This is a genomic window from Paraburkholderia kururiensis JCM 10599 = LMG 19447 (assembly GCF_003986935.1).
Classification (GTDB): Bacteria; Pseudomonadota; Gammaproteobacteria; order Burkholderiales; family Burkholderiaceae; genus Paraburkholderia; species Paraburkholderia kururiensis.
The window spans coordinates 1-57,671 of record NZ_RJZE01000002.1 but is presented as its reverse complement, the minus strand read 5'-3'; the positions used below and the strand labels follow the sequence as shown (position 1 = coordinate 57,671).

Genomic DNA, 57,671 nt, shown 5'->3' with positions numbered 1-57,671 from the left:
GCCCGGCCACCTCACCCTGCCGACGGATCGCCTCGGTCAGCCGGGCCTTGTGCTGTGCTTCGTAGCTCGCGGGATCGGCAACGAACGCATCGAGCGAGGCTTTCTCGGCGTTGAGTGAGTCCATTTCCTTTTCGATCTTCGCGATGCGAGTCTGCAGCGGCTTTTTCAGCTGCGACAGCTTCTGCCTTGTTTCGGCTTCCTGGCGCCGCAGGTCCTTGCGGTTCTGAGAACCTTCGGCCGCCGCTTGCGGCGCCTCGCTTGCCTTGAGCGCGGCACGTTGCTGCGCAGCATGCTCGAGCAGCCAGTTGCGGTAATCGTCGAGATCGCCATCGAACGGTTGCAGGCGATGCTTCGCCACCAGCATGAACTCGTCCGTGGTGGCGCGCAGCAGGTGGCGGTCGTGCGAAACGACGATCAGCGTGCCTTCGAACTGCGCAAGCGCCATGGTGAGCGCATGACGCGTTTCGAGGTCGAGGTGGTTGGTCGGCTCGTCGAGCAGCAGCAGATTCGGCTTCTGCCAGATGATGAGCGCGAGCGCGAGGCGCGCCTTCTCGCCGCCTGAGAACGGCGCGATGGGCGCGGTGGCCATGTCGCCCGCGAAGTTGAAGCTGCCGAGGAAATCGCGCAGTTCCTGTTCGCGCGTGTCCGGCGCGAGACGCGCGAGATGTTGGAGCGGCGAATCGCTCGGGCGCAGCGTTTCGAGTTGATGTTGCGCGAAGTAGCCGATCTGCAGCCCCTTGCCCGTGCGCAACTCGCCCGCAAGCGGCGCGAGCGTGCCGGCCAGTGTCTTGATCAGCGTCGACTTGCCCTGGCCGTTCGCGCCCAGCAGACCGATGCGCTGACCGTTCTGGATGGAAAGCGTCACACCCTCCACGATGGGAATTTCGCCGCCGTCCGCCGCGCGATAGCCGCAGCGCACGCCTTCCATCACCATCATGGGGTTCGGTGCGGAATCGGGCTGACGGAACTCGAACGTGAACGGCGAAGCGGCGTGCGCGGGCGCGATGAGTTCCATCTTTTCGAGCGCCTTCACGCGGCTCTGCGCCTGGCGGGCCTTCGTCGCCTTCGCCTTGAAGCGGTTGATGAAGCTCTGCAGGTGCGCCACGGTCTTCTGCTGCTTCTCGTAAGCGCTTTGCTGCAAGGCGAGTTGCTGCGCGCGCAGAATCTCGAACTGCGAATAGTTGCCGCCGTACCGTTTGATCTGCCGCTGCTCGAGGTGCAGCGTGACGTTGCAGACCGAATCGAGAAACTCGCGATCGTGCGAGATCACGACCAGCGTGCCGGGATAGCGGCGCAGCCACTCTTCCAGCCACACGATGGCGTCGAGGTCGAGGTGGTTGGTGGGCTCGTCGAGCAGCAGCAGGTCCGAGCGGCACATCAGCGCCTGCGCGAGGTTCAGGCGCATGCGCCAGCCGCCGGAGAAGCTGCTGACCGGCTGGCGCGTCTGTTCGAGCGTGAAGCCGAGGCCCAACAGCAGCGCTTCGGCGCGAGCCGGCGCGGTGTAGCCGTCCGCGTCCGCGAAGGCAGCGTGGGCTTCCGCTTCGGCGGTGCCGTCGTGGGCGGCGGATGCCGCTGCGATACGCGCTTCGATGTCGCGCAGTGCCGCATCGCCGTCCAGCGTGTAGTCCAGCGCGCTTTTGTCGACTGCCGGCGTTTCTTGAGCGACATGAGCGATCTGCCACGAAGGCGGTATCGAAAAGTCGCCGGCGTCCGCGTGCAGTTCGCCGCGCAACACGGCAAACAAGGTCGATTTGCCGGCGCCGTTCGCGCCGACGAGCCCGGCCTTTTCGCCGGGATTCAGCGTGAACGACGTCTGATCGAAAAGCGGCTTCGTGCCGCGCGTAAGACTGAACTGGTTAAAGCGGATCACAACGAGGCCCGGCGCTGACAAAAACGCTATTCTAGACTGTGCTACCCGCTCGGAGGATCGGCCGGACGGCCAGGGGCGCGCGCGGGCCTTTTCGCTTAGACTGGCGCTACTTTTTTGCGAGGAAAGCACAGATGACTTCGATCTACTCGTTCTCGGCTGCCGCGTTGAACGGCGAGCCGGTCAGCCTCGAGCGCTATCAGGGCAAGGTGATGCTGATCGTCAACACGGCGAGCGAATGCGGGTTCACGCCGCAATATGCCGGTCTGCAGCAACTGCACGAGCAATACGCGGCGCGCGGCCTCGCGGTGCTCGGTTTTCCGTGCAATCAGTTCGGCAAGCAGGAGCCGGGCGACGCGGCGCAGATCGGCAGCTTCTGCGAAAAGAACTACGGCGTGTCGTTCCAGATGTTCGACAAGATCGACGTGAACGGTGCGGGCGCGCACCCGCTGTATCGTTTCCTCACGGAAGAGGCGCCCGGTCTGCTTGGGCTCGAAGCGATCAAGTGGAACTTCACCAAGTTTCTGGTCGACCGCAACGGCAACGTCGTAAAGCGCTACGCGCCCGTCACGAAGCCCGAATCCATCGCGGCCGATATCGAAAAGCTGCTGTAGCGCGAGCGGCGCGCCGAGCCTGCTCGCGCCGCTAAAGGATAGGCGCGAAGAGCCGCGCCACGTGCATGGTCATCTTTCGCCACGCGGGCGCATTGCGGTACTCGGTACGATCGATCTCGAACGCTTCGTCGAAGTCGTGCTGCAGCATGGCCTCCACCTCGGCGGCGAAGGCCTGGTCCACGGTCAGCACCATGATTTCGAAATTAAGGCGGAACGACCGGTTGTCGAGATTCGCGCTGCCTACCGCGGCTGCCACGTCGTCGATCAGTACCACCTTCTGGTGCAGGAAGCCCGGCCGGTAGCGAAAGATGCGAATGCCTGCCCGTATCGCGTCCCAGGCGTAGAGCTTCGAGGCTTCGAACACCACGTAGTGATCGCGCCGACTGGGGATCATGATGCGCACGTCCACGCCGCGCAGCACGGCCAGCCGCAACGCCGAGAACACGGCTTCGTCGGGCACGAGATAGGGCGTCGTGATCCAGATGCGCTTGCGTGCCGCATTGATCGCCTCCACGAAAAAGAGCGAGCAGGTTTCCTGGCGGTCCGCCGGGCCGCTTGGCAGCACGAGGCAATGCATGTCGTCGCTGTGCGTGGCAGGCGGCGAGTCAAGCGGCGGCAACTGCTGGGTAGCCCAGTACCAGTCTTCGGTGAATACGAACTGGATGCTCGCAACCGCGGGACCGCGCACTTCGATGTGCGTATCGCGCCACGGCGAGAGCCTCGGGTTGGCGCCCAGATACTCGACGCCCACGTTGTGGCCGCCCACGAAGGCGCGCGCGCCATCGACCACCACGATCTTGCGGTGATTGCGGAAGTTGAGCTGAAACCGGTTGACGAAGCGCCGGTTTGTCGCGAACGGGTGCACCTCCACGCCGCCCGCGCGCAGCGCGGACACGTAGCGATGCGGCAGATCGAAACTGCCGATGCTGTCATAGAGGAAGTACACGCGTACGCCGCGTTTCGCGCAGGCGAGCAGCACGTCTTTGAGCATTTCGCCCAGCGCGTCGGCGCGCACAATGAAGAACTGCACGATCACATAGCGCTCGGCCTCGCCGATTGCCTCGAGGATGGCCGCGAACGTCGCGTCGCCGTTCACGAGCGTGCGCACGGTGTTGCCCGGCAGGAACGGCATGCCGCCGAGGCGCGTGAACGAGCGGATCACGCTCGTCCCCAGCGCGTCGGCAGGCTTGGCGCCCGACGAGCCCATCGAATCCCACTCGGGCGGATGAGCGCGCGAGCGCAGCGATTCGTTGCGCAGGCGCCGGGCGTCGGCGTAGCCCTCGAACTTGCTGCGGCCGAGGAACAGATAGGGAATCAGCGTGAAGTAGGGCATCGCCGTGAGCGAGACGGCCCACGCGATTGCGCCTTGCGAGGTGCGGGTGTTGAGGATGGCGTGGCACGCCGCGATGACGCCGAGGATATGCGCGAGCGCGACGAATGTGCCGAGATGGAGCAGATCGAATTGCATACCGGCGTACAGGGACTCCTGAACCGCTGCGCGCCGGCTGGCGCGCAGGCCCGCCCATCTTACCGGATGGTGTTGCGCCGCGGCTGTCGAGACCACTTGTGCCCTGACAGAAGGCGCGGCGATGCATCACGTGGTAGCGCGGCCGCTCGGACCCAGCGGCCGTCGGCCGGTCACTCGGCCTCGTTCAGCCCGGCAGGTCCGCGGCCTGGATCAGGAACACGTTGTCGTCGCCGGCGCTCGTCGGCAGCCAGACCAGATCGAGCCCGCCGAACGCCGCTTCGACATTCGCGCGCTCGTTACCGATCTCGACCACGAGCACGCCTTCGTCTGTCAGCCAGCGGCGCGCCTCGCCGATGATGCGGCGGACAATGTCCATGCCGTCGGCACCGCCCGCGAGTGCCATTTCCGGTTCGTGCCGGTACTCGGCGGGCAGCGTCTGCATCGATTCCGCGTTGACGTACGGCGGATTCGTGATGATGAGGTCATAGCGGCGCTCGGGCAGCGGGGCGAACAGATCGCCCTGAAAGAGCGAGATGCGCTCGTCGAGGTCGTGCTCATGGACGTTGCGTGCCGCGACTTCGAGCGCCGGCGCCGAGAGGTCCACGGCATCGATGTCCGCGTTCGGGAACGCGTGGGCGGCGAGCACGGCGAGGCAACCCGAGCCCGTGCAAAGTTCAAGCACCGCGCCGACCAGTTCCGGGTCTTCGACGTAGGGCTGCAAGCCGTCCTGCAGCAGCTCGCCGATGAATGAGCGCGGCACGATCACGCGCTCGTCCACGTAAAAGCGCACGCCGTGCATCCATGCTTCGTGCGTGATGTAGGCGGCCGGCACGCGCTCGGTGGCGCGGCGCTCGATTACGCCGAGCACGGTCGTCGTTTCCTCGGCTGTGAGGCGCGCGTCGAGAAACGGATCGAGCAGGTCGAGCGGCAGATGCAGCGTGTGGAGAATCAGATACGCGGCTTCGTCGTAGGCGTTCGTGGTGCCGTGGCCGAACGCCAGTTCGGCTTCGTTGAAACGTGTGACCGCGTAACGCAGCAGGTCGCGCACGGTCTGGAAGGTGGCGCAAAGCGGATGCGGCATGGTGGACTCCTCGTGTCGTGTCGGCGTGCGTGGTCGCATCAGGCGATCAGCTGTTCGAGCACGCGCCGGTAGACATTCTTGAGCGGTTCGACGAAGGCTACGTCGATATGCTCGTCGATCTTGTGGATGCTGCCGTTCGGCGGCCCGAATTCGACCACCTGCGGGCAGATGCGTGCGATGAAGCGGCCGTCCGAGGTGCCGCCCGTGGTGGAGAGTTCGGTGGTGACACCGGTCTCGTCGCGAATCGCCTTCTCGAGCGCGCTCGACAACTCGCCGTGCGGCGTGAGGAACGGCAGGCCGCTCACGGTCCATTGAAGATCGTAGTCGAGCCCATGGCGGTCGAGGATCGCGTGCACGCGCTGCTGCAGTCCTTCCACCGTGCTCGCGGTCGAGAAGCGGAAGTTGAAGAGCACGTCGGCGTGGCCCGGAATCACGTTGCTCGCGCCCGTGCCGCTGTGCAGGTTCGACACCTGCCACGTGGTGGGCGGAAAGTATTCGTTGCCGTCGTCCCAGCGTTCGGCTACGAGTTCGGCCAAGGCCGGCGCCAACAGATGAACGGGATTCTTCGCGAGGTGCGGATACGCGATATGCCCCTGCACGCCCTTGATGGTGAGCTTGCCGCTCATCGAGCCGCGCCGGCCGTTCTTCACGACGTCGCCGAGCGTGGCCGTGGACGTGGGTTCGCCGACGATGCAGTAGTCGAGCCGCTCGCCGCGCGCTTCGAGCAGGTCGACCACCTTGACGGTGCCATCCGTGGCCGGGCCTTCCTCGTCGCTCGTGATGAGGAACGCAACGGAGCCGCGATGCTGCGGATGCGCCGCCACGAATTCTTCGCTTGCCACGACGAAACCGGCGAGCGACGTCTTCATGTCCGCGGCGCCGCGACCGTAGAGCTTGCCGTCGCGAATGGCGGGCACGAACGGCGGCGAACGCCATTGTTCGAGCGGGCCGGTCGGCACGACGTCGGTGTGGCCCGCGAAGGCGAGCAGCTTGCCGTTGGTGCCGTCGGTGCCGCGCTTGACGGCCCAGAGATTGGTGACGCCGTGCGACTCGATGGTTTCGCACGCGAAGCCCAGCGGCGCGAGGCGCTCGATCAGGATCTGCTGGCAGTGCTGATCGTCGGGCGTGACCGATGCGCGGGCAATCAGCTGTTCGGTAAGGGCGAGGGTGCCGGACATGGGAACGAGGCTTCCGATAAGAAAATTGCCGGCCCGCGGGCCGGCAACAGCATGGGTTACAGACGGCGCCAAAGCGCCGCCGCGCTAGGCGAAGAGCGCCGCATAGTGGTCGGCCGAGAAGCCGAGCGTTTTCACGTGCCCGTCCACGACTACCACGGGGCGTTTGATGACGGAGGGCTTCTCGATCATCAGCGCGATCGCGCCGGCCTCGTTCTGCGCCGCGGCCTTCGCGTCGTCGTCGAGGCCGCGCCACGTCGTGCCGCGCCGGTTCACGAGCGTGTCGAGCGGCACTTGCTTCAACCAGCCCTTGAGAAGCGGCGCCGTGACGCCGGCTTTCTTGAAGTCGTGGAACTCGAACGCGACGCCGTGCTCTTCAAGCCACACGCGCGCCTTCTTCACCGTGTCGCAGTTCGGAATGCCGTAGACGACCGTTTTGCCCGCGGCCATCTCAGTCGCCCCGCAGCAGTTCGTTCAGCCCGACCTTCGCGCGCGTCTTCGCGTCCACCTTCTTCACGATCACGGCGCAGTAGAGGCTGTGCGAACCGTCCTTCGACGGCAGGTTGCCCGCCACCACGACGGAGCCCGCAGGAATGCGGCCATAGGTCACTTCGCCGGTTTCGCGGTCGTAGATCTTGGTGCTCTGGCCGAGGTAGACGCCCATCGAGATCACCGAGTTCTCTTCGACGATCACGCCTTCCACCACTTCCGAGCGCGCGCCGATGAAGCAGTTGTCCTCGATGATGACGGGGTTGGCCTGCAGCGGCTCCAGCACGCCGCCGATGCCCACGCCGCCCGACAGGTGCACGTTCTTGCCGATCTGCGCACACGACCCGACGGTGGCCCACGTGTCGACCATCGTGCCTTCGTCCACGTAAGCGCCGATGTTCGTGTACGACGGCATCAGCACGACGTTCTTCGCGATAAACGAGCCGCGGCGCGCAATGGCGGGCGGCACGACGCGAAACCCGCCCGCGGCGAAGTCTTCGGTCGTGTAGTTGGCGAACTTCGAGGGCACTTTGTCGTAGAACTGGGAGTAGCCGCCCGCCGGCATCGGCACGTTGTCTTCCAGGCGAAACGACAGCAGCACCGCCTTCTTCAGCCACTGGTTGACGATCCACTGGCCGTCTTTCTTTTCGGCGACGCGCAGTGTGCCGCGGTCGAGTTGCTCGATGGCGTGCGCGACGGCGTCACGCACTTCCGGAGAGGCCGATTTCGGCGACAGCTCGGCGCGGTTGTCCCAGGCGGTGTCGATGATCTGCTGAAGTTGTTGCGACATGTTCGTGGTTGCTGGAAGTGAAAGACAGTGGAAGAGAAGCGTGGCGCCTCGCCGTTGGCTGCAGGGGCGCCGCTTGTGCGGTGCCGTAGCGCCGCGCGCGGCCGGTGTCCGGCGCCTCGACGGTGCCCGGTGCGTCTCGGATCGGCTTAGCTCGCCGCGCAAAGCGCGCGGCAGAACGAAACGATCCGCCTCGCGCCCTCGACGCATTCGTCGACGCCGGCGACGAGCGCCAGACGGACGAAATCGCGCCCTGGATTGACGCCATGTGCGGTGCGTGCGAGATACGAGCCCGGCAGAACCGTCACATTATAGTCGGCGTACAGTTGCCGGGCGAAGGCGGTATCCGAAAGGCCAGTGCGCGCCACGTTCGCCCAGAGGTAGAACGCGGCGTCGGGCATGCGCACGTCGAGGACATCCGCGATCATCGGCGTGACCGTGGAAAACTTCTGCACATACTTCGCGCGGTTCTCGCGCACGTGGGCCTCGTCGTTCCATGCGGCGATGCTGGCGCTTTGCCAGACCGTCGAGAGCGCCGCACCGTGGTAGGTGCGGTAGAGCAGGAACGGCTTGAGGATGGCGGCGTCGCCCGCGACGAAGCCCGAGCGCATGCCGGGCACGTTCGAGCGCTTCGAGAGGCTCGACAGCATCACGAGACGATCGAATCCGCGCCCGAGCCGGTGTGCCGCCTCGAGTCCGCCGAGCGGCGGCGCGTTCTCGTCGAAGTAGATTTCCGAATAGCACTCGTCGGAAGCGATCACAAAGCCGTACCGGTCCGACAGCGCGAAGAGTTCGCGCCAGTCGTCGAGCGTGAGCACCGCGCCCGTCGGGTTGCCCGGCGAGCAGACGTAAAGCAGCTGGGTGCGCGCCCAGATGTCGTCGGGCACGGCCGAGTAGTCGCAGGCGAAATTGCGCGCCGGATCGCTGTTGGCGAAATACGGCTCGGCACCCGCGAGCAGCGCCGCACCCTCGTAGATTTGGTAGAACGGGTTCGGACAGAGTACGATCGGCCGTTTCGCGGGATCCTTGACACCAGCGGTCGGATCGACCACCGCCTGCGCGAGCGCGAAGAGCGCTTCGCGCGAGCCGGAAACCGGCAGTACCTGCGTCTTCGCATCGACAGCCGGCAGGCCGTAGCGCTGCGTGACCCAACGCGCGATGGTCTCGCGCAGCGCGTCTGATCCTGCCGTAGCGGGATAGGCCGACAGGCCGTCGAGCGAAGCGATCACTGCCTCGCGCACAAGCGCGGGCGTAGGATGTTTGGGCTCCCCGATGCCGAAGCTGATGTGGCGCAGGCCGTGCGGCGGCGTGACGTCGGCGAAGAGCGTGCGCAGCTTTTCGAAGGGATAGGACTGAAGGGTGTCGAGGAGCGGGTTCACTTGGCGGATCAGGGCTGATCGAAGACGTACAGCGACAGGTGAGCGAGGTACGCGCCGGCCACCATGGAAGCCGGCCCGACGCAGATGCAGCGAGCCGCGAGGCGTGCGGTTGCTGCGGCGAACTTCAAGCGGGCGATTATAGCGTGGAGTGCCGGGAACGCGAGGGGTTGGGCCAGCCAGTCAAGGCGGTACGCCGCCCGGAATGCCCCGCGAAAACACGAAGACACGAAGACACGAAAGGATGCAGATTGACGTTACCGAGCAATGAGAGTGTGGACCACGGTCAGGTAGCGGAAGGCCGCGGAGGTTGGCCGCAATGAATGACCGGATTCGTTCAGACACGCGCACAAACGCGCGCCCGAATACGCCGACAAACGGTGCCGCGAGTTGGTCCACCAGTTGGCCCACGCTCGCGATCATGCTGGGCGCTTCGGTGTGGGGCATGGTCTGGTACCCGCTGCGCATGCTGGCGTCCCTCGGCGTGACAGGCACCGCCGCGAGCGCGGCGACGAGCGCCGCCGGCTGCCTCTTCGTGCTCGCGCTGCGCCGTCGCGCGATTGCGAGCGTGCGGTGGCACTGGATCTTGCCGGCGCTCGGGCTCGCGGCCGGCGTGACCAACCTCGGCTTCGTTTGGGGCTCGATTCACGGCGAAGTAATGCGGGTGCTGCTGCTCTTCTATCTGACGCCGGCATGGACCGCGCTCTTTGCGCATTTCATTCTGCACGAGCGGCTGACGTGGGGCGGCGCCGGTCTCGCGGCGCTGTCGCTGGGCGGCGCGATGCTGATGCTGTGGTCGCCGCAGGCCGGCCTGCCGGTGCCCGCCAACGCGGCGGAATGGGGCGGCCTCGCCGGCGGCATGGGTTTTGCCCTGAGCAACGTGTTGATCCTCAAGGCGAGCCGGGTGCTGCCGCAGATGAAACCGGAAATGCGCACGGCGACGATCTTCGGCGGGGCCGCGCTCTTCAGCGCCTGTGCGTCGTTGTTCGAGCCGATGCCTGCGCCGCCCGCGGGCGGCCATCTGGCTATCGCGGCACTGCTCGTGCTGGCGCTCGGGTTCGTGCTGGCGTCGAACAACATGCTCGTCCAGTACGGGCTCGCTCGCGTGCCGGCTAATCGCGCATCCATCATCATGCTGTTCGAACTCGTCGTGACCGCGCTCACCGCGTGGCTCTTCGCCGGCGAAGTGCCGGGCCCGCGCGAATGGGCGGGCGGTGCGTGCATCGTGCTCGCCTCGCTGCTTTCGAGCTGGATACATCGCGATACGAGTCAGCAGCAGGGCCAGCAGGAGGGCGACCAGAAGGGCGACGGGCCGGGCGGCGAACAGGGCACCGAAGACCGGCGCGAGCCGGAAAGCGGTCCGGACGGGCGCACGCCCCGTCGGAATCGATCACGCGCGATGGTATGATTGCCGCTACCCGCCGCAGGTGCGCTGTCTCGCGTGCCTGCGGCGTATCCGTATGGCGCTCCGTCAACGGAAAACGCGCGCCGCGCCGGCGGCGCCGCGTTCCGGCACGGGGCGCGATCCAGTTTTCAATCCCTTATAAATCAGCGATATCGCCGTGCGTCTGACCTCGATAAAACTCGCTGGCTTCAAGTCATTCGTCGATCCCACGCATTTTCAGGTTCCGGGCCAGCTCGTCGGCGTGGTCGGTCCCAATGGGTGCGGCAAGTCCAACATCATCGACGCCGTGCGCTGGGTGCTCGGCGAGTCGCGCGCCTCGGAACTGCGCGGCGAGTCGATGCAGGACGTGATCTTCAACGGCTCGACTGCGCGCAAGCCGGGCAGCCGCGCAAGCGTCGAACTCGTGTTCGACAATGCGGACGGCCGCGCCGCGGGCCAGTGGGGCCAGTATGCCGAGATCGCCGTCAAGCGCGTGCTGACGCGCGACGGCACGTCGAGCTACTACATCAACAACCTGCCGGCGCGCCGCCGCGACATCCAGGACATCTTCCTCGGCACCGGTCTCGGGCCGCGTGCGTACGCGATCATCGGCCAGGGCATGATCGCGCGCATCATCGAGGCGAAGCCCGAAGAGCTGCGCGTGTTCCTCGAAGAGGCCGCGGGCGTGTCGAAGTACAAGGAGCGCCGCCGCGAGACGGAAAACCGGCTGCACGACACGCGCGAGAACCTCACGCGCGTCGAAGACATCATCCGCGAACTGACCACGAACCTCGACAAGCTCGAGGGCCAGGCCGTGGTGGCCACGAAGTTTCGCGAACTGCAGTCCGATGGCGAAGAGAAACAGCGCCTGTTGTGGCTGTTGCGCAAGAACGAGGCGGCGAGCGAGCAGCAGCGCCAGCAGCGCGCCATCGAGCAGGCGCAGATCGACCTCGAAGCGCATACCGCGCAGTTGCGCGAAGTGGAGGCGCAACTCGAAACGCTGCGCGTCGCCCATTACTCCGCGACCGACGCGATGCAGGGCGCACAGGGCGCGCTCTACGAAGCCAACGCCGAGGTGAGCCGGCTCGAAGCCGAGATCAAGTTCATCGTCGAGTCGCGTAACCGGGCACAGGCGCAGATCGCAGCGCTCACGGCGCAGCGCGAGCAATGGCTCGCGCAGGCCCAGAAGGCCCAGGGCGACCTGGAAGACGCCGAAGAACAGCTCGCGATCGCCGAGGAAAAAGCGACGCTCGCCGAGGATGACGCCGCCGCGAAGCACGACGCGCTGCCCGCGCTCGAAGCGCGCTGGCGTGACGCCCAGGGGCAGCTCAACGACGAGCGCGCGGGCATCGCGCAAACCGAGCAGGCTATCAAGCTGGAAGCTGCCCACCAGCGCAACGCGGATCAGATGCTGCAACAGCTTCAGCAGCGCGAGGAGCGGTTGAAGGCCGAGGCAAGTGGTCTCGACGCCCCGGACGAGGCGCAGCTCGAAGAACTGCGCATGCAACTCGCCGAGCACGAGGAAATTCTGCGTGACGCCCAGGACCAGCTCGCAGAAGCGCAGGAAACGGTGCCGCGTCTCGACGCCGAGCGCCGCGCCGCCCATGAGCGCGTGCAGGCCGAAAGCGCGCAGATCCACCAGCTTGAAGCCCGTCTTGCGGCGTTGAAGCAGCTCCAGGAAAACGTCCAGACCGAGGGCAAGATCCAGCCGTGGCTCGAGAAGCACGAACTCGCCACCCTGCCGCGCCTGTGGAAGAAGCTGCACGTCGAGGCTGGCTGGGAAACGGCGCTCGAAGCGGTGCTGCGCGAGCGGCTGGCGGCGCTCGAAGTCTCGAATCTCGACTGGGTGAAGGCGTTCGCTACCGACGCGCCACCCGCCAAGCTCGCGTTCTATTCCCCGCCTGTGGCCGGTCAGCCGGTGGCGGCAACGGCGGCGCTGAATCCGCTGCTGTCGCTCGTGCGTATCGACGACGCGGGGCTGCGTGCGGTGCTCAACGACTGGTTGGGCCAGGTGTTCGTTGCCGACGACCTTGCGCAAGCGCTCGCCCAGCGTTCGCAGTTGCCCGAGGGCGGCGCCTTCGTCGTGAAGGCCGGTCACGTGGTGACGCGCGTGGGCGTGCAGCTCTATGCGGCCGATTCCGAGCAGGCCGGTATGCTCGCGCGGCAGCAGGAAATCGAGAACCTCACGCGCCAGGTGCGCGCTCAGGCGCTGCTCGCCGACGAGGCGAAGGCCGCAGCGATCCGCGCCGAAGCAGCGCATACGCAAGCAGCCCAGGCGCTCGCCGACGTGCGCGCGCAGGCCGAACGCGCCACGCAGCGCGTGCACGCGCTGCAGCTGGATGTACTGAAGCTCACTCAGGCGCACGAGCGCTACACGGCGCGCAGCACGCAGATTCGCGAAGAACGCGAAGAAATCGCTGCACAGATTGAAGAGCAGCGTGGCCTGCGGGCCGAGTCGGAAGCGAATTTCGAGCGTCACGACGCAGAGCTCGCCGAGTTGCAGGCCCGCTACGAAGACAACCAGCTCGCATTCGAAGCGCTCGACGAAGAGTTGACCGCTGCGCGTGGTGCAGCGCGCGACCTGGAGCGCGCCGCGAACGACGCGCGCTTTGCCGCGCGCAACATGGCCAACCGTATCGACGAGCTTCGGCGCAGCATCCAGGTGGCGCACGAGCAGAGCGAGCGGGTGGCAGCTTCGCTCGAGGACGCCCGTGCGGAACTCGAAACGATCAATGAGCAGACCGCGCACACCGGTCTGCAGGACGCGCTCGACATTCGTTCGCAGAAGGAAGAGGCATTGCGCCTGGCGCGCATGGAGCTCGACGATCTGACGGCCAGGCTGCGTCAGGCCGACGAAACGCGCCTCACCGCCGAGCGCGCACTGCAGCCGCTGCGCGACCGCATCACCGAATTGCAGCTGAAAGAGCAGGCCGCGCGTTTGAGCGGCGAGCAGTACGTCGAGCAGCTGCAAGCCGCCGGCGTGGACGAAGCTGCGCTGCAAGCCAAGCTCACGCCGGATCTCAAACCGTCGTATCTGCAGGGCGAAGTGACGCGCATCAACAACGCGATTGCGGCACTCGGGCCGGTCAACATGGCCGCGCTCGACGAACTGGCTTCGGCGAAGGAGCGCAAGACCTTCCTCGATGCGCAGTCCGCTGACTTGACGAGCGCGATCGAAACGCTCGAAGACGCGATCCGCAAGATCGACCAGGAAACGCGCACGCTGCTGCAAGGCACGTTCGACGAGGTGAATCGCCACTTCGGCGAGCTTTTCCCGCGACTCTTCGGCGGTGGCCAGGCGCGGCTGATGATGACGGGCGACGAGATTCTCGACGCCGGCGTGCAGGTGATGGCGCAGCCGCCGGGCAAGAAGAACTCGACCATTCATCTGCTCTCGGGCGGCGAGAAAGCGCTCACGGCCACGGCGCTCGTGTTCGCGATGTTCCAGCTGAATCCGGCACCGTTCTGTCTGCTCGACGAGGTGGACGCGCCGCTCGACGACGCGAATACCGAACGTTTTGCCAACCTGGTGCGCGCGATGTCGGACAAGACGCAGTTCCTGTTCATCTCGCACAACAAGATTGCGATGGAAATGGCGCAGCAGTTGATTGGCGTGACGATGCAGGAGCAGGGCGTGTCGCGTATCGTCGCGGTCGACATGGAAACGGCTGCTGGTTTCGCCCAGAATAACGTTTAATTGGCGAGCGCCGCGCCGGCGCGCATGGCGGACGGGCGGCGCAGCGCTGTGCCGGACGGTCGCGGCGCCGCATCGCAGACGATGCCTTGTGCGGCGCATCGCTCGAAGAAGAATTGCTGATGGAGCATGCATGGACGAGTTGACCCTCGGTTTGACCGGCGCGGGTGCCGTGGTGGTGGCGGGCGTGGTGGCGTACAACGCCTGGCAGGCAGCGAAGGTGCGCCGCAGAATGCCGAGGCCGATGCCGGCCGAGACGGCGGAAACGCTGGCCCGCGAAGATCACGAGAACCAGAGCCCATTCATCGAGCCCGCGCAGCCGGTGACGCGCCGCGAGCCCACGCTGGCGGGCGGCCAGGGCGACGAAGCGGAAGAGCGGATCGAGCCGGGCTTCGGAGCAGCGGCGCCGCTCGATACGCCCGCCGATATTCAGGCAGAGACCACGTCGCCCAATGGCGGCTTTGTCGAACCGCGGTCTGCCGAAAGCGATGACGAACGCACCGAACCGGTGCTGCCCGCCGCCACGACTATTTCCGCTGCGCCGCCGGCCGTGGTGGACCGCCGCATCGACTGCATCGTGCCGATCCGGCTTGCGGGCTCCGTACCGGGCGAGCGCATCATTCCGCTTGCGCAGCGGCTTCGCCGGGCCGGCAGCAAGCCCGTGCATATCGAGGGCAAGCCGGAGGGCGACGGCGCCTGGGAACTGCTGCAGAACGGCGTGCGCTATGAAGAACTGCGCGCAGCAGCGCAGCTTGCCAACCGCAACGGGCCGCTCAACGAACTGGAGTTCTCCGAGTTCGTTTCGGGCGTGCAGCAATTCGCCGATGCGCTCGACGCGGCACCCGAGTTTCCCGACATGATGGAGACCGTATCGATGGCACGCGAACTGGATGGCTTCGCTGCACAGTGCGACGCGCAACTCTCGATCAACGTGATGTCGGACGGCGCGCCGTGGTCGGCCAACTACGTGCAGGCGGTCGCTTCCCAAGACGGCCTGCTGCTTTCGCGCGATGGCACACGTTTTGTGAAGCTCGACGCGAAGCAAAGCCCCGTGTTCATGCTGCAGTTCGGCGACACCAACTTCCTGCGCGACGACCTCACCTACAAGGGTGGCCAGATGATCACGCTGGTGCTCGACGTACCGGTGGCCGACGAGGACATCCTGCCGTTCCGCCTGATGTGCGACTACGCGAAGTCGCTCGCAGAGCGCATTGGCGGGCGCGTGGTGGACGACCAGCGCCGTCCGCTGCCCGAGGCCGCGTTCCTTGCCATTGAAAAGCAGCTGATGACGCTCTACGCGAAGCTGGAGCAGGCCGGCATTCCCGCTGGCTCCGCGGCCACGCGACGGCTTTTCAGTCAGTAACGCCAGCAGTCGGTTCACTCTATTCCCTCCTTTGCATCTTCATGGCCCGCTCACCGCAAACGGTGGGCGGCGGCAGGCTCCGGCGTTCGGTTGCTGCACAGGTCGTTGCGAGCCTGACAGGCTGGGCGCTTTCCCGTTAAGCCGGCCCGTGACACGCTTTCATCCGGCGTGTTCGCGAAGCGCTGTCGATCGCTGGTAGTGCTCGCCGCCGCACGTACGAAGAGACAATAGCGGCCCGCACCCAGAGCGTGAAGCTGTCCTTTTGGCCGATGCCACGGCGGCGGCTTCCTGCGATAATCTGACGACTCAATTTCCTTGCGAACCTGCCCACAGCATGGCCCGAACGACTGCCCGCGAACCCGTCCACGCATCCGCTGCCGAGCGCGCCGCATGGCTGCGCAACGAGCTCGAACGCGCGAATTACGCGTACTACGTGCTCGATCAGCCGGAACTGCCGGACGCCGAGTACGACAGGATGTTCGTCGAGCTGCAGCAGATCGAGGCCGAGCATCCGGATCTGATCACGCCGGAATCGCCTACCCAGCGTGTGGGCGGCGAGGTGGCGAGCGGTTTCGAGCCCGTCGTGCACGACGCACCCATGCTGTCGCTGAACAACGGTTTCGAGGACGAGGACATCGTCGCGTTCGACCGGCGCGTGTGCGAGACACTCGATATAGCTCACGCCGATTACGCGTGTGAGCTGAAATTCGACGGGCTCGCCATCTCGCTGCGCTATGTCGATGGGCAATTCGTGCAGGCCGCTACGCGAGGCGACGGCACGACGGGCGAGAACGTCACCGAGAACGTCCGCACGATTCGCTCCATTCCGCTCAAGCTCAAGGGCAAGCGCGTTCCCAGGGTGCTCGACGTGCGCGGCGAAGTGCTGATGTTCCGCCGTGACTTCGAACGCCTCAACGAGCGTCAGCGCGAGGCCGGGCAGCGCGAATTCGCAAACCCGCGCAATGCTGCGGCGGGCAGCTTGAGGCAGCTCGATACGCGCATCACGGCGCACCGTCCGCTATCGTTTTTTGCTTATGGCATCGGCGTGCTCGATGGCATGGAGATGCCCGCGACCCACAGCGAACTGCTCGACTGGTACGTGGACCTCGGGTTGCCCGTGAACAGCGAGCGGCGTGTGGTGCAGGGCGCGGAAGGACTGCTTGGCTTCTTTCGCGCGATCGGGGAGAAGCGCGACAACCTGCCGTATGACATCGACGGCGTCGTCTACAAGGTGAACCGCCGGGACCAGCAGGACACGCTCGGTTTCGTTTCGCGTGCGCCGCGCTTCGCGCTCGCGCACAAGTTCCCTGCCCAGGAAGCGCTGACGAAGCTCCTGGCCATCGACGTGCAGGTAGGCCGCACGGGCGCGATTACGCCGGTGGCGCGCCTTGAGCCGGTGTTCGTGGGCGGCGTGACGGTCACGAATGCGACGCTGCACAACGAGGATGAGGTGCGCCGCAAGGACATCCACATCGGCGATACGGTCGTGGTACGGCGCGCTGGCGACGTGATTCCGGAAGTGGTGAGCGTGGTGCTGGATCGGCGTCCCGCTAACGCGCGTGCATTCGTTATGCCCACGCATTGCCCGGTATGCGGCTCGCGCATCGAGCGGCTGCCCGACGAGGCCATCGCGCGCTGCACGGGCGGGCTCTTTTGCCCAGCGCAACGCAAGCAGGCGCTATGGCATTTCGCGCAGCGTCGCGCCATGGACATCGATGGTCTGGGCGAGAAGGTGATCGACCAACTTGTCGAACAGAACCTCGTGCGTACGCCGGCCGACCTGTTCAGCCTGGGCTTTTCCACGCTTGCAGCGCTCGATCGCTTCGCGGACAAGTCGGCGCAGAATCTGCTGGATTCGCTCGAAAAGGCAAAGAAGACGACGCTCGCGCGGTTCCTCTACGCACTCGGTATCCGTCATGTGGGTGAGTCCACGGCGAAAGACCTCGCGAAGCACTTCGGTTCGCTCGATCCCGTCATGAACGCGTCGGTGGAAGAACTCCTGGAGGTGAACGACGTAGGTCCTGTGGTGGCCGAGTCGATTCACCAGTTCTTTGCCGAGGAGCACAACCGCACCGTGATCGAGCAACTGCGGGCGCCGGGTCGGGTGACCTGGGCAGAAGGGCCGCCTGCGCCCAGAGCGCCACAAGGCATGCTGGCCGGCAAAACGGTGGTGCTGACGGGCACGTTGCCGACCCTCACGCGCGAAGCGGCGAAGGAAATGCTGGAGGCCGCGGGCGCAAAGGTGGCCGGATCGGTGTCGAAAAAAACGGATTACGTGGTCGCAGGTGCGGACGCGGGCAGCAAGCTCGCGAAAGCCGAGGAACTCGGCGTTCCCGTACTCGACGAAGAAGGTATGCGCAAGCTGCTGGAGGGTCACACGCCATGATTCGCGAAATTCTCAGAATGGGCGATCCGCGCCTGCTCGGCATCGCGCGCCCGGTCGATCATTTCGACACGCCCGAGCTGCATGAGCTCATCGCCGATATGTTCGACACCATGCACGAGGCGAACGGTGCCGGGCTTGCCGCACCACAGATCGGCGTCGATTTGCAGGTGGTGATTTTCGGTTTCGGCCAGAACGAGCGTTATCCCGACGCGCCGCCTGTGCCCGAAACGGTCCTCATCAATCCGATCATCCACCCGGTGTCGCAGGATCAGGAGGAAGGCTGGGAAGGCTGCCTCTCGGTGCCCGGCCTGCGCGGGATGGTGAACCGGTTCTCGATGATCCGCTACGAAGGCTTCGATCAGTTCGGCAAACCGATCGATCGCGTCGCAGAGGGTTTTCACGCACGCGTGGTGCAGCACGAATGCGATCACCTGATCGGCAAGCTGTACCCGATGCGGATCACGGACTTCTCGAAGTTCGGTTTTACCGATGTCCTGTTTCCGGACCTCGATCCGGGTCAGGACGATTGATGTGATTGGTGTGACCGGCGCGCAGCAGGGCGAGTTGCCTGCTGCGCGCCTTGGGGACGGTCAGAACGATTCGTCCGGCGTCATGTAACGCCATTGGCCTTGCGGCAGCGCGCCCAGCGTCACCCGGCCCATCCGCACGCGTTTGAGGCCCACCACCTTCAGGCCTACCAGCTCGCACATGCGGCGAATCTGCCGCTTCTTGCCTTCGCGCAGCACGAAGCGCAGTTGTTCGCCGTTCTGCCAGCTGACCATGGCTGGCTTGAGTGGGGCGTCGTCAAGCGCAAGGCCGTGACGCAGCATCGCGAGGCTTTCCGCCGGGAAGTGCTGGTCGATGTCGGTGCTCAAGTCGCCGTACGTCACGCGCACGAGGTACTCCTTGTCGACGTCGGACTGTTCGCCGATCAATTGCTTTGCGACGCGGCCGTCCTGGGTCAGCACGAGCAGACCAGTCGAATCGATGTCGAGGCGGCCTGCGGGCGCGAGCGTGCGCAGATGCAAAGGCGAAAAGCGGATACCGGAGCGGTCGCCGTCCCAGTGATTGGCGGGCGTGACGAGCGTCGCCGCAGGAGGGTAGCCGTCCTCAGCCTGTCCGGAGACGAAGCCAACCGGTTTGTGCAGCAGGATCGTTACCTGGCGCGCCTGGGCTGCGCGCGCCGCCGGGTTGATCTCGATCTGCTGCTCGGGGCGCACCTTGGCCCCGAGCGTATCCACGAGCACGCCATCCACGAGCACCCAGCCTTTCTCGATCCACTCGTCGGCTTCCCGCCGCGAACACAGGCCGAGTTCCGACATGCGCTTCGACAGGCGCAGCGTGCCCGGCTCGTCTTCATGGAAGCGGACGGCTTCAGGACGAGACGAGGGCTTCGCCTTCGCGGGCGCCGCCTCGGCTCGAGTGGACGGTCGACGGGCAGGCTTGCCTGCCGCGGGCGCGCCGCGGTCGCTTCGTTGGTCGCCGCCGCGGTTGCCACCGTCCCGACGGTCCTCCCGATACGCGCCTTTCACGGGCTTCGCATAGGGCCGCCCGGAGTGATCTGCGCCCGAGGAGCCGGCGCGTGGCGAGCGCTCGAATCGACCAGTGCGCGATTCGGCGTCTCGAGCAGGCGTGTCCGATCTTCGGCCGCCCCCGCCGAAACCTCGCGCCGGTTCGTCGCGCCGGGGCGAGGATGAAGGCGCTGAAGAGGGCGCGCGGCGAGGGCGGTCCGTTGCCGCCGAGCCGCGCACGCCGTCCGTCCTGCGTGCCGCGTCGGTTCGCGGTCCGTCCGTTCGCCGGACAGCCCGGCGCGCACCCTCGGCGTCGCGCGTTGGCCCGCGCGAATCTTCGGCTCTGCGGTTCGTGGCACGGTAGGCACCCTCGGCTTCACGAGCTGGGCCGCGCGGTCTGCGTTCGCCGGCTGGTCCAAACCCTGACTTTTCGGCGCGTCGGCGCTCAGCTCCTGTCGGCTGATCCGACGCAGCGCCCGCGCGGGGCCGCGATGGGCGATCTCCGCCTGCTTCTGTACGAGTCTTGAATTTCCCGTCGGAGCGCCCAAACCCCGATGCGCGTGGTGCGCCCGGCCCTGTGGCTGTGCGATTGCGTCCACCCTCGCGTGCCGCATCGGCTGCGCCGGCCGATCGAACCGTTCCCCGGTCATTCCTGCGATCGCCCGCGCGGTCGCCCCATTTTGCGCCGGTCCCCGCCGAAGCCTTTGCGGCCGGCCGAGGCCGTTTCACGCCCGCATCGGCTGCGCCGGGCTTCGAGCCCGATCGAGGACGCGTTCCGGTTGCCGTGCCCGCGCCGCGTTTTGCGCCGGCAAATTTCGGTGCGCCTGCGCCAGCCCCCGACGGAGTCGTCGTGGCCGGGCGGCTGGGTTTGCGCGCGGTTGCGCTACCGGAACGAACGGGGGCGCGCTCGGGCGCCGTCGGCCGCGGATGCTTGGCTGTCAGTTTGACTCGCATGGATTTTTTCAGACTGCGATCGCGCGCAGCAGCTCGGTTTCGACTTGAATCTGGAGCCGGTTGTCGGACAGCCCGTGTCCGTCCAGCAGAAACACGTCTTCGACGCGTTCGCCGAGCGTGTTGATCCGCGCCGCATGGACGCCGACCCGGTGCTCGGCCAGCACGCGCGCGATCGAATAGAGAAGGCCCGGCCGGTCGTTGGCCGACACGGAAAGGATGTAGTACTGACCGCGCTCGTCGGCCCGCAGGTCGACGCGCGGCGTAATGGGGAAGGTGCGCGACAGGCGCGACAGGCGCCCCTTCGACGGCTCGGGCAGCAGCGTGCCGGGAGCGGCCAGCCGCGCCGTCAGCTCCTGCTCCACGAGGTTCGCGATGTCGCGATAGTGGACGTCGCCTTCGGTGTATGCGACGAGAAAGTTGTCGAGCGCGTAGCCGTGTTTCGTGGTGCTCACGCGCGCGTCGAGCACCGAGAGGCCGTTGCGGTCGAAATACGCGCAGATGCCGGCGAAGAGGTCAGGGCGGTCCTTCAGGTAGACGAGCACCTGCAACGCCTCGCCGATCGGCGACGGGCGCGCGCGCACCACGGGCGCCTCCGCCTGCACATGGCGATACAGCACACGCGTTTGCCACGCGATGTCGGCTGCGTCGTGGCGCAGGAAGTAGCCCACGTCGAGCTGATCCCAGAGCGCACGATGCGCGTGCTCGGGCACGGTTTCGAGCCGCAGCAGCGCGAGCGCCTCTTCCTGGCGCGACTTGAGCTCCGAGTGCGCGTCCGGGCGGGCGCCGCCCAGCACGGCCAGTGTTGCGCGATACAGGTCCTCGAGCAGCTTGCCCTTCCAGTTGTTCCATACCTTCGGGCTCGTGCCGCGGATATCGGCCACGGTCAGCAGGTAAAGCGCCGTGAGCCGGCGCTCGGTGCCGACCAGCTCCGCGAAGCGCCGGATCACCTCCGGGTCGCTCGTGTCCTGCTTCTGCGCGACATGGCTCATCGTGAGGTGGTGCTGTACGAGCCAGACCACGAGCGCTGCGTCGTCGCCTTCGATGCCGTGTTCCCGGCAGAAACGCCGCGCGTCGGCCATGCCGAGCGTGGAGTGATCGCCGCCGCGGCCCTTTGCGATGTCGTGAAAGAGCGCTGCCACGTAGAGCACCCAGGGCCGCTCGAAGTTGGCGATCAACTGGCTGCAGAACGGATACTCGTGCGCGTGTTCCGGCACGGCGAAGCGGCGCAGGTTGCGCAGCACCATCAGGATGTGTTGATCGACTGTGTAGACGTGATACAGGTCGTGCTGCATCTGGCCGACGATGCGCCGGAAGTTCAGCAGATAGCGGCCCAGCACGCTCGTCTGGTTCATGAGACGCATGGCGTGCGTAATGCCCTCGGGCGCCTTCAGGATTTCCATGAAGATGCGCCGGTTTTCGGGGTCCCGGCGCCAGTGCTGGTCCATCGCGTCGCGTGCGTTGTAGAGCGCGCGCAGCGTGCGTGCCGACAGGCCTTTCACGCCCGGCGTCTTCTCGTAGAGCAGGAAAGCTTCGAGGATGGCATGCGGTTCGCGCTGGAACACGTCGTCGCTGGCAATTTCGAGCATGCCCTGCTTTTCGACGAAGTGGTCCGAGAGCACCCGCGTGATGCCGCTCGTCTTCGGGAAGAGCTGGGCCTCGATGTTCTGGATCAGGATGGTCGAGAGCTGCGTGACTGCCTTGGCGGCCCAGTAGTAGCGGCGCATCAGCTGCTCGCTGGCACGCCTCGCCCCGCTTGCGCGATAGCCGAAACTCTCGGCCACGGGCGTTTGCAGGTCGAATACGAGAATGTCCTGGCGGCGTCCCGAAACGACATGCAGCCGGGCGCGCAGCGATTTGAGAAAACGCTCGTTGCGGCGCAGCTCGCGCGCTTCGCGGCCGGTGATGAGCCCGCGCTGGTCGAGTTCGCGCCAGCTGCTGCCGAAGCCCGCGGCCTGGGTGATCCAGAGGATCAGTTGCAGGTCGCGCAGGCCACCCGGGCTTTCCTTCACGTTCGGTTCGAGCGCGTAAGGCGTGTCCTGGAACTTCGCGTGGCGCTGGCGCATTTCCAGCACCTTCGCCTGGAAGAACGCGCGCGGGTCGAGCCCGGCGTGGTAGCAGTGCGAGAAGTCGTCGAAGAGACCGGCGCTGCCTGTGATGAACCGTGCTTCGAGCAGCGAGGTGCGCACCGTGACGTCGTTCGCGGCTTCCTCGACGCATTGCGACACCGTGCGCACGCTGCTGCCCAGTTCCAGCCCGAGGTCCCAGGCAAGGCCGATGAAGCGCTCGATGCGCGCCTCCACGTGCGGCGGGTCGTCAGGCAGCAACACCAGGATGTCGACGTCCGAATGCGGTGCGAGTTCGCCGCGCCCGAATCCGCCGACGGCGGCGAGCGTCAGCGCGTCTGGCAGCTCGCAGGCTTGCCAGGCGCGGCGCAGCGTGTCGTCGGTGAGACGCGCGAGCGCCCGCATCAGGGCATCGACGTTGGTGGCGGTGCGGAACCGCTCGAGCAGGGCGGCTTTGGCCGCCTTGTAGTCCGTCCTGAGCGAAGACGTATCGGGAAGGGCGACAGCGGGAACACTCATGGGCGGGCGTGTCGAGACAGAGGACGGAGGACCGGGAACAGCGGAGCAGAGCGGAAAGGCCGCTCAGGCGGCCGCGGCGACGATGTCGGGGCGCGCGGGCGTGCCGGCCGAGACCGTCAGCACCTCGTATCCGGTTTCCGTGACGAGCACCGTGTGCTCCCATTGCGCCGAGAGGCTGCGGTCCTTGGTCTTGACCGTCCACTGGTCGGGCATGGTGCGAATGTCGCGGCGGCCGGCGTTGATCATCGGCTCCACGGTGAAGATCATGCCCGGCTGAAGTTCGATGCCCGTGCCCGGGCGACCGTAGTGGAGCACCTGCGGGTCTTCGTGGAACACGGTACCGATGCCGTGGCCGCAGTACTCGCGCACCACGCTGTAGCCGTTGTTCTCGGCGTGCCGCTGGATCGCGTGGCCGATGTCGCCCAGATGCCCGCCGGGGCGTACCTGGTCGATGCCGAGCCACATGCACTCGTAGGTGACCTGAACGAGGCGCTTCGCGAGAATGGACCCTTCGCCGACGATGAACATGCGGCTCGTGTCGCCGAAATAGCCGTTCTTGATCACGGTGATGTCGATGTTGAGCGCATCGCCGTTCTTGAGCGTCTTGTCGCCGGGGATGCCGTGGCAGATCACGTCGTTGACGGAAATGCAAGTCGCCTTCGGGTACGGCGGATAGCCCGGAGGCTGATAGTTGAGCGGCGCCGGTACGGTGCCCTGGACATTGAGCATGTACTCGTGGCACAGGCGGTCCAGTTCACCGGTGGTGGCACCGGCTGCGACAAACGGCGTGATGTAGTCGAGCACCTCGCTTGCGAGGCGGCAGGCAACGCGCATCTGCGCGATGTCGTGTTCGTTCTTGATCGTAATGGCCATGGCGGAGCTCAGCATTTGCTGGCTAAACGGCAATAAAACGCAATTATCGCACCTAACGCGCCGTGCCGCAGAGGTTTGGCAAGCCTGGAAAGGGCGGCGGACCCCGTCACCTAAGGCGATGAAAGGAGGTGATCGGCCATCCGTCCGCTGGGAGGTCATGCCGCGGCATGCTGGCCTTGGGTTGAGTCGTGAAACAGTCGCGTGCTATACTTATTGGCTAAGTCGCTCCCGGTTTTCCCGGATTGCGGGCTGGCCGAAAGGCGGGCTCGATGAATCCGGCGAACACGGTGGAGTGGCTTGGACCTGACGCTGCAAGTGTGAAAGGTGGTCTGCCGGAAATCCCGGTGTCGCCTGATCCACGCGCGCAGCACATTCGCAAGCCGGCGCACCCAGGGTGTCGTCGTGCAAGCTTCGCCCGGCAGGGCAGGCTTGCCGCCGATACGGCAGCCGGCTTAAGACCTAACCCTCGCGGAGAATTTCATGGCAGTCACCATGCGCCAAATGCTGGAAGCCGGTGTCCACTTCGGTCACCAGACGCGCTTCTGGAACCCCAAGATGGCCCCGTTCATCTTCGGCCATCGCAACAAGATTCACATCATCAACCTCGAAAAGACGCTGCCGATGTACAACGACGCGCTGAAGTACGTGCGTCAGTTGGCAGCCAATCGCGGCACCATCCTGTTCGTCGGCACGAAGCGTCAGTCGCGCGACATTATCGCTGAAGAAGCGCAGCGCGCCGGTATGCCGTTCGTGAACGCGCGCTGGCTCGGCGGCATGCTGACCAACTTCAAGACGCTGAAGGTTTCGATCAAGCGCCTGAAGGACATGGAAGCGTCGGTCGAGGCGGGCGAGCTCGAAAAGATGAGCAAGAAGGAAGCGCTGCTGTTCGAACGCGAGATCGCCAAGCTGCAGAAGTCGATTGGCGGCGTGAAGGACATGGGCGGCATTCCCGACGCGATTTTCGTGGTGGACGTCGGCTATCACAAGATCGCCGTGACGGAAGCGAACAAGCTGGGCATTCCGGTTATCGCGGTGGTCGATACGAACCACTCGCCGGAAGGCATCGACTACGTGATCCCGGGTAACGACGACGCCAGCAAGGCTGTCGCACTGTACGCCCAGGGCGTGGCCGATGCGATCCTCGAAGGGCGCGCGAACGCCGTGAACGAAGTCGTCCAGGCCGTGCGCGGCGACGACGGCGACGAGTTCGTCGAGGTCAACGCGGAAGCGTAAGCTGCCCCGTGTCCGGCAAAAAAGGGGGCTTTCTACAGGCCCCCTTTTTTTAAGCTGTGGTGCTGCGCGAGATTGCTCCACGCCACAGCAGACCGGACGGCAAGAATGGCCGCCACCAGGGCGGTCCCAGCCGCGCGGCACGTGTAACAAATGTGTCGCTGCGAAACGAATTCCGGCCACCCGTATCGAAGTGCGGGCGGCGTGAACAGTCAGATTGCAAGGAGCGAATGATGGCGGCAATTACCGCAAGCATGGTGGCAGAACTGCGCGCGAAGACCGACGCGCCCATGATGGAATGCAAGAAGGCGCTGACCGAAGCCGACGGCGACATGGCCCGCGCCGAAGAACTGCTGCGCGTGAAGCTCGGCAACAAGGCGAGCAAGGCTGCGTCGCGCGTGACGGCTGAAGGCGTGGTGGCGTCGTACATCGGCGGCAACGTCGGCGCGCTCGTCGAACTGAACTGCGAAACCGACTTCGTCGCCAAGAACGACGACTTCAACGCGTTCGCGAAGAAGGTCGCCGAACTGGCGGCTACCCAGAACCCGGCGGACGTGGCCGCGCTGTCGGCGCTGTCGCTCGACGGTCAGACCGTGGACGCCGTGCGTCTCGCACTGGTCGGCAAGATCGGCGAAAACCTGTCGATCCGCCGCTTCGTGCGCTTCGAAACTGCGAACAAGCTGGCCGCTTACCTGCACGGCACGCGCATCGGCGTGCTCGTCGAGTACACGGGTGCGGACGAACAGGTCGGCAAGGACGTCGCCATGCACATCGCCGCCATGAAGCCGGTTTCGCTGTCGGCTGACGACGTGCCGGCGGACCTGATCGCCAAGGAGCGCAGCATCGCCGAACAGAAGGCCGCCGAATCGGGCAAGCCCGCCGAGATCGTTGCGAAGATGGTGGACGGCAGCGTGCAGAAGTACCTGAAGGAAGTGTCGCTGCTGAACCAGCCGTTCGTGAAGAACGACAAGCAGACGATCGAGCAGATGCTCAAGGCCGGCAGCTCGAGCGTGCAGAAGTTCGCCCTGTTCGTGGTGGGCGAGGGCATCGAGAAGCGTCAGGACGACTTCGCAGCCGAAGTGGCGGCGCAGGTCGCTGCTGCAAAGCAACAATAAGTAGTCCCGCAGTCTGTCGTAACCCGCGGTGGGGCAAGACCTCGCCGCGGCCGGCAGCGCCGCAAGGCGCGCAGCGGGCCATCCCCGCCGGCGCGCCGATCGACGGTTGCGCGCACCCTGTGCGCGTGCCGGGGCAAATTTGGCGGCGCTTGCCCGAATCAGTATTTCACCCCTACAGTTTCAAGTTATTGTCCCTTTCCGCGCGATCTGGATACCTCCATGCCCACTGCCTATAAACGCGTTCTGCTCAAACTCTCCGGCGAAGCTCTGATGGGCGACGATGCTTTCGGCATCAATCGCGCAACGATCGAAAGAATGGTGGCGGACGTGGCCGAGGTCGTGAAGCTCGGTACGCAGCTCGCGGTCGTGATCGGCGGCGGCAACATCTTCCGCGGCGTGGCGGGCGGCGCAGCCGGCATGGACCGCGCCACGGCCGACTACATGGGCATGCTGGCCACCATGATGAATGCGCTCGCGCTGCAGGACGCCATGCGCCATGCGGGAATCGAGGCGCGCGTGCAATCCGCGCTGCGCATGGACCAGGTCGTGGAACCGTACATCCGTCCGCGCGCCATTCGCCAGCTGGAAGAGGGCAAGGTCGTGATCTTCGCGGCCGGCACGGGCAACCCGTTCTTCACCACCGACACGGCGGCGGCGCTGCGCGGCTCGGAGATCGGCGCCGAGGTCGTCCTCAAGGCAACCAAGGTGGACGGCGTGTACTCGGCCGATCCGCGCAAGGACCCTGCGGCGACGCGCTACACGACGATTACGTTCGACGAGGCGATCAGCCGCAACCTGCAGGTCATGGACGCCACGGCGTTCGCGCTGTGCCGCGACCAGAAGCTGCCGATCCGCGTGTTCTCGATCACCAAGGCGGGCGCGCTCAAGCGGATCGTTCAGGGCGACGACGAGGGCACGCTCGTCCACGTGTAAACTCTCGGTCACGCGAGAAGGCTCGAACGCGGGTCCGGCGAGGCTTGAAGCTGCCGCAGCGGCGCGCTGGCCGGTCCGCACGTTATGATGGTTCGGAGGTTAGAAAATGGCTGTGGCTGACATCAAGAAGGGCGCCGAGCAAAAGATGCAGCGCTCGATCGACGCATTCAAGAACGATCTGTCGAAGATCCGCACGGGCCGCGCCCACACCGGTCTGCTGGATCACATCCAGGTCGACTATTACGGCTCGCCGGTTCCCATCTCCCAGGTCGCGAACCTCACGCTCGTGGACGCCCGCACGATCGGCGTCCAGCCGTGGGAAAAGAAGATGGTGCCGGTGGTCGAGAAAGCGATTCGCGAATCGGATCTCGGTCTGAACCCGGCCTCTCAGGGCGACCTGATCCGCGTGCCGATGCCCGCGCTCACGGAAGAGCGCCGCCGCGAACTCACCAAGGTCGTGAAGAGTGAAGGCGAAACGGCGAAGGTCGCCGTGCGTAATCTGCGCCGCGACGCCAACGAGCAACTGAAGAAGCTCGTCAAGGACAAGGAAATCTCGGAAGACGACGAGCGTCGCGCCGGCGACGAGATCCAGAAGCTCACGGACCGCTTCGTCGCCGAGATCGACAAGATGGTGCAGACCAAAGAAGCGGAAATCATGACGGTCTGAGGCCGTCGGGCTTTCTTTGCGCCAGTGTTTTCCGTTCCCCAAGCAGTTTGAGTCCGACGGCCATGACCTATACCAGCTCAACCGTTCGCGTGCCTGATGTGACTGCTGTCCCGCGTCACATCGCGATCATCATGGACGGCAACGGCCGTTGGGCGACGCAGCGCCGGCTGCCGCGCGTCGCCGGTCATACGCGGGGCGTCGACGCGGTACGCGCCACGGTGGAAGCGTGCGCGCGCCGCGGGGTCCAGTACCTGACGCTGTTCGCGTTCAGCTCCGAGAACTGGCGCCGTCCGACCGACGAAGTCTCGTTCCTGATGCGTCTGTTCGTCACGGCGCTCGAACGCGAGATCGGCAAACTCCACGCAAACGGTATCCGGCTGCGTGTGGTGGGCGATCTGTCGATGTTCGACGCCCGCATTCAGGACCTCATCCGCCGCGCGGAAACGAAAACCGCCCGCAACACGCGTCTCACGCTCACCATTGCTGCCAACTACGGCGGCCGTTGGGACATCATGCAGGCGACGAGGAAACTGGTCGAAGAGGCGGCGCAAACGGGCAATGTGGTGCCGGTCAACGAAGACACGTTCGCCCAGCATCTGGCCATGGCCTACGCGCCCGAGCCCGATCTCTTCATTCGCACCGGCGGCGAGCAGCGCATCAGCAACTTCCTGCTTTGGCAACTCGCCTATACCGAGTTCTACTTCACCGACACCTACTGGCCGGATTTCGACGCGGATGCGCTCGGCCACGCCATCGCTTCGTACGCGGAGCGCGAGCGGCGCTTCGGTCGCACCAGTGCGCAGCTGGAGCCGCAATCGCAAAACGTCGATCCTCTTCCATGCTAAAAACCCGTGTCATCACGGCACTCGTTCTGCTGGCTGTCTTCCTGCCGGTCACGCTGTTTGCGCCCATCGGCGCGTTCGGTGCGCTGATCGGCTTCGTCGTGGTGTTCGCCGCCTGGGAGTGGGCACGGCTTCTGAAGGCAGGCGGTGTGGTGCCCGTGCTGTACGCGGTGGTCGCCGGCCTCGCCGTGGTGGCCAGCACGCGCCTCTCCGATACGCGGCCGCTCTTCGAAGCGGCCGCGATCTTCTGGGTGATCGCAGGACCCTATGCGCTGGTGCGCAAGCCGGCGCTGGCCGAAGGAGCCTGGCGGCCGTTCCTGTTCGTCGCGGGCCTCGTGCTGTTCGCGGCCTGCTGGCATGCGCTCGTAGCGGCTCGCGCAGCCGGCGTGGCGTTCGTGCTGTCGCTGCTGCTCGTCGTCTGGCTCGCCGATATCGGCGCATACTTCTCGGGTAAGGCCTTCGGCCGCCACAAGCTGGCGCCCGCCATCAGTCCCGGCAAGACCTGGGAAGGCGCCGCGGGCGGCTGGCTCGCGGTCATGGTCATCTCGACGGCGGCCGCGACACTGCACGCGTTCGAGCCGACCCTTTATTCAACGCTCTTCGCGCACGCCGGCCCCGTCCGCGCGTTGCTCGCGCTCACGGTGCTGGTCGCATTCAGCGTGGTGGGCGACCTGTTCGAGTCGCTGCTCAAGCGCCAGGCAGGCGTGAAGGACTCCAGCGGCCTTCTGCCGGGGCACGGCGGCGTCCTCGACCGTATCGACGCACTGCTTCCGGTGCTGCCACTGGCCATGCTTATCGTCGGCCGCAGCGCCGGCTAGAGAAAGAATCATGCAAAAACGACTGACATTGCTCGGTTCCACGGGCTCGATCGGAGACAGCACGCTCGACGTCGTCGCGCGGCATCCGGAACGTTTCTCCGTCTACGCGCTCACGGCGCACCGCAACGGCGACAAGCTGGTCGAGCAGTGCCTGCGCTTCGCGCCCGAGGTGGCGGTTGTCGGCGACGCCGAAACCGCGGCGCGGGTGGAAGCGAAGCTGCGCGCCGCAGGCAGCAAGACCGAGGTCACGTGGGGCCCGCAGGCGCTCGTCGCCGTTTCGGAGAGCGATGGGTGCGATACCGTGGTCGCCGCGATCGTCGGTGCGGCGGGCCTCGCTCCCACGCTTGCGGCTGCTCGCGCGGGCAAGCGCATCCTGCTCGCGAACAAGGAAGCCCTCGTGATGTCCGGCGCGATCTTCATGGACGCCGTGCGCGATCACCATGCAGTGCTCCTGCCCGTCGACAGCGAGCACAACGCGATCTTCCAGTGTCTGCCGCGCGAGGCGGCGCTGCACGGCGGCGTCTCGAAGATCATCCTGACCGCGTCCGGCGGCCCGTTCCGTACACGCGAACCCGCCACGCTCGCCAACGTGACGCCGGAAGAGGCGTGCAAGCATCCGAACTGGGTGATGGGCCGCAAGATTTCGGTCGACTCGGCCACGATGATGAACAAGGGCCTCGAGGTCATCGAGGCGCACTGGCTCTTCGGCTTGCCGGGCGAGCGCATCGACGTGCTGATCCATCCGCAGAGCGTGATTCATTCGCTCGTCTCGTATGCCGACGGTTCCGTGCTCGCGCAGCTCGGCAACCCCGATATGCGCACGCCGATCGCTCATGCGCTCGCGTTTCCGGAACGCGTCGATTCGGGCGTCGCGCAGCTCGACCTTGCCGAAATCGCGACGTTGTCGTTCGAGAAGCCGAACTACGAGCGCTTCCCGTGTCTCGCGCTCGCCATGAAGGCGCTGGCCGAGGGCGGCGTGGCGAGCGCCGCGCTGAACGCGGCCAACGAGGTCGCGGTCGACGCTTTCCTCGCGCGCCGCATTTCCTTCATGGCTATCGCGCAGACTGTCGACGCCGTGCTCAACGCGCTGCCGAACCGGCGCGCCACGAGTCTCGACGATGTGCTGGATGCCGACGCGGCGGCTCGCCGGGCAGCGGCATCGTTCATCGACGGTTTGCCTGCCGGCGCGCGCCATCTGGAGCGCGTGGCGCAGTGAGGCGCTTATGAATCTGCTCACCGAACTGGTCGCCTTCATCGTTGCGATCGGCGTGCTCGTGGTCGTTCACGAGTATGGCCACTACAGCGTCGCGCGCTTGTGCGGCGTCAAGGTACTGCGTTTTTCGATCGGCTTTGGCAAGCCGCTCGCGCTTTGGGTGAGCAAGAAGACGGGCGTCGAGTGGGTGGTGGCGGCGCTGCCGCTGGGCGGCTACGTCAAGATGCTCGACGAGCGCGAGGTGGTCGAGGACGCGGTGCCGATTCCCGCTGAAGACCTGCCGCGTGCCTTCAACCGCCAGGCCGTCGGCAAGCGGATCGCCATCGTTGCGGCGGGGCCGTTCGCGAACTTCCTGCTTGCCATCGTCTTGTTCGCGGCCGTGTTCGCAACGGGTGTGACGGAGCCCGTCGCCATCGTAGCCGCACCCCCCGCAGGGACCGTTGCGGCACAAGCTGGCTTTGAAGGCGGCGAGAAGATCGTCGCCATCCGCGATGCCAACGGCGCGCAGGCCGAGCCGGTGCGATCGTGGTCCGATCTGCGCTGGAAGCTGCTGGGTGCCGCGCTCGACCACGAGCGCGTGGTGCTGTCGGCACGTGACGGACAGGGGACGTATGACTTCCCGGTCAACCTTGCAGGCCTCTCCAGCCAGGACCTCGACGACGACTTCATGTCGAAGCTCGGCTTCGACGTGGGTGGCGCGACGCTGCGCGTGGCGGCTGTCGAGCCGGGCAGCGCGGCACAGCGGGCGGGGCTTGCGGCCGGCGACACGCTGCGCCGCATGGACGGTCGTCCCGTGGACAGCGCGGAAAGCTTCATCGCGTATGTGAAGGCGCACGCCGGCAAGCCGGTGGTGTTGGAGGTGGAGCACGGTGCGCCGCAGCAAACGCAGCAGAAAGCGGGTGCGAGCGACGCCGCAAACAAGAGCGTGGAGCGCGCGCGCGCCGCCGCCGTGCCGGTCCAGCCAACAAGCCAACTGACCGTCGTGCCCGCGTCGCAGCGCGATGACGAAACCGGCCAGAGCGTAGGCCGCATCGGCGCGGCGCTTGCCACAGATGCACCTTCGGTGGACGTTCATTACGGGCCGATCGAGAGCGTTCGCCTGGGTGCCACGCGCACCTGGGACATCGCGATCTACTCGCTGCGGATGTTCGGCCGCATGATTACGGGCGAAGCGTCGCTCAAGAATCTCTCGGGTCCGGTGACGATTGCCGACTACGCGGGCAAGAGCGCACGCCTAGGTCCCTCTGCATTCCTGTCGTTCCTGGCCCTTGTCAGCATCAGCCTCGGCGTGCTTAATCTGCTACCAATTCCGGTATTGGACGGGGGGCATCTGTTATATTATCTGGTTGAGGCTGTAACGGGCAAAGCCGTTTCCGATCGTTGGCAGCTGGTACTCCAGAGAGCGGGGCTTGCCTGCATCGTCGCCTTGTCGGCGATTGCGCTTTTTAACGATCTGGCTCGTTTAATCCACTTTTAAAGAAGTCCGGCGGCGTCCAGCGACAGCCGTCCGGTCTGATGCAGCTATACATACTGGGGAAGCACGTTGTTTAGACCTCATCGCTTGGTTCCGAAAACGGTTGTTGCCGCAGCGTTTGCGGCGCATGGACTGGTGGCACACGCAACGACACCTTTCGTGGTACAGGACATCCGGATCGAGGGGCTGCAGCGCGTCGAACCCGGCACCGTGTTTTCCTACCTGCCCATCAAGCAAGGCGAGACGTTCACCGACGAAAAGGCTTCCGAAGCCATCCGCGCGCTCTATGCGACGGGCTTCTTCAACGACGTGAAGATTGCCACCGAGGGCAGCGTCGTGATCGTCCAGGTGGCCGAGCGGCCCGCGATCGGCACCATCGACTTCTCCGGTCTGCACGAGTTCGACAAGGACAACCTCACCAAGGCGCTGCGCTCGGTGGGTCTCTCGCAGGGTCGTTACTACGACAAGGCGCTCGTCGATCGCGCCGAGCAGGAACTGAAGCGCCAGTACCTTACGCGCGGCTTCTACGCCGCCGAGGTCACGACCACGGTCACGCCGATCGACCGCAACCGCGTTGCGATCCTGTTCGCCGTGGTGGAAGGGCCGAGCGCGAAGATCCGCCAGATCAACTTCATCGGCAACAAGACGTTCAAGTCGAGCACGCTGCTCGACGAGATGCAGCTCTCCACGCCGAACTGGTTCTCCTGGTACACCAAGAACGACCTGTACTCGAAGGAAAAGCTCACGGGCGACCTCGAGAACGTGCGCTCGTACTACCTGAACCGCGGCTACCTCGAATTCAACATCGAGTCGACCCAGGTCTCCATCTCGCCCGACAAGAAGGACATGTACCTGACCATCACGGTGCATGAGGGCGAGCCGTACACGGTGTCGAGCATCAAGCTCGCGGGCAATCTGCTCGACCGCGAGGCGGAGCTCAACAAGCTCGTCAAGATCAAGCCGGGCGACCGCTTCTCGGCCGAAAAGCTGCAGGCCACGACGAAGGCCATCGTCGACAAGCTCGGCGAATACGGCTATGCGTTCGCGACCGTGAACGCGGTGCCGCAGATCGATCAGGAGCATCACAAGGTCGACCTCACACTGCAGGTGGACCCGAGCCGCCGCGTCTACGTGCGCCGCATCAACGTGAACGGCAACACGCGCACGCGCGACGAAGTGGTGCGTCGCGAAATGCGCCAGCTCGAAAGCTCGTGGTTCGATTCGAACCGCCTCGCACTGTCGAAGGACCGCATCAACCGTCTCGGCTACTTCACGGACGTGGATGTCACCACCGTCCCCGTGGAAGGCACCGCAGACCAGGTCGACGTCGACGTGAAGGTCACGGAAAAGCCGACCGGCGCCATTACGCTGGGTGCAGGCTTCTCGTCCACGGACAAGGTGGTGCTTTCGGCGGGCGTCTCGCAGGACAACGTGTTCGGCTCGGGCACGAGCCTCTCGGTCAACGTCAACACGGCGCGCAGCTACCGCACGCTGACGGTCACGCAGGTCGACCCGTACTTCACGGTGGACGGCATCAAGCGCATTACCGACGTCTACTACCGCACGTACCAGCCGCTCTACTACTCGACCAATTCGAGCTTCCGCATCATCACAGCCGGCGCCGACCTCAAGTTCGGCATTCCGTTCTCGGAAGTCGATACGGTGTACTTCGGCACCGGCTTCGAGCAGAACCGGCTCGACGTGGACTCGGCCACGCCGCAAAGCTATATCGACTACGTGAACAACTTCGGCCGTGTGTCGAGCAACGTGCCGCTCACGCTCGGCTGGTCGCGCGACGCGCGCGACAGCGCACTCGTGCCGAGCCGCGGCTACTTCACGCAGGCGAACGCGGAGTACGGCACGCCGATCGCCGGCACCCAGTACTACAAGGCCGATATCCAGGCGCAGTACTATTACTCGTTTGCGCGCGGCTTCGTGCTCGGCTTCAACTTCCAGGGCGGTTACGGCAACGGCCTCGGCGGCAAGCCGTACCCGATCTTCAAGAACTACTACGCGGGCGGTATCGGTTCGGTGCGGGGCTACGAGCCGAGTTCGCTGGGTCCGCGCGACGCCAAGACGAACGACCCGATCGGCGGCTCGAAGCTGCTGGTCGGCAATATCGAGCTGACGTTCCCGCTGCCAGGCACCGGCTATGACCGCACGCTGCGTGTGTTCACCTTCCTCGACGGCGGTAACGTCTGGGGCACGGAAGGCAACAGCATCGGCGCGAACGGTCTGCGTTACGGCTACGGTGTCGGCCTCGCGTGGATCTCGCCCATCGGCCCGCTCAAGCTGAGCCTCGGCTTCCCGCTCGTGAAACACACGGGCGACCAGTATCAGAAGTTCCAGTTCCAGATCGGGACGGCGTTCTAATCGAGAGGATGACTTTGCTAACGGGTATGTCTTTCAAACGTGTGGCCTGGGCCCTGTCGCTGGCAGCGGCCCTGGGTGTGAGCGCCGCAGCCCACGCCCAGGAAGCGAAGATCGCGGCGGTCAATTCGGACCGTATCCTGCGCGAATCCGCTCCCGCCAAGGCCGCGCAGAGCAAGCTCGAGGCCGAGTTCGCGAAGCGCGACAAGGATCTGCAGGACATGGCGCAGCGCCTGAAGTCGATGTCCGATTCGCTCGACAAGAACGGCACGTCCTTGTCGGCCGCAGACCGCGCACAGAAGCAGCGCGACCTGTCGCAGCTCGATACGGACTTCCAGCGCAAGCAGCGCGAGTTCCGTGAAGACCTGAATCAGCGGCGCAACGAAGAACTCGCCGCGGTGCTCGACCGTGCGAACAAGGTGATCAAGCAGATTGCCGAGCAGCAGCACTACGACCTGATCGTGCAGGAAGCGGTGTACGTGAGCCCGCGCATCGACATTACCGACCAGGTGCTCAAGGCGCTTGCGGCGTCGGGCGGCAACGCCAACTGAAAAGCAGGAGCAGTACGCGCACCATGGCATTTACGCTCGAGGAAATCGTCCGGCGGTTCGGCGGTGAAGTAGTCGGCGACCCGTCGCATCGCGTGGGCAGCCTGGCTCCGCTGGATCAGGCTGGCCCGCTTCAACTGGCGTTCCTCGCGAACCCGAAGTACCTGTCGCAGGTCGAGACCACCCAGGCGGGCGCTGTCCTCATCTCGGCCGACGACCTCGCGAAGCTCGCGGCCCGCGAAGGCCGTAACTTCATCGTCACGCCGAATCCCTACGCTTATTTCGCTCGCGTGGCGCAGGCGTTCATCGACCTCGCCGCGCCCAAAGTGGCGCCGGGCGTGCATCCTTCCGCCACAGTCGATGCATCGGCGAAGATTGCCGCGAGCGCGGTGATCGGGCCCAACGTGACGGTCGAAGCGGGCGCTGTGATCGGCGAGAACGTGCGTCTCGACGCGAATGTGTTCGTCGGGCGTGGCACGCAGATTGGCGAAGGCTCGCATCTGTATCCGAACGTGGCCGTGTATTACGGCTGCCGCATCGGCGAGCGCGCGATCGTTCACGCGGGCGCCGTGATCGGCTCGGACGGTTTCGGCTTCGCCCCCGACTTCACGGGCGAGGGCGACGCGCGCACGGGCAGCTGGGTCAAGATTCCGCAAGTGGGCGGCGTCGCGATCGGGCCGGACGTGGAGATCGGCGCGAACACGACGATCGACCGCGGCGCGATGGCGGACACCGTGATCGAAGAATGCGTGAAGATCGACAACCTCGTGCAGATCGGTCACAACTGCCGCATCGGCGCGTACACCGTGATCGCCGGCTGTGCCGGCATCGCGGGCAGCACCACGATCGGGCGGCATTGCATGATCGGCGGCGCGGTCGGTATCGCGGGTCACGTGACGCTGGCCGACTATGTGATCGTCACGGCGAAGTCGGGCGTGTCGAAGTCGCTCTTGAAGCCGGGCATGTACACGAGCGCGTTCCCGGCCGTGGATCACGCCGACTGGAACCGCAGCGCTGCGCTGATGCGCAATCTCGACAAGCTGCGCGACCGGATCAAGGCGCTCGAAGCGGCTGCGGCCGCGAAGACGCCGGACGAAACGTAAGCGACGGCGCAGCCGCGCCGTCCCGCCAACGAGCGGAGGTCGCGGGAACCGTGTGTTCCCCGGCCGCATGAGCCTTTCCGCAGTCATCACCGCGCAGTCAATGCGTGAGCAGAAACACCATGAGCACCGAAAAGATCAATCTCGACATCCATAAGATTCTCACGCTGCTGCCGCATCGCTATCCGATCCTGCTCGTCGACCGGGTGCTCGAGCTCGAGCCGCACAAGAGCATCAAGGCGCTGAAGAACGTCTCGATCAACGAGCCGTACTTCATGGGGCATTTCCCGTCGCGTCCGGTCATGCCCGGCGTGCTGATTCTGGAGGCGCTCGCACAGACGGCGGCGCTCCTTACGTTCGCCGAGGCGCCGCAGGATCCGGAAAACACGCTGTACTACTTCGTCGGCATCGACGGTGCGCGCTTCAAGCGCGTCGTGGAGCCGGGCGACCAGCTGATTCTGAACGCTACGTTCGAGCGCTACCTGCGCGGCATCTGGAAGTTCAAGGCGCGCGCCGAGGTGGATGGCGTCGTGGCGGCAGAAGCCGAGCTGATGTGCACGGTCAAGAACGTCGAGCCGGGCAAGTAAAGGCGGCTGCGACAACGGCTGCCAGGGCCTGCACGGGCAGGGCGCGAGTTGGCAGAACGAGAAGCAGCAGAACGAGAAGCGAGGACGCATGAGCAGGATTCATCCCACTGCGATCGTCGAGCCGGGCGCGCAGCTCGACGAAACGGTCGAAATCGGACCGTATGCGGTTGTTGGCGCGAACGTCACGATTGGCGCGGGCACCACGATCGGCTCGCATACGGTGGTCGAAGGCCACACCACGATCGGCGCGGACAACCGGATCGGCCATTTCGCGTCGGTCGGCGGCCGCCCTCAGGACATGAAGTACAAGGGCGAACCCACGCGGCTCGTGATCGGCGACCGTAACACCATTCGCGAATTCACCACGCTCCACACGGGCACGATTCAGGACACGGGCGTCACCGTCATCGGCGACGACAACTGGATCATGGCGTACGTGCACGTCGGACACGACTGCCGGCTCGGCAACAACGTGATCATGTCGAGCAACGCACAGCTGGCGGGGCACGTGATCGTGGAAGACTACGCCGTGGTGGGCGGCATGTCGGGCGTGCACCAGTTCGTGCGCATCGGCGCGCATTCCATGCTGGGCGGCGCTTCGGCGCTCGTGCAGGACGTTCCGCCGTTCGTCATCGCCGCAGGCAACAAGGCTGAACCGCACGGCATCAACGTCGAAGGGCTACGCCGCCGCGGCTTTTCGCCGGATGCGATCTCGGCGCTGCGTTCGGCCTACCGTCTGCTGTACAAGAATGGCCTGTCGCTCGAAGAGGCCAAGGTGCAGCTGCGCGAACTCGCCTCGGCGGGCGGCGACGGCGACGCGCCGGTGAAGGCGTTCGTCGACTTCGTCGAAGCGTCGCAACGCGGCATCATCCGCTAGGCGATGGCGCTGCAGACCCGTCCGCTGCGGCTCGCGATGGTGGCCGGCGAACCGTCCGGCGACCTGCTGGCCGCGTCGCTGCTCAAGGGCCTGCAAGGGCGCCTCGAAGGCACGACGCAGTACTACGGCATCGGCGGCCCTCGCATGATCGCCGAGGGCTTCGAGGCGCACTGGCCCATGGAGAAGCTGACGGTGCGCGGTTACGTCGAGGCGCTGCGGCACATCCCCGAGATTCTCGGCATCCGTAACGAGCTGAAGCGGCAACTGCTTGCCGACCCGCCGGATGCGTTCGTCGGCGTCGATGCGCCCGACTTCAATTTCGGCCTCGAGCAACCGCTGCGCGAAGCGGGCATTCCGACGGTCCATTTCGTGTGTCCTTCGATCTGGGCATGGCGCGGTGGCCGTATCAAGAAGATCGCGAAGTCGGTGGATCACATGCTTTGCGTGTTCCCGTTCGAGACCGCGATTCTCGAGAAGGCGGGCGTGGCCGCGTCGTACGTGGGCCACCCGCTCGCCGACGAAATTCCTCTCGAACCCGACACGGTGGGCGCGCGTCGCGTACTCGGCCTGCCGGAGAGCGGTCCCATCATCGCCGTGCTGCCAGGTAGCCGACGCTCGGAAATCGGCCTGATCGGGCCTACGTTCTTCGAGGCCATGGCGCTCATGCAACAACGCGAGCCCGGCGTGCGCTTCGTGATGCCGGCGGCCACGCCGGCGCTGCGCGCGCTGCTGCAGCCGCTCGTCGACGCACATCCTGGGCTCGCGCTCACGGTGGTGGACGGCCAGTCGCAGGTCGCCATGACGGCCGCCGACGCGATCCTCGTGAAGAGCGGTACGGTCACGCTGGAAGCGGCGCTGCTGAAGAAGCCGATGGTCATCTCGTACAAGGTGCCCTGGCTCACGGGCCAGATCATGCGCCGCCAGGGGTATCTGCCTTACGTCGGGCTCCCCAACATTCTCGCGGGGCGCTTCGTCGTGCCCGAACTGCTTCAGCATTTCGCGACGCCCGAAGCGCTCGCGGATGCCACCTTGACCCAGTTGCGCGACGACGCGAACCGTCGCACGCTCAAGGAAATCTTCACGGAGATGCATCGCGTGCTGAAGCAGAACACGTCGCAGCGTGCTGCCGAAGTCGTGGCGGGCATTGTCGAAAAGCGCAGGAGGCGCGCATGACGGGCCGCCGGAAAACCGGTGGCCGCGCGACTCAGGCGGGGCTCGAGTTCAACGCGCCGGAAGACATCGTCTGCGGCGTGGACGAAGCGGGCCGTGGGCCGCTCGCCGGTCCCGTGGTGGCGGCTGCGGTCATTCTCGATCGCGCGCGACCCATTCGCGGCCTCGACGACTCCAAGGTCTTGAGCGCAAAAAAACGTGAAGCGCTCTACGAGAAGATCGTGATGCGAGCGGTGGCGTATTGCGTGGCGTCGGCGTCGGTAGAGGAAATCGACACGCTGAACATCCTGCACGCCACAATGCTCGCGATGAAGCGCGCCGTGGAAGGTCTCGGCGTGACGCCGACGCTCGCGCGCATCGACGGCAACCGGTGTCCCGTGCTCGCGGTGCGAAGCGAAGCCGTGATCGGCGGCGACGCGCTCGTGCCCTCCATCTCGGCCGCGTCGATTCTCGCGAAGGTCACGCGCGACCGGATGCTGCTGGAGTTGCACGAAACCTTCCCGATGTACGGCTTCGACGCTCATGCGGGCTACGGTACGCCGCAGCACCTTGCCGCGCTGCGTGAGCATGGCCCGTGCGAGCACCACCGGCGGTCGTTTGCGCCGGTGCGCGAGGCCTACGCGCTGCACGGCCTGTCGTTGGTGCTGCCGGGCCGCGAAAACGTTGTGTCAGCGGTTGTTTCCACAGGCGACGCGGATCTGGACGATGCGTTTGCCGTCGCGTCGGCTGATGGCCTCGCCGGTGTAGCCAGACGGCAGCGCCCGTCGCAAGCGCAACCCCAGCCGGACGACGGCACCGCACCGTTCTGAATTACCTCGGCGCCGCATCGGCGCTGTTTCTTCGTCCCATCTTCTTGCCGCGCGCCCACCAGAGCCTTGTGGGCGCCCTCGTGAAAGCCCGTGAAAACGCTTACCTCGCGCGACAATCCGCTCTACAAACGCCTGAAGGCGCTGGCCGGCTCGACTCATCAGCAGCGGCGCAGCGGTCAGGCGCTGCTCGAAGGGTTCCATCTCGCGCGAGCCTACCTGGACGCGGCAGGCCAGCCGCAGACCTGCATCGTGACCGAAGGGGCGCTGCGCCATGACGAGGCGCAGGAAATCATCGCGCGCATCGATCCACAGCAAGTCGTGACGCTGCCCGATGCGCTCTTTGGCCAGCTCTCCAATGTCGTGAACGGCGTGGGGTTGCTGCTGCTCGTCGACCGGCTTGTCCCCGGGATGCCCGAGCGCGTGGCGCAGACCTGCGTCGTGCTCGACGGCATTCAGGATGCGGGCAACGTGGGTTCGATTCTGCGGAGCGCGGCAGCGGCCGGCATCCAGCATGTCTTCTGCGGTCCCGGCACCGCGTACGCGTGGTCGTCCAAGGTGTTGCGCTCCGGCATGGGAGCGCATTTCCTGATGAACATTCACGAGGACGTGGAGACGTCCACACTGATCGAGCGGCTCGACGTACCGGTGGCGATCACCGACTCGCACGGCAGCGCGGCGATCTACGACAGTGATTTGTCCGGGCCGCTTGCGTGGGTGTTCGGCAACGAAGGGGCGGGGGTATCGGCGGCGTGGCGTCAGGTCGCGGCTTACCGGATGACCATTCCGCAACCAGGCGGCATGGAGTCACTCAACGTCGCGGCGGCGGCGGCCGTGTGTCTCTTCGAGCAGTGCCGCCAGCAGCGGCACCGCGAATGAGCACGCTTCTTCGGGCGGCGGTCAGTACGCCGGCTTGTCCAGCCTGATTTCCTGCAGGATGGTGGTGGCGATTTCTTCGATCGACTTGTGCGTCGACGAGAGCCACTTGATGCCTTCGCGCCGCATCATCGCTTCGGCTTCGTTGATCTCGTAGCGGCAGTTTTCCAGCGCCGCGTACTTGCTGCCCGGGCGCCGCTCGTTGCGGATTTCGGAGAGGCGTTGCGGGTCGATGGAGAGCCCGAAGATCTTCGTCCGGTGCGCGAGCAGCGGCGTGGGCAGCTTGCCGCGTTCGAAGTCTTCGGGAATCAGCGGGTAATTGGCAGCCTTCACGCCGTACTGCATGGCGAGATAGAGACTGGTCGGCGTCTTGCCGCTGCGCGACACGCCGACGAGGATCACATCCGCATCCGTCAGATTGCGGTTCGACTGGCCATCGTCGTGGGCGAGCGAAAAGTTGATCGCCTCGATGCGGTTCTTGTATTCGTCGGTGTCCGCGTTCTGGTGGCCGCGGCCCATCGCGTGGCTCGACTTGAGTTCAAGCTCCTGCTCGAGCGGTTCGACGAAAGTCTGGAACATGTCCAGCACGAGCGCATTCGATCCCTTCACGATCTGGTTTGAGCCGCTGTTCACGAGCGTCGTGAAGACGATTGGCCGGCGGCCGTCGTGAATCGCCGATTCGTTGATCTTTTCGACGGTCACGTAGGCCTTCTCCGTAGAGTCGACGAACGGCACGCGCACGAGGCGGAACTTCTGATCGAACTGGGAGAGGATGGAATGCGCGAAGGTCTCGGCAGTGATTCCAGTACCGTCGGAGACGATGAATACGGTGGGCGGCATCGGTAGAAGCTAAAACATCAAGCGCGGCAGCGCCCGGTGTGGCAAGGAGAAGGATCGGCCCGAAGGCCGCGCCGCAAAGGCCATGAACGCGAGGGATCGTGTTCGTGCACCCATTCGAGGCGTTGTTCGTGCCGGCTGACACATTTCGGCACTCGGCACGGTAGAATAGCGGCAACCTGTTGGATAAGCAATTGCAGGCGAACCACGCCGAATTGCCGTCGATCCCGCGTCGTTCTGTCGCAAATATGCACAGACTCGCGGTAATTTCGGCGAATCTTGCGCTTCATCGTGCTCTCGCAGCCGGCTTTACCGGTTCCCCGCGAGGCATAGCGCTGGAGGGCCGCCAGTAGTGGCGGCTGCAAGACCTCCGCCGCCGGCGATTGCTTCTCCAACAGGTTGCGCAAGGTGCGACACGCTTCCAATGAGCCTGTCGCACGTAAGCCCACTTGCGCAATCGAGCATTTTTTTCACACTTAGGGGCTTGTATGACTAACGCAGTTAACGTCGCAAAGGATGAGGCGTATGTAGTTCCGTTCGAACAGTTGCGGATGACCGACGTGGAAATCGTGGGCGGCAAGAACGCGTCGCTCGGCGAGATGATCAGCCAGCTCGCCGAAGCCGGTGTGCGCGTGCCGACCGGTTTCGCCACCACGGCGCTCGCGTTCCGCGACTTCCTCCGACACAACAACCTCACCGAACGTATTGCGAAACGTCTCGACACGCTCGACGTCGACGACGTGAAGGCGCTTGCCGCCGCGGGCAAGGAAATCCGCGAGTGGATCGTGGCTGCGCCGATGCAGCCTCGTCTCGAAGAGGAAATTCGCGCCCAGTTCGACACGCTGCAAAAGAGCTCGCCCGGCGAGCTGTCTTTTGCCGTGCGCTCGTCGGCTACGGCCGAAGACCTGCCCGACGCCTCGTTCGCCGGTCAGCAGGAAAGCTACCTCAACGTGGTCGGTATCGAAGACGTGCTCGACCGCATGAAGCACGTGTTCGCGTCGCTCTACAACGATCGCGCCATCTCGTATCGCGTCCACAAGGGCTTTACGCACGCGGAGGTCGCCCTGTCGGCCGGCGTGCAGCGCATGGTGCGCTCGGACGTGGGCGCGGCGGGCGTGATGTTCACGCTGGACACCGAATCGGGCTTCAAAGAGGCCGTGTTCATCACCTCGAGCTACGGCCTGGGCGAAACGGTCGTGCAGGGCGCGGTGAATCCGGACGAGTTCTACGTCTTCAAGACCACGCTCGCGCAGGGCAAGTCCCCCATCATTCGCCGCTCCATCGGCTCCAAGCTCATCAAGATGGAATTCACGCAGCCGGGCGAGCCGGGCCGCGTGAAGACCGTCGACGTGCCGCACGAGCAGCGCAACCGCTTCTCGATCACGGACGACGACGTCATCGAACTGGCGAAGTACGCGGTCATCATCGAAAAGCACTACCAGCGCCCCATGGATATCGAGTGGGGCAAGGACGGCCGCGACGGCAAGATCTTCATCCTGCAGGCGCGCCCTGAAACGGTGAAGAGCCAGTCGCACGGCAAGATCGAGCAGCGCTTCAAGCTCAAAGGCCAGTCGCCGGTGCTTGCCACGGGCCGTGCCATCGGCCAGAAGATCGGCGCGGGCCGCGTGCGCGTGATTCACGATCCGTCCGAAATGGAACGCGTGCAGCCCGGCGACGTGCTGGTGGCCGACATGACCGACCCGAACTGGGAGCCGGTGATGAAACGCGCCTCGGCGATCGTCACGAATCGCGGCGGCCGGACGTGTCACGCCGCCATCATCGCGCGCGAACTCGGCGTACCCGCCGTGGTGGGTTGCGGCGACGCAACCGACGTGCTGAAGGACGGCTCGCTCGTTACGGTGTCGTGCGCGGAAGGCGACGAAGGCCGCATCTACGACGGCCTGCTCGAAACCGAAGTGACCGAAGTGCAGCGCGGTGAGCTGCCGCCGGTGCCGGTCAAGATCATGATGAACGTCGGCAATCCGCAACTCGCGTTCGACTTCTCGCAGTTGCCGAACGAAGGCGTGGGTCTTGCGCGTCTCGAATTCATCATCAACAACAACATCGGCGTGCACCCGAAGGCGATTCTCGAGTATCCGAACGTCGACGCGGATCTCAAGAAGGCGGTGGAAAGCGTGGCGCGCGGCCATGCGTCGCCGCGTGCGTTCTACGTGGACAAGCTCGCGGAAGGCATTGCGACGATCGCGGCCGCGTTCTATCCGAAGCCCGTCATCGTGCGTCTGTCGGACTTCAAGTCCAACGAGTACAAGAAGCTGATCGGTGGGTCGCGTTACGAGCCGGACGAGGAAAACCCGATGCTGGGCTTCCGCGGCGCGTCGCGCTACATCGCGGAAGACTTCGCGCAGGCGTTCGAGATGGAGTGCATCGCATTGAAGCGCGTGCGTGAGGAGATGGGCTTGACGAACGTCGAGATCATGGTGCCGTTCGTGCGTACGCTCGGTCAGGCGGAGCGCGTGGTCGGTCTGCTCGCGAAGTTTGGTCTCAAGCGCGGCGAGAACGGCCTGCGTCTCATCATGATGTGCGAAGTGCCGTCCAACGCGATTCTGGCCGAAGAGTTCCTGCAGCACTTCGACGGCTTCTCGATCGGTTCGAACGACCTCACGCAGCTCACGCTCGGCCTCGACCGCGATTCGGGCATGGAACTGCTGGCGGTGGACTTCGACGAGCGCGATCCCGCGGTGAAGTTCATGCTGAAGCGGGCCATCGACACCTGCCGCCGCCTCGACAAGTACGTGGGCATCTGCGGCCAGGGGCCGTCGGACCATCCGGACTTCGCGAAGTGGCTCGCCGACGAGGGTATCGCCTCGATTTCGCTGAATCCGGACACGGTCATCGAAACGTGGCAGGCGCTCGCCCAGGCGAAGTAATTCACGAGCGCACCTGCAGCGTTCGGTCAGTGCTGTCGCTTGCCGAACGCCGCGGCGAAGAAAGCGCCCGATTCGTGCTGCAACACGTGCTATAACACCCCGGTCAATCCGGGGTGTTTTCGTTTGGGGGGATCGTCGTGGCCATTCACGGACTGTTCTGGTGGGTCGGCGCGGGGGCGATGATCGTGCTGGAGTTGATGAGCGGCACGTTCTATCTGTTGATGATCGCGCTCGGCTTCATAGCCGCGGGGCTCGCGCAGTGGAGCGGCGCGCCAGTCGAAGTGCAGCTCGCCGTGGCTGCGCTGGTGGCGCTCGTCGCGGTGCTGGCACTGCGTCGCTCGCGCTTCGGGCGGCTGCGTCGCAAAGACGCGGCGCACAATCCGGACGTCAATATCGACATCGGGTCGCCGCTCACGGTGACGGCCTGGCGCGACCGTCGGGCACGGGCGATGTACCGCGGCGCGCAGTGGGACGTGGAGCTCGCGCCGGGCGAACCGGAGGACGCGCACTTCTACGAGATCACCGCGCTGCGCGGCAGTTGCCTCGTCGTCGCGGCGCGCAAGCATGGGTCGCCCGCCTGACGGGGCGCAATAGAAAAAGCGCAGCACAACAAACGGAGAACAACCATGGAAATACCAGTCGTCGGGCTGATCGTGCTCGTGATCGTCGTGGTGCTGATCGCGCAGACCATCAAGATCGTGCCGCAGCAGCATGCGTGGGTGCTGGAGCGGCTCGGGCGCTATCACGCCACGCTGACGCCGGGGCTCAACTTCGTGCTGCCGTTCATCGACCGCGTGGCCTATCGGCACGTGCTCAAGGAGATTCCGCTCGACGTGCCGAGCCAGGTTTGTATCACGCGCGACAACACGCAGCTCCAGGTGGACGGCGTGCTGTACTTCCAGGTGACGGACCCGATGAAGGCGTCGTACGGATCGAGCAACTTCGTCTTCGCCATCACGCAGTTGTCGCAGACCACGCTGCGCTCGGTGATCGGCAAGCTCGAACTCGACAAGACTTTCGAGGAGCGCGATTTCATCAATCACAGCGTGGTGTCCGCGCTCGATGAAGCTGCCTCCAACTGGGGCGTGAAGGTGCTGCGCTACGAGATCAAGGACCTCACGCCGCCGAAGGAAATTCTCCACGCCATGCAGGCGCAAATCACCGCGGAGCGCGAGAAGCGGGCGTTGATCGCCGCATCCGAGGGACGCAAGCAGGAACAGATCAACCTGGCCGCGGGCGCGCGCGAAGCAGCGATCCAGAAGTCCGAAGGCGAGCGGCAGGCGGCGATCAACCAGGCGCAAGGGCAGGCGGCAGCGATTCTCGCGGTGGCCGAGGCGAACGCGCAGGCCATCCAGAAAATCGCCGCGTCGATCCAGTCCGAAGGCGGCATGGAAGCCGTCAACCTGAAGGTGGCCGAGCAGTACGTGAACGCGTTCGGCAATCTCGCGAAGCAGGGCAACACGCTGATCGTGCCCGGCAATCTGGCCGACATGGGATCGATGATCGCCTCGGCGCTCACCATCGTGAAGGGCAAAGGCAGCGAGGTGCGCGGCAGCTAACCGCGCTGGAGCCTTCGCCATGCAATACGGCCCGCGCGTTGCGGGCCGTGCTGTTTTGCGGGGGGTGTCCGGCAATTCACGCCGCGTTGTGCGGCTTGCCGCCCGGAAAGAGGGCGGCTTCGACGACGTTCAGCCCGGCGTGCGCATGAGCCGCGCCTTTTCGCGTTCCCAGTCGCGCTTTTTCTCCGTCTCGCGCTTGTCGTGCTGCTTCTTGCCCTTCGCGAGGCCGATCTCGCATTTCACGCGTCCGCCCTTGTAGTGGAAGTTCAGCGGCACGAGCGTGTAGCCGCGCTGCTCCACCTTGCCGATCAGCTTGCTGATCTCGTTGCCGTGCAGAAGCAGCTTGCGCGTGCGGACAGGGTCGGGCTTGATGTGCGTGGACGCTTCTGGCAGCGGGCTGATGTGCGCCCCGATCAGGAACAGTTCGCCGTCGCGAATCACCACGTAGCCTTCCTTGATCTGCGAGCGGCCCGCGCGTATCGCCTTGACTTCCCATCCTTCCAGCACGAGCCCCGCCTCGTAGCGTTCCTCGATGAAGTAATCGAAGAAGGCCTTCCTGTTGTCGATGATGCTCATGAAATATGGAAAGTGCCCAACTCGTTTAAAATTGTGATTTTAGCAAAGCGGGCCGGCAATCGTGGCGCGGGCCCGTCGCTGCTGCCCAATCCTCGCCGCCTGCCGTGCATTTATGGCTGATGTCCAGAAAACCGTGTTGATACGCCATTCGGCGGAACAGATGTTCGACCTCGTCACCGACGTTGCCGACTACCCCAACTTCCTGCCCTGGTGCGGTGGCGTGGAAATTCGCCACAAGGACGAAAACGGAATGGAGGCGCGCATCAACATCCATTTCAAGGGCATCAAGCTCCATTTCGCCACGCATAACACGCAGCAACGGCCCACGCGCATCGACATGGACTTCGCGGACGGCCCGTTTCGCAAGTTCACGGGCTACTGGCGCTTCACGCCGCTGCGCGCCGACGCCTGCAAGATCGAATTCGCGCTGCACTACGAATTCACGAGCATCGTGCTCGAGAAGATCATCGGGCCCGTCTTCAATCACATCGCCAACACGTTCGTGGAGTCGTTCGTGAAGCGCGCGGATCAGCGGTACGGGCGGGCGTGAGCGCGGCATGACTACGAAGCGGCTCACCATCGACGTCTGCTACGCGCTGCCCGACGCGCAGACACTCCTCACCGTCGACCTTCCCGAAGGCGCCACGCTGCGCGACGCGCTCGACGCGAGCGGCATTCTGTCGCGGCACCCTGACATCGACCTCACGCGGCAGAAGACCGGGGTGTTCGGCAAGCTCAAGCCGCTCGACGCGCCGCTTGCCGATCACGACCGCGTGGAGATCTACCGGCCGCTGATCGTCGATCCGAAGCTCGCCCGTCAGCGGCGCGTCGACAAAACGCGCCGCGAAGGCTCGATCGAAGGGCGCAAGTGGTTGCCCAAGGATTCGCGGTAAGCGGGCAGGTCGCGCTGCGTACGGAGCGCTTCCAGCGCTCCTTCAGCCCCGCCTCGCGCCGTGCGTCTTCAGAGCGCGATCCGTGCATCATCAATGCGCCGCAGCCTGCGCCTTTTCCTCGATCGACTGCCCGTCGCCCCCATCCTCGTTTCCGTGTTGGCGGACTGACCAGCTCACACCCGCCACCAGCAGCACGATGGCGGCAATCTCGAGCGGCCGCGGCAACCGGTGGTCGTAGATAAACGCGTAGAGCAGCGCAAAGAGCGTCTCGAAGACGATCAACTGGCCGGAGAGCGTGAGCGGCAACCGCCGCGACGCCGCGTTCCATAGCCCATTGCCGAGCCACGACGCGCCGATCGCGAGCCCGAGATTCAAGGCCCAGAACAGATGCCAGCGCGGTGTCGGCAGCGCCGTCTGCACGGTGCCGGCGGGCAGTAGGGCGATAGCGCCCCACATGACGAGGCCGAGCGCGCCCGTCACCACGCCCCACAGCACCGACCATTCGTTGCCGCTGAAATGCTGGATGCGCCGCAGGCAGCGTGCGTTCTCGACTGCGAACCAGGTCCAGCACGCAAGCGCCCCCACCGCGCAGGCGATGCCGGCGAGCTTCGTCAGCGTGTCGTGACCCGCTGCGTCGCCCGTCGTGCCGCCCGTGGAGAACAGGTCGACGTTGATGCAGACGATGCCTGCCACCACCATCGCGAGCGGCCAGACGAGACGGGAAAGCGGCACGGCGCCGTGGTCGCGCCGGCCGAGCAGCGTCACGCTCACCGGCAACACGCCGACAATCAGCGACGACGGTGCGATGCCGACCATGTGGACGGCACCCGTGAGCAGCAGGTAATAGAGCAGGTTGCCGACCACGGCGAGCTTGACCAGTGCGGCGAGGTCCTCGCGCGTGAGGCGGCCCGGTACGGTGCGGATCATCGGCAGCAGCGCCGCAAGCGAGACGAACCCGTACATCACGTAGCGGCCCGAACTCAGCAGGAAGGGCGAAAAATCCGATAATTGGCGGGGTACGAGAAACACCATGCCCCATAAAGCACCGGCGAGAACGCCGTACATCACACCGCGCTGCATCTGAAATCCCGGAAACGGTCAAACGAGGCGCGCAGCTTAACAGTATGGGCGACGCGCGGTCTTGTTCGATCCTGCAACGGGCCGGCGGCGACCGAACGCAAAAACGAAAACCGATCGAACGGCAGGCGAACCGCAAAGCGAATTTTTCGCGCCGGACACCTCAAAAAATTTCGGCAAAACGTCGCTAAGCTGCTGTTCGTGCAGTGAAAACCGGGGAGGTATCGCGTATAATCTGCTTTTGCGCCTATAGGATTTGCCATGCGTCTGATCCAGAAAGCACTCACGTTCGATGATGTGCTCCTCGTCCCGGCCTTCTCCGACGTTCTGCCGCGCGACACCAGCCTGAAGACCCGCCTGACCCGCAACATCTCCCTGAACATCCCGCTCGTGTCCGCAGCCATGGACACCGTGACCGAAGGGCGGCTCGCCATCGCCATGGCGCAGCAGGGTGGCGTGGGCATCGTCCACAAGAACCTCACGCCTGCCGAGCAGGCGCGCGAAGTCGCAAAGGTCAAGCGCTTCGAGTCGGGCGTGGTGCGCGACCCCATCACCGTGCCGCCGCAGATGAAGGTGCGCGACGTCATGGCGCTTTCGCAGCAGCATGGCATTTCGGGTTTTCCGGTGGTCGAAGGCGCACAGTTGATCGGCATCGTGACCAACCGCGACCTGCGCTTCGAAACCCGCCTCGACGAACCGGTGCGCACGATCATGACGCCGCGCGAGCGGCTCGTCACCGTGAAGGAAGGCGCGCCGCTTTCCGAAGCCAAGTCGCTCATGCATAGCCACCGTCTGGAGCGCGTGCTCGTGGTGAACGACGCGTTCGAGCTGCGCGGCCTCATGACGGTCAAAGACATCACCAAACAAACCGAACACCCGGCCGCCTGCAAGGACGAGCACGGCAAGTTGCGCGCCGGCGCCGCGGTCGGCGTGGGCCCGGACAACGAAGAGCGGGTCGAACTGCTCGTGCAGGCCGGCGTGGACGTCATCGTCGTCGACACGGCGCACGGTCACAGCAAAGGCGTGCTGGAACGCGTGCGCTGGGTCAAGAAGAACTACCCGCAGGTCGAGGTGATCGGCGGCAACATCGCCACTGCGGACGCCGCGAAGGCGCTCGTCGAATACGGCGCGGACGCAGTGAAGGTCGGCATCGGCCCCGGCTCCATCTGCACGACGCGCATCGTGGCGGGCGTGGGCGTGCCGCAGATCAGCGCAATCGCGAACGTCGCGGACGCGCTGCGCGGCACCGGCGTGCCGGTGGTCGCGGATGGCGGCGTGCGCTACTCGGGCGACGTCTCCAAGGCCATCGCGGCCGGCGCGAACGCCGTGATGATGGGCAGCATGCTGGCGGGCACCGAAGAGTCGCCGGGCGACGTGTTCCTGTACCAGGGGCGCCAGTACAAGTCGTACCGCGGCATGGGTTCGGTAGGCGCGATGAAGGACGGCGCCGCGGACCGCTACTTCCAGGACAACTCCGCCAACATCGACAAACTGGTGCCGGAAGGCATCGAAGGCCGCGTCGCCTACAAGGGCTCGGTCAACGCGATCCTGTTCCAGCTGATCGGCGGCGTGCGAGCCAGCATGGGCTACTGCGGTTGCCGCACTATCGAGGAAATGCACGAGAAGGCCGCATTCGTCGAAATCACGGCGGCAGGCATGCGCGAGTCGCACGTGCATGACGTGCAGATCACCAAGGAAGCGCCGAACTACCACGTGGACTGACGCCAATGAAGCCACTGCTGCGCGCTGTGCTGATTGTCGATGCGCTGTTGCTGCTGACGTTCGGGGTGCTGTTTCTGCTTACGCCCTGGACGTCGCTCTACAACGCCTTGCAGCTCGTGCAGCCGCAGCCGGCGTTCGTCGGCCAGGCGTTCGGCCTCGCGCTCGTCGGGCTGGCGTGGCTCGCCTTGCATGCGTCGATCGACGGGGCGATGACGTCTACGGTGGCCAAGGTGGCGGGGCACGTCGAGTGGCTGAGCGGCGTGGTGATGCTGGTCTGGCTGATCGGCCTGCATACGCCGTCGTTGACGGGATTCGGACAGCTCGTGGCAGGGCTTGCTGCTGTGGGGTTGCTCGTGCTCGGGCTGGGCAGCGTGCGGCTGGCCTCGGCCGTACGCAGGCGCGAGAAGGCACGCGTGGCAGAAGACGCGACGGCTGCCCGGTCTGCGAAGCCGGCGCCGCAAGGCGCGCCTGCCGTCAGCGGAAGTGAGCCCGCATTCAATGCCGCGCGCTATCGGGTTGAGCCCGCCGTAGTCGAGCCGGCTCACCCTGAACCGGCGCCCGTTTATCACTCCGCGAGCGCTGCGCCAGGCCCTTCGGCAACCATGAGCGAAGCGCCCGTGAGTCCGGCTACTGGCCATCCTGTCGAACCCGGTCTCACCGCTGCCGCGGGGCGCGACGAGACGCAGGAAAGGGCGAGTGCAGCGGCCGGCCAGGGGGCGGCGAGCGAGACGACGGCGGCTGGAAGCACCACCAGCGCAGCCCGCGACGAAGCCCGCAGGGAGGCCGCAGGCGCCCCGCGGCCGCCGTTCCATGGCTGACGCCACGCGAAAGACTCGGCCCGCTCCAAAGCAGTCGCAATCCGTCCGCGCCCGGCACTACGCACTGAAAAGTACGCACTGAAATCCATGCCGCGCATCGTGCGCGGTTTTTTGTATCCGTTTTCTCTTAGATTCCGTCCGCTGCCATGCACGACAAGATCCTGATTCTCGACTTCGGTTCGCAAGTCACCCAGCTGATTGCACGACGTGTGCGCGAAGCCCACGTGTACTCGGAAATCCATCCGTACGACGTCGACGACGCCTTCGTCCGCGAGTTCGCGCCGAAGGGCATCATCCTTTCGGGCGGCCCGAATTCGGTCACCGAAACCGATACGCCGCGCGCCCCGCAAGCGGTGTTTGAACTCGGTGTACCCGTGCTCGGCATCTGCTACGGCATGCAGACGATGGCCGAGCAGCTGGGCGGCAAGGTGGACGGCGGTCACGTGCGTGAATTCGGTTACGCCGAAGTCCGGGCGCGCAACCACACGACGTTCCTGGAAGGCATCGAAGACTTCAGCACGCCGGAAGGTCACGGCATGCTGAAGGTGTGGATGAGCCACGGCGACAAGGTCACGGAAATGCCCGAAGGCTTCAGGCTGATGGCCTCCACCGAGTCGTGCCCGATCGCCGCGATGGCTGACGAATCGCGTCATTTCTACGGCCTGCAGTGGCACCCTGAAGTCACGCACACGGTTCAAGGCCGCGCGATGCTCGAACGCTTCGTGCTCGGCATCGTGGGTGCGAAGGCGGATTGGGAGATGGGCCACTATATCGACGAAGCCGTCGCGAAGATTCGCGAGCAGGTGGGCGACGAGCACGTCATTCTGGGCTTGTCGGGTGGCGTCGATTCGTCAGTCGCTGCCGCGCTGCTGCATCGCGCGATTGGCGACCAGCTCACGTGCGTGTTCGTGGATCACGGTCTGCTGCGCCTCAACGAGGCCGAGCAGGTCATGGCGACCTTCGCCGACCACCTCGGCGTGAAGGTCATTCACGTGGACGCGAGCGAGGCGTTTCTCTCGAAGCTCGCGGGCGTGACGGATCCGGAGGCGAAGCGCAAGATCATCGGCGCTGAATTCGTCGAGGTGTTCCAGGCCGAGGCGGGCAAGCTCAAGGACGCGAAGTGGCTTGCCCAGGGCACGATCTATCCGGACGTGATCGAGTCCGCAGGCAAGGGCAAGAAGGCCGCGCACACCATCAAGAGCCACCACAACGTAGGCGGTCTGCCCGAAACGCTGAACCTCAAGCTGCTCGAACCGCTGCGCGAACTCTTCAAGGACGAGGTGCGCGAGCTGGGCGTGAAGCTTGGTCTGCCGCACGAGATGGTGTACCGCCATCCGTTCCCGGGTCCGGGGCTCGGCGTGCGCATTCTCGGCGAAGTGAAGCGCGACTTCGCGGACCTGCTGCGCCGCGCGGATGCGATCTTCATCGAAACGCTGCGCACCACCGTCGACAAGGAAACCGGCAAGTCGTGGTACGACCTCACGAGCCAGGCGTTCGCGGTGTTCCTGCCGGTAAAGAGCGTGGGCGTGATGGGCGACGGCCGTACCTACGAATACGTGGTGGCGCTGCGCGCGGTGCAGACGCTCGACTTCATGACCGCGCATTGGGCGCACCTGCCGCACGAATTGCTGGGTCGCGTCTCGAACCGGATCATCAATGAGGTGCGCGGGATCAATCGCGTGGTGTACGACATCTCGGGGAAGCCGCCGGCGACGATTGAGTGGGAGTAATTTAGGATCCTCTGCAGTGGTCCGTCGATCCCCTGATTTTCCCCACGAAAACAGGGGTTTATCGACTATCTTGGTCCGCTGCCGTCCGTCGGCAGCCCCGCGTCGCCGACGGCATGAGCGACGGTATAGCATCTTTCTCTGCAGACAATCCATTTTGGTACCGTCACGGCGCGTAACGGTATCAAACACGGTATCAGTTCACGGAGTATTGCATGCTTACGGACCTCGAATTGCGGTCACACGCGCGGTGCACCGTAATGCACCCGCACTTGCGTGATCTCCCTGATGCGCATTCCCAGTGCGCTCTGATCCCGCGCGACCGACTCGTAACGGTAGACCGTGCGGGACAGTTGCAACAACGCGTAGGTCTGCCGCTGGCTCGCGCCGAAACGCTGCATCAAGTCCGTGACCCGTTCACGGCGCCGGGAAGGCCTCAGAGCTTTTTTGAAAGACATCCTGCAACATGGCCTTGTCCAGCGACAGATCGGCCACGAGCCGCTTGAGCTTCGCGTTCTCTTCCTCAAGCTGCTTCAGCCGGCGCAGCTCCGAAGGCAACAGCCCGCCATATTTCGTCCGCCGATTGTAGAACGTCGCATCGCTGATCCCCATCTTGCGACATACCTCCGCGACCGGCGTGCCCAGTTCGGTCTGCTTCAACGCATAGGTAATCTGTTCCTCGGTGAACTCGCTCTTCTTCGCAGCATGACCTCCTCGTCTTGGTGACAACGTCATGCCGGAATTTTCCACTTCCAAGTGGGACAGTTTTGTGGGCCAAGGTCAGGTCCATAACGCACATCGCATGGCGCTTGCCGGCGAATCGCTTCGCAAAACCCGAGACAGTTTGACCAGCAAAAAGGACCAGGAGTAAAAGACAACATCCCCGCGTCGTCACGCCTGCCCCGCTCGTAATGACGTGGAATTGCCCCTCGGTTCAGCGGGGAATGCTCGCTCGCTTTACCGTGGAACGGCTACTCGAATTGCCTTGGAATACGCAATCGGGCGCCGCGTGGTAGTTCAAATACCTCTGTAATACTCGTCGCAGCCACCGACCCACCACAGCTCCATCGATGGAGCCTTTCCAGCCGGGTGGATCGCTGTTGCGTTCATCTGCCAGTAGTCACTATACTTAGCTCACTTCCAAAGTGAAAGAGCGATACAGCTCTCGCCCATCCGCAGCATAGCGGAATCGTCAGTTTCACTCCGAATCGCCCTCCCTTTTTACGTTGAGTCAGCACGTCTGGCGTTGAGTCAGCACGTCTGGCGTTGAGTCAGCACGTCTGGCGAGCTGCCACCGAAACAAGCGCGGTGTGGGCTTCCGTCCTGTATGGCCATCACGCTTTTCATCTTTCATTCATCCGGTCACGTGCACAAATCGTTTTGCAGTGCGTGACGAGGTGCTCCGAATCTGTGTGAAACGCGTCGATCCCGTTAACGCCAATGGGCCGCTTTGCGGCATTCATCTGCCAGTACGAGGCCGCGACCTGTGCCCTGGGCTTACTACTTCCTTCCGATCACCATGAACGTTCCAGGATTCCTGCCAGACACGCTGCCGTACATCGATACGCTGTACGATTACGGCGCCTTCCTCGCCCGCACCGGCGAGCGTCTCGGTGTGCTGCCGGCAGAATGCGCATGCGATGCGAGGATCGCGATCATCGGCGCGGGAATCAGCGGGCTGGTCGCTGCGTCGGAACTGCTGCGCGCGGGCGCCCGCCAGGTGTTTGTGTTCGAAGCGAACCCCGCGCGCATAGGCGGACGGCTGCTGACACAGCCGATCAATCCAGATCATCCGCGCCTGCTTGCCGAAATGGGCGCGATGCGGTTCCCGCCTTCGCAGGCCGCCCTCTACCACTACCTCAACCGGTTCGGCATCGACAGTACATTCGCGTTTCCCAATCCGGGCGTCGTGGATACCGAGATCCATTACCAGGGGCGTGCATACCGCTGGATGGCCGGCGATGCCCCTCCCGCGCTATTCGATAGTGTCGACCACGGCTGGCGCTCCTTCATCCGTGACGGCGCCCAGCTCGACGGCGGCGTACGGTTGCCCGCACCGGCGGAACTCACGGCACTTTTGCGTGCGCATCGCTATGACGACGCACAGCGCGGGTGGCAACAGTACATCGACCAGTTCGGTGACGCGTCGTTTTACTCTGCGATCGTCACGATCTTCACAGGCGCGACTCCACCCGGTGGCGAGCGCTGGCGCAAAGACAAGGATCTGCGCCTGTTCGGCACACTCGGCATTGGATCGGGCGGGTTCCAGCCGGTCTATCATGCATCGTTCCTCGAAATCCTGCGGATTCTCGTCAATGAGCTTGAGGTCGATCACAGGCTGATTCCTGCTGGCATTTTCTCTCTCGCGCAAGGGCTGCTGGACGACGGCGCCGACGACGCCCGCGTGCGCGACTGTATCGTTCACGCTGCCGTGCGCGGCGTGACAAAGCGCGCAGATGGCAAGTTTGTGCTTGCGCTTGATGATGGGGCGACGCAGTCGTTCGATCGCGTCATTGTCGCGACAACCACCCGCGCGATGCAGGTTCGTATGGGCATCACAGATACCTCGAACCTGTTCGCGCCAGAAGTGATGCGAGCAATCAAAGAGACGCACATGGTGAGCTCGTCAAAACTATTCATCCTGACTCGCGACAAGTTCTGGCTCAGGCATGGGCTACCGCACAACATTCAGACCGATACGCTGACGCGCGGCATCTACTGCCTTGACTACGCACCCGACGATCCCTACGCGCACGGCGTAGTGCTGATCAGCTACACGTGGGAAGACGATTCGCACAAGATCCTGTCGCTAACCGACAAGATCGAGCGATGCAAGCGGCTCGTCGCGGAGATCGGTGCCGTGTCGCCCGCGTTTGCCGCGCATCTGCGCCCGCTCGACAACGACTACGCGCGCAACGTAATTAGCCACGACTGGCTGTTGGACCCATACGCGCTGGGCGCTTTCAAGCTGAACCATCCAGGCGAAGACGTCCACTCGCAGGCACTGTTCTACCAGTTCCAGACGGCGGCTGATCCGACCGTGGACAGCGGGATCTACCTCGCCGGGTGCTGCTGCTCGTTCACCGGCGGGTGGATCGAAGGTGCGGTGCAGACGGCAGTCAACGCCGCAAGCGCTGTGATACATAGCCTCGGTGGCACTCTTGCCGAGGGGAATCCGCTTGACGCGATGCGCAGCCGCTACCGATACGGCGACTAGTAGAATCATCGGTCAAGCTCTGGATAGTCCTGGAGACCTTTCGCTCTGACCTACCCCCGGTTTGAGGTCGGTCGGAATCGGTGGAGGCCAACGCGTTAAGCAGCGGTGCGATCCAGATAGAATCGCTGCGTAAATGCGGCAGGCGACAGGTAGTCCAGACGGGCCTGCGTGCGCTGCCGGTTGTAAAACATTTCGATGTATTCGCTGATAGCGAGTCTGGCCTGCTCGCGTGTAGCGAATCGCCGATGGTAGATTAGCTCGCTCTTCAGCGAACCCCAGAACGATTCGATCGGTGCGTTATCGTAGCAGTTGCCGCGGCGGCTCATCGACGCGCGCATGCCGAACTGCCTGACGATTTTCTGGTAAGCCGATGAACAATATTGCGAGCCGCGATCGGTATGCTGAATCAGGCCGGGCTTCGGACGTCGGTTCGAGACGGCGCGAAACAGCGCGAAACAGCGCCTGCATCACCAGGTCCTTCGTCATGCGTTCACTCATCGCATAGCCAACGATTTCGCCGCTGTACCAAGATATAACCATCCTTCGTCGGTCGCGATGTATGTGAGATCGCCGCACCAGGCCTGATCGGGCGCCGAGACGTCGAAGTCCTGTTGCAGCAGGTTCGGTGCGACGGGCAGATCATGCCGTGAATTGGTGGTGGCCTTGAACTTGCGCTTCTGCCCGCACCGCAGGCCCAGTTTCCTGCGCAACCGCTTTATCCGACATACGCCCACATGAATTCCATGGCGCTCAAGGTGTTTCTGCAGGCGTTCGGGGCCAAAGCTTTCGCGCGTGCGCTGATGGGCAGCGAGAATTTCGGCTTCGAGCCGGGCCTCCTGCCTTGCCCGTTTCGAGGGCGAGCGTTTGCGTCAAGCGTAATAGCCGCTGACCGAAACACCCAGCATTCGACACATCGGCGGCACCGGATAGTCCTGTCGCATCCGTTCAATCACGCCGTACCTCATCGCGACTCTCTCGCGAAGTACGTCGCGAATCTTCTTAACAGATCGCGCTCCACCTTCACTTCCGCCAGTTCCCGCTGCACGCGTGCACGCTCGGCCTCAAGTGCTGTTTGCGGCTTCTGCTCCTTGCCGACTTCCTGCAGCTTGCCCACTCTCGCTGAACGGACCCAGTTCGCCAACGTCTTGAGAGGAACCGACAGCCGCCGTGCCGCCTCCCAAATACCGACACCTTCACTGAGCGCCAGCTTGACTGCCTGCTCACGAAATTCGCTTGTGTAGACCGCCTTGGGAGTTCGATTCATCCATGCCTCCGTTTCACGATTGTACGAAACGTTGGCCTCTACTTTTTCCGACCTACCTCGTTCGCAGGGTGGCAAATTTCAGAGGTTGCGGCACCCTCGAAAAGGTATTGACGGGAATCCCACCTACGCTCGTGCGTAATGCAATGTCCGAATGTGCCGCGGGGTTGTTTTTTTGTTGCATTCCGTTGTAAAGACTCTCTATACTTGAGCCACACATCACAGCGTCTCGTGATGCCCATTATGATCCGCAGCATAGCGGAGCAGGGAATCTACCTCGAAATCGTCATGTGCCGTCTCGCGGCACGATCCGGCGACTTATCCCGTTGAAATCAATGTTGTGGCTGACTCCATCGGCCGCGCTTCGTTCGTCCATACGCAGATTTCACGCGTGTGGCGGCCGGGTATTGCCTGTTAAATAAATTGATTTTTCGAGTGTTCTGCGCTTTCAATCAATTCATTCGTTTTGAATTTTTATTTAAATGAAAGAGCAATAAAGAAAAAGAGAAGTTTTTTAAACCGCAAGGAGAAAATGTGTATGACGTATCCCGACATTCTTCGGACGTTGCATAACCTGGTTGCAACGCCGGTCAGCGAGCAGGCTCCTCCGTTTCTCGGAGAGGCGAGGAGCGATGTGAAGGATGCAGTGGACTCGCTTTTGCCGAATCTTCTTGCGGCGATCATCCACCGGGGTCTGGCGACTCCCTCGGGCGCCGATGCGCTCACGGCCGTGCTCGATTCGCCGCGGCTCGACCGGTCGCTGGTGCGCACGAATCTGGACAATTTCTTTTCGGGCGGCGCGGTGACGGAATCCAACATGAAGGCCGGTTCGGCATTGCTAGCCGAGCTGTTCGGCGACCGTGTCC

46 protein-coding genes and 2 pseudogenes (1 of these 48 running past the window's edge) are annotated in these 57,671 nt (G+C 64.7%); 32 read left to right on the top strand and 16 right to left on the bottom strand.

The features are described 5' to 3' along the window. A protein-coding gene (locus PKKP23_RS02395) for an ATP-binding cassette domain-containing protein (RefSeq protein ID WP_126875866.1) crosses the window boundary here: on the bottom strand, positions 1-1,870 show its 5' portion. The gene continues 62 nt to the left of window position 1, outside the view; only the first 1,870 of its 1,932 coding nucleotides appear in the window; its start codon is at positions 1,868-1,870; its stop codon lies beyond the left edge, outside the window. Between the two features lie 131 nt (positions 1,871-2,001). On the opposite strand from PKKP23_RS02395, the gene PKKP23_RS02390 reads away from it, so the two are divergent. Continuing rightward, entirely contained in the window at positions 2,002-2,481 is a 480-nt protein-coding gene (locus tag PKKP23_RS02390; RefSeq protein WP_017778121.1) for a glutathione peroxidase, read from the top strand. A 31-nt stretch (positions 2,482-2,512) separates the two neighbouring features. Here the strand turns inward: PKKP23_RS02390 and cls are convergent, their stop codons facing one another. From cls to dapC, 6 genes are all read right to left on the bottom strand, one after another. Beyond that, positions 2,513-3,949 carry a cardiolipin synthase gene (gene cls / locus PKKP23_RS02385; RefSeq protein ID WP_126875664.1) on the bottom strand — a complete coding sequence of 479 codons (1,437 nt, stop codon included), beginning with the start codon at positions 3,947-3,949 and terminating at the stop codon, positions 2,513-2,515. Between the two features lie 184 nt (positions 3,950-4,133). Beyond that, positions 4,134-5,030 (bottom strand): 50S ribosomal protein L3 N(5)-glutamine methyltransferase, encoded by an 897-nt coding sequence (gene prmB / locus PKKP23_RS02380; protein WP_126875663.1) that lies wholly within the window; start codon positions 5,028-5,030, stop codon positions 4,134-4,136. Between the two features lie 38 nt (positions 5,031-5,068). Then, positions 5,069-6,208 (bottom strand): succinyl-diaminopimelate desuccinylase, encoded by a 1,140-nt coding sequence (dapE, locus tag PKKP23_RS02375; protein WP_126875662.1) that lies wholly within the window; start codon positions 6,206-6,208, stop codon positions 5,069-5,071. Between the two features lie 84 nt (positions 6,209-6,292). After that, a complete protein-coding gene (locus tag PKKP23_RS02370) occupies positions 6,293-6,655 on the bottom strand; it encodes an ArsC family reductase (RefSeq protein ID WP_017778125.1) in 363 nt (120 codons plus the stop codon). A gap of 1 nt (position 6,656) precedes the next feature. Continuing rightward, on the bottom strand, positions 6,657-7,484 hold the full coding sequence (gene dapD / locus PKKP23_RS02365) for a 2,3,4,5-tetrahydropyridine-2,6-dicarboxylate N-succinyltransferase (RefSeq protein WP_126875661.1): 828 nt from the start codon (positions 7,482-7,484) through the stop codon (positions 6,657-6,659). Between the two features lie 146 nt (positions 7,485-7,630). Continuing rightward, positions 7,631-8,860: a succinyldiaminopimelate transaminase gene (gene dapC / locus PKKP23_RS02360; protein ID WP_126875660.1), complete on the bottom strand. Its 1,230-nt coding sequence runs from the start codon at positions 8,858-8,860 to the stop codon at positions 7,631-7,633. Between the two features lie 418 nt (positions 8,861-9,278). On the opposite strand from dapC, the gene PKKP23_RS02355 reads away from it, so the two are divergent. The 5 genes from PKKP23_RS02355 to def all read left to right on the top strand — a co-directional run bounded on the left by PKKP23_RS02355 (position 9,279) and on the right by def (position 18,214). Beyond that, positions 9,279-10,265 carry a DMT family transporter gene (locus PKKP23_RS02355; RefSeq protein WP_126875865.1) on the top strand — a complete coding sequence of 329 codons (987 nt, stop codon included), beginning with the start codon at positions 9,279-9,281 and terminating at the stop codon, positions 10,263-10,265. Positions 10,266-10,419: 154 nt separating this feature from the next. Beyond that, positions 10,420-13,938 carry a chromosome segregation protein SMC gene (gene smc, locus PKKP23_RS02350; RefSeq protein WP_126875659.1) on the top strand — a complete coding sequence of 1,173 codons (3,519 nt, stop codon included), beginning with the start codon at positions 10,420-10,422 and terminating at the stop codon, positions 13,936-13,938. Positions 13,939-14,068: 130 nt separating this feature from the next. After that, complete coding sequence (locus PKKP23_RS02345) at positions 14,069-15,298, top strand: cell division protein ZipA C-terminal FtsZ-binding domain-containing protein (RefSeq protein WP_126875658.1); 1,230 nt, start codon at positions 14,069-14,071, stop codon at positions 15,296-15,298. Between the two features lie 334 nt (positions 15,299-15,632). Continuing rightward, entirely contained in the window at positions 15,633-17,684 is a 2,052-nt protein-coding gene (gene ligA, locus PKKP23_RS02340; RefSeq protein WP_126875657.1) for an NAD-dependent DNA ligase LigA, read from the top strand. Further along, the gene (gene def, locus PKKP23_RS02335) at positions 17,681-18,214 is read left to right on the top strand and encodes a peptide deformylase (RefSeq protein ID WP_126875656.1); all 534 of its coding nucleotides are present in this window, start codon (positions 17,681-17,683) and stop codon (positions 18,212-18,214) included. Before ligA ends, def begins: the two co-directional genes overlap by 4 nt. A 60-nt stretch (positions 18,215-18,274) precedes the next feature. On the opposite strand, the gene PKKP23_RS02330 is transcribed toward def, so the two are convergent. From PKKP23_RS02330 to map, 3 genes are all read right to left on the bottom strand, one after another. Continuing rightward, entirely contained in the window at positions 18,275-20,149 is a 1,875-nt protein-coding gene (locus PKKP23_RS02330) for a pseudouridine synthase (protein WP_126875655.1), read from the bottom strand. Between the two features lie 8 nt (positions 20,150-20,157). Further along, a complete protein-coding gene (locus tag PKKP23_RS02325; protein ID WP_126875654.1) occupies positions 20,158-22,731 on the bottom strand; it encodes a [protein-PII] uridylyltransferase in 2,574 nt (857 codons plus the stop codon). Between the two features lie 63 nt (positions 22,732-22,794). After that, positions 22,795-23,619 (bottom strand): type I methionyl aminopeptidase, encoded by an 825-nt coding sequence (gene map / locus PKKP23_RS02320; protein ID WP_017778136.1) that lies wholly within the window; start codon positions 23,617-23,619, stop codon positions 22,795-22,797. 465 nt (positions 23,620-24,084) lie between these two features. On the opposite strand from map, the gene rpsB reads away from it, so the two are divergent. The 16 genes from rpsB (at position 24,085) to PKKP23_RS02240 (ending at position 40,233) form a co-directional block, all read left to right on the top strand. Continuing rightward, positions 24,085-24,837: a 30S ribosomal protein S2 gene (gene rpsB, locus PKKP23_RS02315; protein WP_017778137.1), complete on the top strand. Its 753-nt coding sequence runs from the start codon at positions 24,085-24,087 to the stop codon at positions 24,835-24,837. Positions 24,838-25,067: 230 nt separating this feature from the next. After that, positions 25,068-25,949: a translation elongation factor Ts gene (gene tsf, locus PKKP23_RS02310; RefSeq protein WP_126875864.1), complete on the top strand. Its 882-nt coding sequence runs from the start codon at positions 25,068-25,070 to the stop codon at positions 25,947-25,949. A 219-nt stretch (positions 25,950-26,168) separates the two neighbouring features. After that, complete coding sequence (gene pyrH / locus PKKP23_RS02305) at positions 26,169-26,882, top strand: UMP kinase (RefSeq protein ID WP_017778139.1); 714 nt, start codon at positions 26,169-26,171, stop codon at positions 26,880-26,882. Positions 26,883-26,988: 106 nt separating this feature from the next. Further along, the gene (frr, locus tag PKKP23_RS02300) at positions 26,989-27,549 is read left to right on the top strand and encodes a ribosome recycling factor (RefSeq protein WP_017778140.1); all 561 of its coding nucleotides are present in this window, start codon (positions 26,989-26,991) and stop codon (positions 27,547-27,549) included. Positions 27,550-27,611: 62 nt separating this feature from the next. Next, positions 27,612-28,394, top strand: a complete 783-nt coding sequence (gene uppS, locus PKKP23_RS02295) for a polyprenyl diphosphate synthase (RefSeq protein WP_026122117.1) — start codon at positions 27,612-27,614, stop codon at positions 28,392-28,394. Beyond that, positions 28,388-29,209, top strand: coding sequence for a phosphatidate cytidylyltransferase (locus PKKP23_RS02290; protein ID WP_126875653.1), 822 nt, complete (start codon positions 28,388-28,390; stop codon positions 29,207-29,209). Before uppS ends, PKKP23_RS02290 begins: the two co-directional genes overlap by 7 nt. 10 nt (positions 29,210-29,219) lie before the next feature. Continuing rightward, complete coding sequence (locus PKKP23_RS02285; RefSeq protein WP_126875652.1) at positions 29,220-30,425, top strand: 1-deoxy-D-xylulose-5-phosphate reductoisomerase; 1,206 nt, start codon at positions 29,220-29,222, stop codon at positions 30,423-30,425. A 7-nt stretch (positions 30,426-30,432) separates the two neighbouring features. Further along, complete coding sequence (gene rseP / locus PKKP23_RS02280) at positions 30,433-31,899, top strand: RIP metalloprotease RseP (protein ID WP_126875651.1); 1,467 nt, start codon at positions 30,433-30,435, stop codon at positions 31,897-31,899. A gap of 66 nt (positions 31,900-31,965) precedes the next feature. Continuing rightward, positions 31,966-34,269 carry an outer membrane protein assembly factor BamA gene (gene bamA / locus PKKP23_RS02275; protein WP_126875650.1) on the top strand — a complete coding sequence of 768 codons (2,304 nt, stop codon included), beginning with the start codon at positions 31,966-31,968 and terminating at the stop codon, positions 34,267-34,269. A gap of 14 nt (positions 34,270-34,283) precedes the next feature. After that, positions 34,284-34,817 carry an OmpH/Skp family outer membrane protein gene (locus PKKP23_RS02270; RefSeq protein WP_026122120.1) on the top strand — a complete coding sequence of 178 codons (534 nt, stop codon included), beginning with the start codon at positions 34,284-34,286 and terminating at the stop codon, positions 34,815-34,817. Between the two features lie 23 nt (positions 34,818-34,840). Next, positions 34,841-35,917 carry a UDP-3-O-(3-hydroxymyristoyl)glucosamine N-acyltransferase gene (gene lpxD, locus PKKP23_RS02265; protein WP_126875649.1) on the top strand — a complete coding sequence of 359 codons (1,077 nt, stop codon included), beginning with the start codon at positions 34,841-34,843 and terminating at the stop codon, positions 35,915-35,917. 119 nt (positions 35,918-36,036) lie between these two features. Further along, the gene (gene fabZ / locus PKKP23_RS02260) at positions 36,037-36,501 is read left to right on the top strand and encodes a 3-hydroxyacyl-ACP dehydratase FabZ (RefSeq protein ID WP_017778148.1); all 465 of its coding nucleotides are present in this window, start codon (positions 36,037-36,039) and stop codon (positions 36,499-36,501) included. An 88-nt stretch (positions 36,502-36,589) separates the two neighbouring features. After that, a complete protein-coding gene (lpxA, locus tag PKKP23_RS02255) occupies positions 36,590-37,378 on the top strand; it encodes an acyl-ACP--UDP-N-acetylglucosamine O-acyltransferase (RefSeq protein WP_126875648.1) in 789 nt (262 codons plus the stop codon). 3 nt (positions 37,379-37,381) lie between these two features. Further along, positions 37,382-38,551: a lipid-A-disaccharide synthase gene (gene lpxB, locus PKKP23_RS02250; protein WP_126875647.1), complete on the top strand. Its 1,170-nt coding sequence runs from the start codon at positions 37,382-37,384 to the stop codon at positions 38,549-38,551. Further along, positions 38,548-39,357, top strand: coding sequence for a ribonuclease HII (rnhB, locus tag PKKP23_RS02245; RefSeq protein WP_126875646.1), 810 nt, complete (start codon positions 38,548-38,550; stop codon positions 39,355-39,357). Before lpxB ends, rnhB begins: the two co-directional genes overlap by 4 nt. A 90-nt stretch (positions 39,358-39,447) precedes the next feature. Beyond that, complete coding sequence (locus tag PKKP23_RS02240) at positions 39,448-40,233, top strand: TrmH family RNA methyltransferase (RefSeq protein ID WP_126875645.1); 786 nt, start codon at positions 39,448-39,450, stop codon at positions 40,231-40,233. A 21-nt stretch (positions 40,234-40,254) separates the two neighbouring features. Here the strand turns inward: PKKP23_RS02240 and ppsR are convergent, their stop codons facing one another. Then, the gene (gene ppsR, locus PKKP23_RS02235) at positions 40,255-41,070 is read right to left on the bottom strand and encodes a posphoenolpyruvate synthetase regulatory kinase/phosphorylase PpsR (RefSeq protein ID WP_017778153.1); all 816 of its coding nucleotides are present in this window, start codon (positions 41,068-41,070) and stop codon (positions 40,255-40,257) included. Positions 41,071-41,555: 485 nt separating this feature from the next. Here ppsR and ppsA point away from each other — a divergent pair, with 485 nt between their 5' ends. The 3 genes from ppsA (at position 41,556) to PKKP23_RS02220 (ending at position 45,514) form a co-directional block, all read left to right on the top strand. Continuing rightward, positions 41,556-43,955, top strand: a complete 2,400-nt coding sequence (gene ppsA / locus PKKP23_RS02230; protein ID WP_026122121.1) for a phosphoenolpyruvate synthase — start codon at positions 41,556-41,558, stop codon at positions 43,953-43,955. Positions 43,956-44,092: 137 nt separating this feature from the next. Beyond that, a complete protein-coding gene (locus PKKP23_RS02225; protein WP_026122122.1) occupies positions 44,093-44,536 on the top strand; it encodes an NfeD family protein in 444 nt (147 codons plus the stop codon). A 45-nt stretch (positions 44,537-44,581) separates the two neighbouring features. Beyond that, positions 44,582-45,514 carry an SPFH domain-containing protein gene (locus tag PKKP23_RS02220; RefSeq protein ID WP_017778156.1) on the top strand — a complete coding sequence of 311 codons (933 nt, stop codon included), beginning with the start codon at positions 44,582-44,584 and terminating at the stop codon, positions 45,512-45,514. A gap of 129 nt (positions 45,515-45,643) precedes the next feature. On the opposite strand, the gene smpB is transcribed toward PKKP23_RS02220, so the two are convergent. Next, complete coding sequence (gene smpB / locus PKKP23_RS02215) at positions 45,644-46,090, bottom strand: SsrA-binding protein SmpB (RefSeq protein WP_017778157.1); 447 nt, start codon at positions 46,088-46,090, stop codon at positions 45,644-45,646. A gap of 112 nt (positions 46,091-46,202) precedes the next feature. Between smpB and PKKP23_RS02210 the strand changes: the two genes are divergently transcribed. Next, positions 46,203-46,640: a type II toxin-antitoxin system RatA family toxin gene (locus PKKP23_RS02210; RefSeq protein WP_026122123.1), complete on the top strand. Its 438-nt coding sequence runs from the start codon at positions 46,203-46,205 to the stop codon at positions 46,638-46,640. A 7-nt stretch (positions 46,641-46,647) separates the two neighbouring features. Continuing rightward, complete coding sequence (locus PKKP23_RS02205) at positions 46,648-46,983, top strand: RnfH family protein (protein ID WP_126875644.1); 336 nt, start codon at positions 46,648-46,650, stop codon at positions 46,981-46,983. 90 nt (positions 46,984-47,073) lie between these two features. Here the strand turns inward: PKKP23_RS02205 and PKKP23_RS02200 are convergent, their stop codons facing one another. Beyond that, positions 47,074-48,063, bottom strand: coding sequence for a DMT family transporter (locus PKKP23_RS02200; RefSeq protein WP_126875643.1), 990 nt, complete (start codon positions 48,061-48,063; stop codon positions 47,074-47,076). Positions 48,064-48,321: 258 nt separating this feature from the next. Here PKKP23_RS02200 and guaB point away from each other — a divergent pair, with 258 nt between their 5' ends. The 3 genes from guaB to guaA all read left to right on the top strand — a co-directional run bounded on the left by guaB (position 48,322) and on the right by guaA (position 52,330). After that, the gene (gene guaB, locus PKKP23_RS02195; protein WP_017778161.1) at positions 48,322-49,782 is read left to right on the top strand and encodes an IMP dehydrogenase; all 1,461 of its coding nucleotides are present in this window, start codon (positions 48,322-48,324) and stop codon (positions 49,780-49,782) included. A 5-nt stretch (positions 49,783-49,787) separates the two neighbouring features. Next, positions 49,788-50,600: a hypothetical protein gene (locus PKKP23_RS02190; RefSeq protein ID WP_126875642.1), complete on the top strand. Its 813-nt coding sequence runs from the start codon at positions 49,788-49,790 to the stop codon at positions 50,598-50,600. 146 nt (positions 50,601-50,746) lie between these two features. Next, a complete protein-coding gene (gene guaA, locus PKKP23_RS02185) occupies positions 50,747-52,330 on the top strand; it encodes a glutamine-hydrolyzing GMP synthase (protein ID WP_126875641.1) in 1,584 nt (527 codons plus the stop codon). Positions 52,331-52,566: 236 nt separating this feature from the next. Here guaA and PKKP23_RS34960 read toward each other — a convergent pair whose 3' ends face one another. Then, positions 52,567-52,728: a hypothetical protein gene (locus PKKP23_RS34960; protein ID WP_420873188.1), complete on the bottom strand. Its 162-nt coding sequence runs from the start codon at positions 52,726-52,728 to the stop codon at positions 52,567-52,569. A gap of 20 nt (positions 52,729-52,748) precedes the next feature. Further along, positions 52,749-53,062 (bottom strand): annotated as a pseudogene (locus tag PKKP23_RS34955) (transposase); the annotation flags it as partial. 784 nt (positions 53,063-53,846) lie between these two features. On the opposite strand from PKKP23_RS34955, the gene PKKP23_RS02170 reads away from it, so the two are divergent. Further along, positions 53,847-55,544: an NAD(P)/FAD-dependent oxidoreductase gene (locus tag PKKP23_RS02170; RefSeq protein ID WP_126875640.1), complete on the top strand. Its 1,698-nt coding sequence runs from the start codon at positions 53,847-53,849 to the stop codon at positions 55,542-55,544. 95 nt (positions 55,545-55,639) lie between these two features. Here the strand turns inward: PKKP23_RS02170 and PKKP23_RS02165 are convergent. Continuing rightward, positions 55,640-56,808, bottom strand: a pseudogene (locus PKKP23_RS02165) (IS3 family transposase). A gap of 535 nt (positions 56,809-57,343) precedes the next feature. On the opposite strand from PKKP23_RS02165, the gene PKKP23_RS02160 reads away from it, so the two are divergent. Further along, on the top strand, positions 57,344-57,671 hold a 328-nt coding region (locus tag PKKP23_RS02160; RefSeq protein ID WP_126880013.1), incomplete at its 3' end, for a DUF937 domain-containing protein.

What these genes read in the sequence shown, in the direction of transcription:
- rpsB (WP_017778137.1), top strand. Translation starts at nt 24,085, where the DNA reads ATGGCAGTCACCATGCGCCAAATGCTGGAAGCCGGTGTCCACTTCGGT.
- rnhB (WP_126875646.1), top strand. Translation starts at nt 38,548, where the DNA reads ATGACGGGCCGCCGGAAAACCGGTGGCCGCGCGACTCAGGCGGGGCTC.
- PKKP23_RS02370 (WP_017778125.1), bottom strand. Translation starts at nt 6,655, where the DNA reads ATGGCCGCGGGCAAAACGGTCGTCTACGGCATTCCGAACTGCGACACG.
- guaA (WP_126875641.1), top strand. Translation starts at nt 50,747, where the DNA reads ATGCACGACAAGATCCTGATTCTCGACTTCGGTTCGCAAGTCACCCAG.
- def (WP_126875656.1), top strand. Translation starts at nt 17,681, where the DNA reads ATGATTCGCGAAATTCTCAGAATGGGCGATCCGCGCCTGCTCGGCATC.
- PKKP23_RS02205 (WP_126875644.1), top strand. Translation starts at nt 46,648, where the DNA reads ATGACTACGAAGCGGCTCACCATCGACGTCTGCTACGCGCTGCCCGAC.
- guaB (WP_017778161.1), top strand. Translation starts at nt 48,322, where the DNA reads ATGCGTCTGATCCAGAAAGCACTCACGTTCGATGATGTGCTCCTCGTC.
- rseP (WP_126875651.1), top strand. Translation starts at nt 30,433, where the DNA reads ATGAATCTGCTCACCGAACTGGTCGCCTTCATCGTTGCGATCGGCGTG.
- lpxD (WP_126875649.1), top strand. Translation starts at nt 34,841, where the DNA reads ATGGCATTTACGCTCGAGGAAATCGTCCGGCGGTTCGGCGGTGAAGTA.
- PKKP23_RS02330 (WP_126875655.1), bottom strand. Translation starts at nt 20,149, where the DNA reads ATGCGAGTCAAACTGACAGCCAAGCATCCGCGGCCGACGGCGCCCGAG.
- PKKP23_RS02190 (WP_126875642.1), top strand. Translation starts at nt 49,788, where the DNA reads ATGAAGCCACTGCTGCGCGCTGTGCTGATTGTCGATGCGCTGTTGCTG.
- PKKP23_RS02285 (WP_126875652.1), top strand. Translation starts at nt 29,220, where the DNA reads ATGCAAAAACGACTGACATTGCTCGGTTCCACGGGCTCGATCGGAGAC.
- prmB (WP_126875663.1), bottom strand. Translation starts at nt 5,030, where the DNA reads ATGCCGCATCCGCTTTGCGCCACCTTCCAGACCGTGCGCGACCTGCTG.
- PKKP23_RS02170 (WP_126875640.1), top strand. Translation starts at nt 53,847, where the DNA reads ATGAACGTTCCAGGATTCCTGCCAGACACGCTGCCGTACATCGATACG.
- smpB (WP_017778157.1), bottom strand. Translation starts at nt 46,090, where the DNA reads ATGAGCATCATCGACAACAGGAAGGCCTTCTTCGATTACTTCATCGAG.
- PKKP23_RS02390 (WP_017778121.1), top strand. Translation starts at nt 2,002, where the DNA reads ATGACTTCGATCTACTCGTTCTCGGCTGCCGCGTTGAACGGCGAGCCG.
- ligA (WP_126875657.1), top strand. Translation starts at nt 15,633, where the DNA reads ATGGCCCGAACGACTGCCCGCGAACCCGTCCACGCATCCGCTGCCGAG.
- uppS (WP_026122117.1), top strand. Translation starts at nt 27,612, where the DNA reads ATGACCTATACCAGCTCAACCGTTCGCGTGCCTGATGTGACTGCTGTC.
- fabZ (WP_017778148.1), top strand. Translation starts at nt 36,037, where the DNA reads ATGAGCACCGAAAAGATCAATCTCGACATCCATAAGATTCTCACGCTG.
- map (WP_017778136.1), bottom strand. Translation starts at nt 23,619, where the DNA reads ATGCTGAGCTCCGCCATGGCCATTACGATCAAGAACGAACACGACATC.
- PKKP23_RS02345 (WP_126875658.1), top strand. Translation starts at nt 14,069, where the DNA reads ATGGACGAGTTGACCCTCGGTTTGACCGGCGCGGGTGCCGTGGTGGTG.
- ppsR (WP_017778153.1), bottom strand. Translation starts at nt 41,070, where the DNA reads ATGCCGCCCACCGTATTCATCGTCTCCGACGGTACTGGAATCACTGCC.
- PKKP23_RS02210 (WP_026122123.1), top strand. Translation starts at nt 46,203, where the DNA reads ATGGCTGATGTCCAGAAAACCGTGTTGATACGCCATTCGGCGGAACAG.
- pyrH (WP_017778139.1), top strand. Translation starts at nt 26,169, where the DNA reads ATGCCCACTGCCTATAAACGCGTTCTGCTCAAACTCTCCGGCGAAGCT.
- PKKP23_RS02325 (WP_126875654.1), bottom strand. Translation starts at nt 22,731, where the DNA reads ATGAGTGTTCCCGCTGTCGCCCTTCCCGATACGTCTTCGCTCAGGACG.
- PKKP23_RS02220 (WP_017778156.1), top strand. Translation starts at nt 44,582, where the DNA reads ATGGAAATACCAGTCGTCGGGCTGATCGTGCTCGTGATCGTCGTGGTG.
- dapD (WP_126875661.1), bottom strand. Translation starts at nt 7,484, where the DNA reads ATGTCGCAACAACTTCAGCAGATCATCGACACCGCCTGGGACAACCGC.
- lpxA (WP_126875648.1), top strand. Translation starts at nt 36,590, where the DNA reads ATGAGCAGGATTCATCCCACTGCGATCGTCGAGCCGGGCGCGCAGCTC.
- frr (WP_017778140.1), top strand. Translation starts at nt 26,989, where the DNA reads ATGGCTGTGGCTGACATCAAGAAGGGCGCCGAGCAAAAGATGCAGCGC.
- dapE (WP_126875662.1), bottom strand. Translation starts at nt 6,208, where the DNA reads ATGTCCGGCACCCTCGCCCTTACCGAACAGCTGATTGCCCGCGCATCG.
- PKKP23_RS34960 (WP_420873188.1), bottom strand. Translation starts at nt 52,728, where the DNA reads ATGCAGCGTTTCGGCGCGAGCCAGCGGCAGACCTACGCGTTGTTGCAA.
- PKKP23_RS02355 (WP_126875865.1), top strand. Translation starts at nt 9,279, where the DNA reads ATGCTGGGCGCTTCGGTGTGGGGCATGGTCTGGTACCCGCTGCGCATG.
- tsf (WP_126875864.1), top strand. Translation starts at nt 25,068, where the DNA reads ATGGCGGCAATTACCGCAAGCATGGTGGCAGAACTGCGCGCGAAGACC.
- lpxB (WP_126875647.1), top strand. Translation starts at nt 37,382, where the DNA reads ATGGCGCTGCAGACCCGTCCGCTGCGGCTCGCGATGGTGGCCGGCGAA.
- PKKP23_RS02200 (WP_126875643.1), bottom strand. Translation starts at nt 48,063, where the DNA reads ATGCAGCGCGGTGTGATGTACGGCGTTCTCGCCGGTGCTTTATGGGGC.
- PKKP23_RS02290 (WP_126875653.1), top strand. Translation starts at nt 28,388, where the DNA reads ATGCTAAAAACCCGTGTCATCACGGCACTCGTTCTGCTGGCTGTCTTC.
- cls (WP_126875664.1), bottom strand. Translation starts at nt 3,949, where the DNA reads ATGCAATTCGATCTGCTCCATCTCGGCACATTCGTCGCGCTCGCGCAT.
- ppsA (WP_026122121.1), top strand. Translation starts at nt 41,556, where the DNA reads ATGACTAACGCAGTTAACGTCGCAAAGGATGAGGCGTATGTAGTTCCG.